The following is a 57274-nucleotide window of genomic DNA, read 5'->3' on the forward strand; positions in this document are numbered from 1 at the left end:
CCTTAGCGCGCCGTCCTCGCGCATCATCTCGACCAGCATCCCTTCGCGCAGGCCGCGGTCGGCGACCCGCAGCCGCGGCAGCGGGAACGCCTGGCGGATCGAGTCCAGGATCGCGCAGCCGGCGAGCACGAGGTCGGCGCGCTCGACACTGATGCAATTATTGTCCGCGCGCTCCCGATAGCTCATGGACAAGAGCCGCGCGATGGTGGCCGAGATCTCGGCATCGTTGATCCAGATACCGTCCACCCGCCTGCGATCATAGCGCATCAGATTGAGGTGAATCCCTGCGAGTGTCGTGACGGTGCCGGACGTGCCGAGCAGATGCATGCCGGCGAGATCGCCGCCGTGCTCGGCCGCAAAGGGTGCGACATGCCCCGACACCGTCTCGACCATCGCGGCATAGATCTCGGGCGTGACGTCACGGCCGCCGAACCGTTCGGCAAGCGTGACCACCCCGAGCGGGATCGACATCCAGGCCTTGATCTGCGGTTCCGCATGGCGGTCCGCCGGGTCGCGCTCGATCCGCACCAATTCGCTGGAGCCGCCGCCGATATCGAACAGGATCGCGCCGTGCCCATGGGGGTCGAGCAGCGGCGCGCAGCCTTTCACCGCCAGCGCGGCCTCGGTTTCGCGGTCGATCACCTCGAGCCGGATGCCGGTCTCGGCCGCCACCCGGTCCCGAAAACCCTGGGCATTCGAGGCCGCCCGGCAGGCTTCGGTCGCGATCAGGCGCAGGCGCCTGGCCTTTCGGAACTGGATCTTGTCCCGGCAGATGCTGAGCGCGGCAATGGCGCGTTCCATTGCCGCCTCGCTGATGCAGCCGGTGGTCGAGATGCCCTCGCCCAGCCGGACGATGCGCGAGAACGAGTCCACCACGCGAAAACTCTCGCCCGAGGGACAGGCGATCAGGAGCCGACAGTTGTTGGTTCCGAGATCGAGAGCCGCGTAGACGCTGCTGCCATTGGCGGCACACGGCGTCCCAGGGTCCAGACCCGGTTGCAGTCCAGGCTCGATGTTCCCGCGCGGTGCAAGGCTCTCTCGCAGCCGCGTGTCATTGATCATCCAAATTGTCTTTCCGCCGGCGCAAGCCGCCGGCATGGAATTTCGCTTTCCTGAAACATTAGCAGTGCATAGCGCCTGTGCAACAGTCCCGACGCGCCCGGAGAGCCCTTCCTTGAGGCATGACGAACCATTCCTAATCGGGCGTTGTCGGGCGCGGAGGGGCAGACTATCTGGGAACAGCACGCGATTTTCGCGACCATCCAGCCTTTTGGGTTCAATTCCATGCAAGATTTCACCTCCCCGGCCGCCCTCGAAAACGCCATGGCGCTGCAGAAATTCGGGGTCGGCCAGCCGGTGCGCCGCAAAGAGGATGACACGCTGGTCCGGGGCCAGGGCAAATATACCGATGACGTCAACTTGCCCGGCCAGGCCTATGCCTGGATCGTCCGCTCCAGCCATGCCCACGGCCGGATCAAGGCGATCGACACCGCGGCTGCCAAGGCCATGCCTGGTGTGCTCGGGGTCTGGACCGGCGCCGACCTTGCGGCCGCCAATTACGGGCCCTTCACCTGCGGCCTGCCGCTGAAAAACCGTGACGGCACCCCGATCCTGCAGACCAATCGCATGGCCTTGCCGACCGACAAGGTCCGCTTCGTCGGCGATCCCGTGGCCTTCGTCGTTGCCGAGACCATGAACCAGGCCCGCGACGCCGCCGAAGCGGTCGAGGTCGACATCGAGCCGCTCCCCGCGGTCACCAATGCCGAGGAAGCAACCAAGCCCGGCGCGCCCCAGCTCTACGACCACATCCCGAACAACGTGGCGCTGGACTATCATTATGGCGACACCGCCAAGATCGATGAGGCCTTTGCCAAGGCCGCCCATGTGACCCGGCTCGACATTCTCAACACCCGCATCGCGGTCGTGCCGATGGAGCCACGGGTTGCGCTAGCCTCCTTCGACAAGGGAAACGAGCGCTACACGCTCCAGGTGCCGACGCAGGGCGTTTCCGGCAACAAGGCGATGCTGGCGAAGATCCTGAACGTCGCGCCGGAGAAGGTGCGCATCCTGACCGGCAATGTCGGCGGCTCATTCGGCATGAAGAACGTCGGCTACCCCGAATATGTCTGCATCCTGCATGCGGCCAAGGAGCTGGGACGCCCGGTGAAATGGCGCGACGAGCGCTCCGGCAGCTTCCTGTCCGACAGCCACGGCCGCGACCAGATCATCCATGGCGAGCTTGCGCTCGATGCCGAGGGCCATTTCCTGGCGGTGCGGCTGTCCGGCTACGGCAATCTCGGCGCCTACATCATGGGCGTCGCGCCGAGCCCGCTTTCGCTCAACACCGGCAAGAACCTGGCCAGCGTCTATCGCACGCCGCTGCTGTCGGTCGACATCAAGACCGTGCTCACCAACATCACCTTGATGGGCGCCTATCGCGGCGCCGGCCGGCCCGAGGCGAACTATTTCATGGAGCGGCTGATCGACAGCGCCGCCGACGAGATGGGCATCGACCGGCTGACCATGCGCAAGCGCAATTTCATCAAGCCGAACCAGATGCCGTTCCCGGCGGCGTCGGGCGTGACGTATGATTCCGGCGATTTCGCCGCGGTGTTCCAGAAGGCGTTGGAGCTGTCCGACTTCGACAATTACAACAAGCGCAAGCGCGAGAGCCGCAGGAACGGCAAGCTGCGCGGCGTCGCCGTCGGCTCCTATCTCGAGGTCACCGCACCGCCCTCAGGAGAACTCGGCAAGATCACCTTCGATGCCGATGGCGGCGTGACGCTCACCACCGGCACGCTGGATTACGGCCAGGGCCACGCCACGCCGTTCGCCCAGGTGCTGTCGGCCCAGCTCGGCGTTCCCTTCGAGAAGGTCCGGCTGGAGCAGAGCGATAGCGACCTCGTCCGCTTCGGCAACGGCACCGGCGGCTCGCGCTCGATCACCGCGACCGGCCAGGCGATCGTCGAGGCCTCGCAGCTCGTGATCGCCAAGGGCAAGCAGGCGGCGGCGCATCTGCTCGAGGCGTCCGAGGCCGACATCGAATTCGGCGATGGCCGCTTCACCATCGCCGGCACCGACCGCGCTATCGACATCATGGAGCTGGCGCAGCGGATGCGCGAGGGCAAGATGCCCGAGGGCGTGCCGGCCTCGCTCGATGTCGACCACGCCACCAACGGCACGGAATCGGCATTCCCGAACGGGTGCCATGTCGCCGAGGTCGAGGTCGATCCGGACACCGGTGTGGTGCAAGTGGTCGCCTATACCGGCGTCAACGACTTCGGCACCGTCGTCAATCCGATGATCGTCGCCGGCCAGCTTCACGGCGGCGTCGCGCAAGGCATCGGCCAGGCCCTGATGGAGCATGTGCGTTACGACGAGAGCGGCCAGCCGATTACGGGATCGCTGATGGACTATGCCCTGCCCCGCGCCTCCGACATCCCGAGCATGACGGTGGGCGATCACCCGGTGCCAGCCAAGACCAATCCCTTGGGCACCAAGGGCTGCGGCGAAGCCGGCTGCGCCGGCTCGCTCTCGACCGTGGTCAACGCCGTGATCGACGCGCTGTCGGAGTATGGCGTCAAGCACCTCGACATGCCCTTGACCGCGGAGAAGGTCTGGCGCGCGATCCAGGACGGCAAGGCGAACAAGGCGGCGTAAGCGCGCCGTGGCGGACTCGGGTACTTGGCGCTCGCTTCAATTCTCAACTGTCATCGTCCGCGAAGGCGGACGATCCAGTATTCCAGAGACGGCAGTGCTTCAGCCGAGGGGTCGCGGCGTACTGGATGCCCCGCCTGCGCGGGACATGACAATGGTGTGTGAGGCGACCGCGTACCTTTTTCGAAGCGGTGTCTCTTCCACGTCTAAGCCATCGCCTGCTCCCTCGGCTCATAGATCGCGACGTGATGGCAATGCGCGAGCGGCGTTGTCCCGTTCGCAACCACGAGCGCATCGAGTTCGACGAAGCGGTGGCCCTTCTTCTCGTAATTGGCGACCACTCTCGCGCGCGCCGTGAACTCATCACCTTCCGAAAAAGCCGAGAGCAACTGCATGCGACTGCCGACATGAATCCATGGCCCCAGGATCACGTTGTCGACCAGGAGGCGGTTCATCACCCGTTGCAGCATGCCGGGGTGGCCGAGACGATGGTCGGCATAGATCGGAGCACGCTCGCTGATCTCAGCAAGGTAGGCTGCGGCGGTTGGCCCGGGCCAGGCGCGCGGCGCCGTGCCGAGAAGGCTTCCGACCGCGAACGACTCCGCGCTGACGGGCTTGCGCTCGGCGATTGCTCCGACATCTTCGTAATCGTTGAGCGCAATCGGCTGCGCCGCTGACGGCAGCGACGCCGATCCGGTGGCACAGAGCTCGCCGCGGCTCTCGACCTCGAGCGTCAGCCTATCCTCGGCTTCTATGGCCCTGACTTCGACCATCTCGCCGTCATAGACCGGTTTGACGAACCGCGCCTCAATCAGGCCGCGCTCCAGGAATGGCCGGCCCCATCGCGCCACCGGCAGATGCATCATATAGGCGATCACCTCGACGCCCGGCACCAATCCGCCGGTGAAGCCGAACCGCCGTGCCACCGTATCGTCGTGCATCTTGTTCTCGGACTGCTTGGCGGTGTTAGTGGCCTCGACGCGATAGGTCCTGAGCCGGCTCGCCATCGGCATTTTCCCTGCTTTACGCGATCTTGCCGGCGATCGTAGCGACCGGACCTGCGGCGGCCAAGAAAAGCTTTGAAGACAGGCTTTGAACACAAGCTTTGAAGGCACCCTTTGAAGCCGCTGCTTTGGCTCGCAATTTCAGCGGCAATGGGGTAACCAGCCGAGGCCCGCAACAACGGCCCGTAACACCGCCGGAAGACAGCCGAATTGAACCCGACCCGCATCTATGTCGACGCCGACGCCTGCCCTGTGAAGGACGAGATCTATCGGGTCGCCGTCCGGCATGGCGTGCCGGTCAGCGTGGTCGCCGGCAATTTCATCCGGGTGCCGCAGGATCCCCTCATCGAACGCGTCGCTGCGGGTTCCGGGATGGATGCCGCCGACAACTGGATCGCGGAACGGGCCGGCCGGGGCGACATTGTCATCACCTGGGACATCCCGCTGGCGGACCGCTGCGTGAAGGCGGGCGCCGAGGTAATCGCGCCGAACGGCAAGCCGTTCACCGAGGACTCGATCGGCATGGCGCTGGCGGTGCGCAATTTGATGACCGATTTGCGGTCATCGGGCGAAGTGACCGGCGGCCCGAAATCCTACACGCCGCGCGACCGGTCGGCGTTCCTATCGACGCTCGATCAGACCATCCGCCGCCTGCAGCGCCAGCGCGCAGAGATCGCGCAGCAGCAGAGTTAATCGACCATGGCGCCACCGCTGATCCAACTCAAAGACATCAAGCTCACCTTCGGCGGCACGCCGTTGCTGTCGGGCGTCGAGCTCTCGGTCTCGCCCGGCGAGCGCGTCTGCCTGATCGGCCGCAACGGCTCCGGCAAATCGACGCTCCTGAAGATCGCTGCCGGCCTGGTCGAGGCCGATAGCGGCACCCGTTTTGTCCAACCGGGCGCCACGGTCCGCTATCTGCCGCAGGAGCCGGATTTCTCCGGCCATGCCACCACGCTCGCCTATGTCGAGGCGGGCCTCGGCCCCGGCGACGATCCCTATCAGGCGCGCTATCTGGTCGAGCAGCTCGGCCTGACCGGCGAGGAAGATCCGGTGCATCTGTCCGGCGGCGAAGCGCGGCGCGCGGCGATCGCCCGCGTGCTGGCGCCCTCGCCCGATATTCTTCTGCTGGACGAGCCGACCAACCATCTCGACCTGCCGACCATCGAATGGCTCGAGAACGAACTCGACGGCCGCCGCTGCGCGCTGGTCCTGATCAGCCACGATCGCCGCTTCCTCACCAATTTGTCGCGCGCGACCGCCTGGCTCGACCGCGGCCAGATCAAGCAGATCGACCGCGGCTTTGCCGCCTTCGAGGCCTGGCGCGACGAGGTGCTGGCCGAGGAGGAGCGCGAGCAGCACAAGCTCGACCGCAAAATCGTCAACGAGGAACACTGGCTGCGCTACGGCGTCTCCGGCCGGCGCAAGCGCAACGTCAAGCGGCTCGCCAACCTGCATGCGCTGCGTCAGCAGCGCCGCGACTATCGCGGCACCGCGGGTGCCGCCAATCTCGCGGCAGCCGAGGCCGACAAATCCGGCAAGCTCGTGATCGAGGCCAGGGGCGTCAGCAAGACCTATGGCGAGCGCAAGATCGTCGACAATTTCTCCATCCGCATTCAGCGCGGCGACCGCATCGGCATCATCGGCCCCAACGGCGCCGGCAAGACCACGCTGGTCAATCTCCTCACCGGCGGCGACGAGCCGGACGGCGGCAGCGTACGGCTTGGCGTCGATCTCGAAATGGCCACCCTAGACCAGCATCGCGAAAGCCTCGATCCGAAATCGACACTCGCGGAGGCATTGACCGGCGGCCGCGGCGATCACGTGATGGTCGGCGGCAAGCCCAAGCATGTGGTCGGCTACATGAAGGACTTTCTGTTTGCCGACGAGCAGCGGGGCACGCCGCTGGAGGTGCTCTCCGGCGGCGAGCGCGGCCGGCTGATGCTGGCCCGCGCGCTGGCCAAACCATCCAACCTGCTGGTGCTGGACGAGCCGACCAACGATCTCGATCTCGAGACGCTCGACGTGCTCGAGGACATGCTCGGCGACTACGATGGCACGGTGATCCTGATCAGCCACGACCGTGATTTCCTCGATCGCGTCGTCACCTCCGTGATCGTGCCGGAGGGCAACGGCCGATGGCTCGAATATGCCGGCGGCTATAGCGACATGCTGGCGCAACGCGGCGCCGATCTGAAGCGCGAGGCGCCGAAGACGCCGGCGACGGACGAGAAGAAGGAAGCCAAGCCCGCCACTGCGGCTGCGCCATCCGGCGCGCCGAAGCGCAAGCTGTCCTTCAACGAGAAGCACGCGCTGGAAACGCTGCCGAAGACGATCGCAAAGCTGCAGGCCGAGATCGCAAAGCAGCAGCAGGTTCTGGCCGATCCCGAGCTCTACGCCAAGGACCGCAAGAGATTCGAGGCCGCCTCGGTCGCGGTCGCCACAGCGCAGGCCGAGCTCACCGCCGCCGAAGACCGCTGGCTCGAGCTGGAGATGCTGCGCGAGGAGATCGAACAGGCGTGAGGCGTCGATATGAAGCTGCCAAAGATGCCGCAGCCGTGGCCGAGCAATCGGTACCCCCTCTCCCACAAGGGGAGAGGGTGCGCCGTCAGCGCGGATCAATCCGCGCACCACAACTAACGGTGGAAACAGATCGTTTTGAGGGATGCCCATGACCACCCCACTCGCCGCCAAGATCGCCCGTGAATACGGCACGCCTTGCGCCGTCATCGACATGGACAAAGTCGAGCGCAACATCGCGCGCGTGCAGGCGCTGTGCGAGGCGAGCGGTGTCGCCAACCGGCCGCACATCAAGACCCACAAGAGCCCCGTCCTCGCCAAGCTGCAGATCGCAGCCGGCGCCAAGGGCATCACCTGCCAGAAGATCGGCGAGGCCGAGATCATGGCGGACGCCGGCATCGACAACATCCTGATCAGCTACAACCTGATCGGCGAGGAGAAGATGGGCCGGCTCGCCGCGCTCCAGGCCAAGGCCGACATGACGGTCGCCGCCGACAATCCGACGGTGATCGCCGGCCTGCCGCAGGCCGCGAAGCAATCAGGCCGCACGCTTTCGGTCGTGGTCGAATGCGATACGGGGCGCAAGCGCGCCGGTGTCGAGACGCCGGCAGAAGCCATTGCGCTGGCCAAGCAGATCGCCGCGTCCGAAGGCCTGCGCTTCGCCGGCTTCATGCTGTATCCGACCGAGACCGGCTGGGAGGACGCGCAGAAGTTCTACGACGCGGCGCTGGCCGGCGTGCGTACTGAAGGGCTCGATGCATCGATCGTTTCGACCGGCGGTTCGCCGAACCTGAAGAACCTCGGCAAGCTGAACGGCGCCACCGAGCATCGTCCCGGCACCTACATCTACAACGACCGCATGCAGGTCGCCGCCGGCGTGGCGAGCTGGGACGATTGCGCGCTTCACATCTACTCGACTGTGGTGAGCCGCGCCGCTCCCGAGCGCGGCATTCTCGATGCCGGCTCCAAGACGCTGACCACCGACACCGGCGGGCTCGACGGGCACGGCCTGATCCTGGAGCATCCGGAGGCGAAGATCGCGCGCTTTGCCGAGGAGCACGGTTTCCTCGACCTATCCCGCAGCAACACCCGGCCGAACGTCGGCGACGTCGTGCGCATCGTGCCCAACCATGTCTGCGTCGTCGTCAACATGATGGACGAAGTGGTGATGGTCCGCGGCGAGGAGATCCTGGGCACCCTGCCGGTCGCGGCGCGGGGGAAGCTTCGATAGGGTTCTAGTTTCCCGGCCGTCAATCCATACTCCCGATCATTCCGGGATGCGCCGAAAGCGCAGGTCCGGAATCCATACTCCCGATCGTGGTTATGGATTCCGGGCCTGCGACTTCGTCACGCCCCGGAATGACACCGCATTTGTGGCTACCGTTGCACCCACCTCAACACGCCTCCTCCCGCCGCCACACCTGTCGCAAATGACGCCTGCAGCAGATAGCCGCCGGTCGGCGCTTCCCAGTCCAGCATCTCGCCGCAGGCGAACACGCCGGGCAGACGCTTGATCATGTAATCGGCATCGAGCTCATCACGCGCGATACCGCCGGCGGTCGAGATCGCGCGCGCGAGTCCGGCCGTGCCGTTGAGCTTCAGCGGCAAGCCGTTGATCAGCGCGGCGAGTTGCTCCGGCGGCAGAGATGATGGAGACAGGCCGGCGGCCTTGCCCGCCTCCTGCACCAAACCGATCGCGACGGGCGAGAGCTGCAGCGCCTTGCGCAGGAAATTGGAGAAAGACTGTTTGCCTCGCGGCGCCTTGAGCCGCGCAATTAACTCCTGCGTTCCGAGGTCAGGTCGAAGAGCGATCAGCAATGTCGCCGCTCCCGCCGACGCGATAGCCTCGCGCAGCTCAGCAGAGAGCGCGTAGATCGCACCGCCCTCGATGCCGTGGCGGGTGATGATGGCTTCACCGCGTACGCTCCGGCCGCTGAAGCTCAACGCGATGCTCTTCAGCGGCTGTCCCTCGAAGCGCTCGCGGAAGAGGTCCGACCAGCCGACGCTGAAGCCGCAATTGGCAGGCCGGAGCGGCGCGATCGCAACACCTCTGGCCGCAAGGATGGACGTCCACGCCCCATCCGAGCCGAGCCGCGGCCAGCTCGCGCCGCCGAGCGCCAGCACAATGGCATCGGCTGCGACCACGCGCGAACCGGTCGGTGTTTCGAATTGCAATCGGCGCTGCTCGTCCCAGCCAGTCCAGCGGTGCCGCAGCTCCAATCGCACGCCCTGCGCCGCGAGACGCCGCAGCCAAGCCCTTAGCAAGGGTGACGCCTTGAAGCTTTCGGGGAAGACCCGACCCGAGGAGCCGACGAATGTCTTTTCGCCGAGCGTCTCGCACCATGCGCGCAGGCGCTCTGGCGGAAACACGCGGACCGCGGCTTCGAGAAATGGCGCCGCCTCGCGATAGCGCGACAGGAACGCCGGCAGCTCCTCGCTATGGGTGAGATTGAGCCCGCCGCGCCCGGCCATCAGGAATTTGCGCGCCGGCGACGGCATCGCGTCATACACGGTGACGGCGGCCCCGCCTTCGGCGAGCACCTCGGCCGCCATCAGCCCGGCGGGGCCGGCGCCGATGATGGCGATGTGGTTTGGCATTGAGGACATCGCGCGAATTTAAGCCGCGCCGGTCGCGAAACAACAGCTCGTCATGCCCGGGCTTGACCCGGGCATCCACGCACCACCAAGCATGCGGTGCCAAAGACGTGGATGGCCGGGTCAAGCCCGGCCATGACGAACGAGTTCATGGCGGACACCGAGAACTACAACTTAATCCCCGCCCTTGCGGCAGCCTGGGCGACATATTTCTGCGTCTGCTCGAAGGCGCCCTGCAGGGCCTTGGCGGTCGACATGTCGCTGATCTCGGCGAAGTTCGCTGCGATCGCGTCCGGCGTCCATTCCGATGGGGGCAGATTGATGCCTTCGGTTTCGAGGATCCTGATCACGGCAAACGAGCCGGCGCCTGCGCCCATGATGGTCTTGGTCGGCGCGTCCTCGCTCAACAGATATTCCACCGCCGGCGTGATCGCCTCCGGCTTCATCAGTTGCAGCGCCTGCGGCGGCAACAGCTCTTCGGTCATGCGGGTCGCAGCCGTCGGCGAGATCGTGTTGACGCGAATGTTGTTCTTGCGGCCTTCGTCCGCCAGCACGTTCATCAGGCCGACGATGCCGGCCTTCGCCGCACCGTAATTGGCCTGGCCGAAATTGCCGTAGAGGCCGGAGGACGAGGTCGTCACGACGATGCGGCCATAATTGCGGTCGCGCATGCCGGCCCACACCGCCTTGCAGCAGTGGAAGGTGCCGACCAGATGCACGTCGAGCACCTTGGCGAAATCGGCCAGCTCCATCTTGCCGAACGACTTGTCGCGCAGGATGCCGGCATTGGCGCACAGCAGATCGACACTGCCCCACTCCTTGGTCGCGCGCTCGACCATCGCAGTGACCTGCTCGAAATTGGAGACGTCGGCGCCATCGGCCATCGCGGTGCCGCCGGCCTTGCGGATCTCCTCGACGACCGTTTCAGCGGGCGTAAGCGAACCGCCGGAGCCATCGCGGGCGCCGCCGAAATCGTTGACCACGACCTTGGCGCCGCGGCTGGCAAGCCCCAGCGCATGCGCGCGCCCCAGGCCATTGCCCGCGCCGGTGACGATGGCGACACGTCCGTCAAATCTGATTGCCATGTTTATTTTCCTATCGTTGTTAGCTCGTCATGCCCGGGCAAAAGCGCGAAGCGCGTCTTCGTCCGAAATCCCCCGGGCATCCATCAGAAAACTGATCAGCCTTTCATCAGTGATGGATTGCCGGGTCAAGCCCGGCAATGACGAGGGTGGCGGGTTAGCTCAGATAGATCAGCCCGATCCAGTCGGCGACCAAAGCGGGCTTATCCTCGCCCTCGATCTCGACCGTGACGTTGGTGCGCGACTGCAATTCCTTTGGCTTGCGCAGCGTGGCTTCGGCAAGCACGAAGCGCCCGCGCACGCGCTTGCCGGACTTCACCGGCGAGATGAAGCGCAGCTTGTCGAAGCCGTAGTTGACGCCCATGGCCGTGCCCTCGATCGCGGGCATCACTTCATAGGACATGACGCTGAGCAGCGACATCGTCAGAAACCCATGGGCAATGGTGGTGCCGAAGGGTGTCGCTTTCGCCTTCTCAGGATCGACATGGATGAACTGATGATCCTCGATCACGTCAGCATAGGTATCAATGCGTTTCTGATCGAGCACATGCCACGACGATACCCCGATCTCCTGCCCGACAAGGGCTTGATACGACTCGAGTGAAATCGGCGGCTTCTTCCAGATTTGATTCATTCGTTTCTGCTTCCTATCACTCATGCCCCGCCGGCCGTGCCTTCAGCTCGGGAAAATCCTCTTCGCGGAATTCCACCCCGCGCAAGGCGTCGGTGCGATTGTCGTCGTGTTCGAGCCGGCGCAGCTGCACGCGACGAATTTTTCCTGAGATCGTCTTCGGCAGCTCCGTCACGAGCTCGATGCGGCGGATGCGCTTGAACGGCGCAAGCCGCGCCTGCAGATGTTCGAAGATCGACAGCGCGGTCGCGCGCGAGCGCTCGGCGCCTGATGTGAGCAGCACATAGGCCTTGGGGATCGCGAGCCGGATCGGATCCGGGCTCGGCACGACGGCGGCCTCCGCAACCGCGTCATGCTCCAACAGGATGCTCTCCAGCTCGAACGGCGAGATGCGATAGTCTGAGGACTTGAACACGTCATCGGAGCGCCCGACGAAGGTGAGATAGCCGTCCTCGTCCTGAAACACGACGTCGCCGGTGCGGTAACGCAGGCCGTCAGTGCCGGAGAGCGTGCCGTCCTCGGTCTGATAGCCCTGCATCAATCCGGCCGGGCGCTCGGCGCCGAGCGCGAGCGTGATCTCGCCTTCCTTGGCGGGGTTGCCGTCGATGTCACAGACCTCGATACGATAGCCCGGCAAGGGCCGGCCCATCGAGCCGATCTTCACGGCCTGCCCCGGCGAATTGCCGACGATCGCGGCCGTCTCGGTCTGGCCGTAGCCGTCACGGATCGTGAGCCCCCAGGCGGCGCGCACCTGGTCGATCACTTCCGGGTTGAGCGGCTCGCCGGCGCCGCAGGCCTCGCGCAACGACACCTTGAAGTCGGAGAGATGCTCCTGGATGAACAGCCGCCACACCGTCGGCGGCGCACACAGCGTGGTGACGCCGCAGCGGCCGACGGTGGCGAGCAGCGCCTTGGCATCGAAGCGCGGCTGGTTGACGACGAAGATGGTGGCGCCGGCATTCCAAGGCGCGAAGAAGCAGCTCCAGGCGTGCTTCGCCCAGCCCGGCGAGGAGATGTTGAGATGGATGTCGCCGGGCTGCAGACCGAGCCAGTACATGGTCGAGAGATGCCCGACCGGATAGCTGCGATGGCTGTGCCGCACCAGCTTCGGTTTGGCCGTGGTACCGGAGGTGAAATAGAGCAGCATCGGATCGTCCGCCTGCGTCGGAGCATCCGGCGCAAAGTCCTCCGCTGCATCGGCCGCTTGCGCAAACGACAGCCAGCCGTCCGGCGCGGCGCCATCGCCGACCACGATGCGGACGAGATCGTCGGCGCCGAGCGCGGTAAATTTCGCGACCTGGTCCTGCGCGGCCACCACCGCTTTGGCGCGGCCGCGCTCTAGCCGATCCTTGAGCTCATCCGTGGTCAACAACGTGGTCGCGGGGATCACGATGACGCCGAGCTTCATCGCGGCCAGCATGGTCTCCCACAGCGGCACCACATTGCCCAGCAGCAGCAGCAGATGATCGCCGCCCTTCAGCCCCTGCGCGCGCAGGAAATTGGCGACCTGGTTGGAGCGGCGCGACAGCGCGGCGAAGGAGAGCTTTGTCTGTCGATCAAGTGCAGCATCCACGATCCACAGCGCAATGCGATCGCGGCTCTCAGGATCACGCGCCAGCTCGGCATCGAACCAGTCCAGCGCCCAGTTGAACGGGACCGGGTCCGGCCAGCAGAATCCCTTCACCGCGGCATCGTAGTCGGTGCGGTGCGCGAGCAGGAAGGCGCGCGCGTCCTTGAATGTCGTCATCAGCTCTTCCCAGTCAGGCTTCGGACGTGCTGAATGATCCCCGAAAAGTCGACTCCGCTATTCCCGGCGGCGTCGAACGCCTTGTAGATCTCCTGGGCGTGTTGGCCAAGCGGGGTCGCCGCGCCCGAGGCCTTCGCCGCGTCCTGCGACAGGGTCAGGTCTTTCAGCATCAGCGCGGTGGCAAAGCCCGGCCTATAGTCGTTATTGGCTGGCGAGGCCGGCACAGGACCGGGCACCGGGCAATAGCTGGTGAGCGACCAGCACTGGCCGGATGAGGTCGACGCAACATCGAACAGCGCCTGATGCGACAGGCCGAGCTTTTCGCCCAGCGCAAAGGCCTCGCTGACCGCAATCATGGAAATGCCCAGGATCATGTTGTTGCAGATCTTGGCCGCCTGGCCGGCGCCGGCACCGCCGCAATGGACGATCTTCTTGCCCATGTTTTCCAGGATCGGCCTGGCCTTGGCAAATGCGCCGTCCTCGCCGCCGCACATGAAGGTGAGCGTTGCGGCCTTGGCGCCGCCAGTGCCGCCGGACACCGGCGCATCGATCGAGGCGATGCCGTGCTTGACGGCGAGCGCATGCGCTGTTCGCGCGCTCTCCACATCGATGGTGGACGAATCGATGATCAGCGCGCCCTTGGTCATGACCGGCACGACATCATTCCACACCGCCAGCACATGCTTGCCGGCCGGCAGCATGGTGACCACGACCTCGGCGCCCCTCGCGGCCGCTGCCGCGCTCTCGGCGATGTCAGCGCCCGCGCTCTTGGCCTGCGCGCGCGAAGCCTCGACCAGATCGGAGGCGACCACCTTGTAGCCTGCCTTCACCAGGTTGGCGGCCATCGGTCCGCCCATATTGCCGAGGCCGATGAATGCGATCGTTGCCATTGTTGTTTCCTCCCCTCGGATGTCAGTCTTATTTGCCTTGCGGGACTATGAGCTCGTCGGCGCCGATCTCTGCCAGATATGGCGCCAGCATCTCCGGCGTCACGGCGTCGATCTCCGGTGGCGACCAGCGCGGGTTGCGGTCCTTGTCGATGATCGCGGCACGCACGCCCTCGCGGAAATCGTCGCTGCGAAACACCTCCAACGCCGCGCGATATTCACGCACCAGACAGTCCTGCAGCGAGCTTGCGTTGCGTGCCAGCCGAAGGAGCTTCAACGTCACCACCATGCCGCGCGGGGACTTTTCGCGCAGGGCCTTCAAGGTGGACAGCGCGAGCTCCGAGCCGTCCTGTTCAAGCGCCGCCACGACGTCGTGCATGCTGTCGTGCCCGAACCAGCGGTCGATCCTGTCCTGCAGCGCCGCGACCGGGCCGGCGTTTTCACCGGTAGAGAAGCCCTCGATCAGCCGCTCCACCTCACTCGATAGCGTACCGGGTCGAAGCTTCGTCAGCACCTCGCGCAAGGCCGGCCATTTTTCGGTCGGCACCAGGGCATCGGCAAAGCGGGCATGGATCGCATCAGGGCCGTTCATGGTCTGGCCGGTCAGGCCGAAATAGCTACCGAGCTCGCCGGGCGCGTGCGACAACAGCCAGGTGCCGCCGACATCGGGGAAAAAGCCAAGGCCGACTTCGGGCATCGCCAGCTTGGTTTTTTCAGTCACGATGCGATGGCGGCCATGCGCCGACAGCCCGACACCGCCGCCCATCACCAGGCCATCCATGTAGGCCACATAGGGCTTTGGAAACGACGCGATGCGCGCGTTCATGACGTATTCCTGGCGCCAGAACCGCTTGCCGAGATCGCCGCCCGCCTTGGAGCTTTCATAGAGCCCGCGGATATCGCCGCCGGCGCAAAGCCCGCGCTCACCGGCGCCTTCGAGAATGATCACCGCGACGGCCGGATCGGCCTCGAACTGGTCGAGCGCGGCATCGATGCCGAGTGACATCTCCAAGGTCATCGCGTTGATCGCCTTCGGCCGGTTGAGCCGGATGACGCCCGCCGAGCCCTCGCGGCGAACGATCAGATCGCCTTCCGTCCCCACCTCGCTCACCTGGTCCCCTCGATCAATTTGCGTGATACGATCAGTCGCATGATCTCGTTGGTCCCTTCCAGGATCTGATGCACGCGCAGATCACGCACGATCTTCTCGATGCCGTATTCGCTCAAATAGCCGTAGCCGCCGTGCAATTGCAGCGCCTGGTTGGCGACCTCGAAACCGACATCGGTGCCGAAGCGCTTGGCCATCGCGCACAGCATGGTGGCGTCGGGATCCTTGCGGTCGAGCGCGGCGGCGGCGCGCCAGACGAAGGTCCGGGCCGCCTCGAGCTCGATCGCCATGTCGGCAATGCGGAACTGCAGCGCCTGGAATTCATCGAGCCGCTTGCCGAACGCTTTGCGCTCCCTGGTGTAGGCCAGCGTCTTGTCGAGTGCGCTCTGCGCGCCACCGAGCGAACACGCGGCAATGTTGAGGCGACCACCGTCGAGCCCGGCCATGGCGATCTTGAAGCCGATGCCTTCTTCGCCGAGCCGGTTGATGACAGGCACGCGCGCATTCTCGAAGATCACCGCGCGGGTCGGCTGTGCATTCCAGCCCATCTTGCGCTCATTGGCGCCGAACGAGACGCCCGGCGTATCAGCGTCGATCACGAGCGTCGAGATGCCGCCGGGTCCCTCGCCGCCCGTACGCACCATCGCGACCAGGAGACCGGTCGCGCCCGCGCCGGAGATGAACTGCTTCTGCCCATTGAGGATGTAATCGTCGCCGTCGCGCACCGCGCGGGTGCGCAGCGCCGCTGCATCCGAGCCGGCGCCCGGCTCGGTCAGACAGTAGCTTGCGATCAGCTCCATGGTGCAGAGTCTTGGCAGGTAGGCTTGCCGCTGCGCCTCGGTGCCGAAGGTGTCGATCATCCACGACGCCATGTTGTGGATCGAGATGAAGGCCGACACGGTCGGGCACCCCGTGGCCAGCGCCTCGAAAATCAGCGCCGCGTCGAGGCGGCTCAAGCCGGAGCCGCCGACATCGTCGCGGATGTAGATGCCGCCCATGCCGAGGTGTGCGGCTTCGCGCATCACGTCGATCGGGAAATGCTTCTCCTCGTCCCAGCGCAAGGCATGCGGCGCGATCTTCTCCGCGGCAAAGCTTCGCGCCATCTCGCGAACTGCGACCTGATCCTCGTTGAGAGCGAATTGCATTCGTTCTCTGCATCTCCCTGTTTTGTTGGTTAGCCCTGCCCTATGCCGTTCCCGTCATTGCGAGGAGCGATAGCTTCGAAGCAATCCAGATCACTCCCGGATTGGCATTTCTGGACTGCTTCGCTGAGCCTGCCCTCGGGCGAGCCGAAGGCCCGACCCGGGGCTCGCAATGACGGAGCAGGTCATTGCAGACGCGGCTTCGTCACTTCATGGTCGGAATCGAGAACTCCGCGCCTTCCTTGACGCCCGAGGGCCAGCGCGAGGTCACGGTCTTGGTCTTGGTGTAGAAGCGGATCGAATCCGGGCCGTGCTGGTTGAGATCACCGAAGCCGGAGCGCTTCCAGCCGCCAAAGGTGTAATAGGCGATCGGCACCGGGATCGGCACGTTGATGCCGACCATGCCGACATTCACCTTGGCGGCAAAATCGCGCGCGGCGTCACCGTCGCGGGTGAAGATCGCGACGCCGTTGCCGTAATCGTGCTCGGACGGCAGCGCCAGCGCCTCGGCGTAATCCTTGGCGCGCACCACCGAGAGCACGGGGCCGAAGATCTCCTCCTTGTAGATGCGCATGTCCTTGGTGACGTTGTCGAACAGACAGCCGCCCATGTAGAAGCCGTTCTCATAGCCCTGCATCTTGAAGCCGCGACCGTCGACCGCTAGCGTCGCGCCTTCCTTGATGCCGATCTCGACATAGTTCTTGACGCGCTCGACCGCCTCTTTGGTCACCAGCGGGCCGTAATCGGCGGAGGGATCGATCGAGGTGCCGATCTTCAAGGACTCCACCCGCGGGATCAGCTTCTCCATCAGCCGGTCGGCGGTGGTCTTGCCCACGGGCACCGCGACCGACACCGCCATGCAGCGCTCGCCGGCCGAGCCGTAGCCCGCGCCGATCAACGCGTCGACCGCCTGGTCCATGTCGGCATCGGGCATCACGATGGCGTGGTTCTTGGCGCCGCCGAAGCACTGGCAGCGCTTGCCGTGGGCGGCAGCCCGCTCATAGATGTATTGCGCGATCGGCGACGAGCCGACGAAGCCGACCGCCCTGATATCAGGATCTTCGAGGATCGCATCGACCGCCTCCTTGTCGCCATTGACGACATTGAGCACGCCCGGCGGCAGGCCGGCCTCGATCATCAACTCGGCAAGCATCATCGGCACGCCGGGATCGCGCTCGCTCGGCTTGAGGATGAAAGCGTTGCCGCAGGCGATGGCAGGGGCGAACTTCCACATCGGAATCATCGCCGGGAAATTGAACGGCGTAATGCCGGCAACGACACCGAGCGGCTGGCGCATCGAATAGATGTCGATGCCGGGGCCGGCGCCCTCGGTATATTCACCCTTCATCAGGTGTGGAATGCCGCAGGCGAATTCCACCACCTCCAGGCCGCGCTGGATGTCGCCCTTGGCGTCGGGAACGGTCTTGCCATGCTCGCGCGCGAGCAGCTCGGCGAGCTTGTCGTAGTCGCGCTGGGCAAGCTCCAGGAATTTCATCATCACGCGGGCGCGGCGTTGCGGATTGGTCGCGGCCCAGGCGGGCTGTGCGGCCTTGGCATTTTCCACCGCCGCGCGCACCTCGGCGCGGGAGGCCAGCGCCACCTTGGCCTGCACCTCGCCGGTCATCGGCTCGAAGACGTCCGCAGTGCGTCCGGACCCGCCCTTGACCTCGCGGCCGCCAATGAAATGACCGATCGAACGCATGGGCTTTTCCTCCACAAAATGAGCCGTGCCGGTTGGGCCGGCATCTTGCAGTCTTTGGCAGTTTTGGGAAGGGCTTAGCCGCTGGCCGGCGCTGCGAAAATGCCGCCCCTGCGGTGCGGCGGACCAGCCGCACCAATGAGCCGCCGCAAAGGCCGTGGCGGCCGAGTGACCGGGTGCGTCAGCGCTTTCGCGGAGCCGCGGTCTTGCCCGCCGGGCGCTTCCTTGCGGCGGGTTTGGTCGCGGCTTGGGTATCCTTGCCCCCGGTCCCGCTCGCCAGGGCCGCATCGCGCCCGGCGCTCATGATCTCCTCGGAGAACTCGCCGCTGCCGGCGATGCGCGCCATCACCACCGTTCCGATCAGGGTCGCCAACATGCCCGAAGCCCGCTTGCGCGCCGTCTTGCGCGGCACGTCCGGAATCTGGTCTGCAAACAGCTCCACCATCTTGTCGAGCTTGGCCGCAAAGGCCTTGCGGGCCTTGGGACCTTCGCGGGCGATTTCAGCCCCGAGTGCCGGAACCGCACAGCCATGGCCAGCGTCATCGCGATGCTGGGGGCTCAGATAGCGGTCCACAATCGCCGCAACCCGCTTCTCCGGCGCGACCTCGGGCAAGTCCTTCTGCCAACGCGCCATCGAGCGGTCGAGCGCATAGTTGAAGGCTTCGATGACCAGCGACTCGCGCGAGTCGAAATGCGCATAGAACCCGCCATGGGTCAGGCCGGCCTCCTTCATCAGGTCAGCGACCCCGACGCCATGCGCCCCCTTCTCGCGCAACCGAACCGAAGCCTTGCGGACGATACGGTCGTGGGTCTCTGCCTTATGTTCCGGAGAATAGCGCATGGCCGTCCTATGAAATGTTCCCAATCATATAATAGCAGCTCCGCGGCGTGATAGCTGCACCTATTTGATGAATTTGTGTTTGATCTAGCTCAAGATCGTTGACAACCGCGCGATCAGTCGTCGAATTGCGATGTGCGGATTACCATTGGATGACGGGAACAGCCATGGACATGCTCAATTCCCATTGCGGCGTCAGCCGCGACGACCGCGGCGTGGTCCGACTCACGATCTGCAAGGCGGGCGCCCTGAATATCCTGGGCTCCGCCGCGATCGACGCCGTCCGCGCCGGGCTGGAGACGCTGGCGGCCGATTCAAGCATCCGCGTGCTCGTGCTTTGCGGCGAAAGCGAGAAGAGCCTGATCGGCGGCGCCGACATCAAGGAAATGGCCGGCCTCGATCAGACATCCGCAGAAACGTTCATCACCCGCCTTGCAGGATTATGCGAAGCGGTGCGCGTATTCCCCGCGCCCGTAGTTGCCCGGATACCCGGCTGGTGCCTCGGCGGCGGACTGGAAGTCGCAGCCGCGTGCGATCTCCGCGTTGCGTCGCACAACGCGAAGTTCAGCATGCCGGAGGTCCGGGTCGGCATTCCCTCGGTCATCCACGCCGCACTCCTGCCGCGGCTGATCGGCTGGGGCCGCGCCCGTCGGCTGCTGCTGACGGCGGAGACCATCGATGCGCCGACCGCGCTTGACTGGGGCCTGATCGATGCCGTGGCCCCGGAAGGCGGGCTGGATGCCGCGGTCGAACAGACCGTGGAAGCACTGCTCGCCTGCGGACCCGCGGCACTGCGCGCCCAGAAGGCGCTGCTGCGGCAATGGGAAGAGCTGCCGCTGAAGGAGTCTGTCGCGGTGTCGATCGGCGCGTTCGGGCGCTCGTTCCTGACCGATGAGCCGAAGCGGCTGATGCAGGCCTTCATCGACCGGAAGCGGTAATCCGCAACTTTCTCCAAGAAGGTCTCGCCCTCTTGTCGGAAGGATGGTCGCTGCGGACAGGCCGAGGTCGAGCGGCTCGTCAGGGCCCGCGCAAGCGGAGCATTCAGTAATCGCTGGTGTTTACTGGATCATCCGCTTTCGCGGATGATGACGACAGAGGTCGCGGTATCCACCGTCCATCTCGCGGCAAGTTTAGGCCCGCATGTCCATTGAAACCTTTTGCAGCGCATTATATGATGCGTGTAATATTATAGAAAACAAGGGAACATGCCATGGTCACCCTTCCTGATCCCGTCGTCATCGTCTCCGCCGCGCGCACGCCGCTCGGCCGCTTCATGGGCGAGTTGTCGTCGTTCAGCGCCAACAAGCTCGGCGCCCATGTCATCAGGGCGGCGCTGGAGCGCGCCACCCTCGCGCCCGACAAGGTCGACGAGGTGTTCATGGGCAATGTGCTGCCGGCCGGCCAGGGTCAGGCGCCTGCCCGGCAGGCCGCGCGCGGCGCGGGCCTGCCCGATGCCACCGGTGCGACCACGGTCAACAAGGTCTGCGGCTCCGGCATGAAGGCGACCATGCTGGCGCACGACATCATCCAGGCCGGCTCGGCCGAGACCGTCGTCTCCGGCGGCATGGAGAGCATGACCAATGCGCCCTACCTGCTGGCGAAGGCGCGCGGCGGCTATCGCGCCGGCCATGACCGTATCCTCGACCACATGATGCTCGACGGGCTCGAGGACGCCTACGAGACCGGCCGCTCGATGGGCGATTTCGGCGAGGCGACGGCGGAGGCCTATCAGTTCACCCGTGCCGACCAGGATGCCTACGCGATCGAGACGTTGACGCGCGCGCGCCGCGCCGTCGAGGGCGGCGCCTTCAAGGCCGAGATCGCGCCGATCCGCGTGCAGGAGAAATCAGGCCCGCGGGACATTGCCAATGACGAACATCCGCTGAAGGTCGATCCGGCCAAGATTCCAGGCCTGAAACCCGCCTTCCGCGCCAACGGGACCATCACGCCGGCCGCCTCCTCTGCCAACGCCGACGGCGCCGCTGCCCTGGTGCTGACGAAGCGCTCGCGCGCCGACCGCGACGGCCTGCCGGTGCTTGCGGAGATCAGGGGCCATGCCACCCACAGCCAGGAGCCACAGTGGTTCACCACCGCCCCGATCCCGGCGATCCGCAAGCTCCTGGACAAGGTCGGTTGGAGCGTCGGCGATGTCGACCTGTTCGAGATCAACGAGGCCTTTGCCGTGGTCGCGATGGCGGCGCAGCGTGACCTCGGCATTCCGCGCGAGCGGCTGAACGTCAATGGCGGCGCCTGCGCGCTCGGCCATCCGATCGGCGCCACCGGCGCACGTCTGATCGTGACCCTGCTGCATGCGATGGAGGCGCAGAATTTGAAGCGGGGCGTCGCGGCGCTCTGCATCGGCGGGGGCGAAGCCACCGCGATCGCGGTGGAGCGGATCGCCCGATAAATCTTCTTGTCCCAAAATGAGGGAAGTTCGCCATTTCGGCCACGCGAACTTCCCCCCAAAATGGGCCGGCAAACCCTCACATCATTAATCCGAGGCGACATGATTTCGAACTGGCTCGCGGCCGCGCTGTCCCGCCGCAACATCCACTACGGCTGGGTGATGGTGGCCGTCACCTTCTTCGCCGCACTGGTCTCGGCCGGCACCGTGGGCGCGCCCGGCGTCTTCATCGTGCCGCTGCAGCAGGAGTTCGGCTGGAGCACGGCGGAGATCTCCTCCGCGCTGTCGATCCGCTTCATCCTGTTCGGGCTGATGGCGCCGTTCGCCGCCGCGCTATTGAACCGCTACGGTTTGCGCAACGTGGCGCTCACCGCCCAACTGACCGTGGTGTCGGCGCTGCTCGCCTCGCTGGCCATGACCAAGGTCTGGCACCTCATCGCTCTCTGGGGCGTCGTGATCGGGATCGGCACCGGCATGACCGCGCTGGTGCTCGGGGCGACGATCGCGACACGCTGGTTTGTGGCCCGGCGAGGGCTCGTGGTCGGCGTCATGACCGCGAGTGTCGCGACCGGGCAACTGGTCTTTCTGCCACTGCTCGCGAGCCTCACTGACCACCTCGGCTGGCGGATGTCACTCGGGCTCGTCTGCGTCATGCTCTGCGTCTCCGCGACGGCGGTAATGCTGCTGATGCGGGACCGGCCGAGCGACCTCGGCCTGCGGCCGTTCGGTGACAAGAGCACCGAGCCGATCGCCCCGCCGCCGCCGGTTACAGCGCCGATTCTCGCAGCCGCACTCGGCACCTTGCGTGACGTCTCCCGCTCGACGGTGTTCTGGATCCTGTTTGCGACCTTCTTCATCTGCGGCGCCTCGACCAACGGCCTTGTCCAGGTGCATCTGATCCCGATGTGCCTCGACTTCGGCATTCCGCAGGTGCAGGCGGCGAGCCTTTTGGCCGCCATGGGCATCTTCGATTTCTTCGGCACCATCGTGTCCGGCTGGCTGTCGGACCGCTACGACAATCGCTGGCTGCTGTTCTGGTATTACGGCCTGCGCGGTCTGTCGCTGGTGTTCCTGCCCTTCAGCGACTTCTCGTTCTATGGCCTGTCGGTGTTTGCGATGTTCTACGGCCTCGACTGGATCGCGACGGTGCCGCCGACCGTCCGCCTGACGGCGCAACGCTTCGGCACCGAACGGGCGAATCTCGTGTTCGGCTGGATCTTCGCCGGACACCAGCTCGGCGCCGGCAGCGCCGCCTTCGGCGCCGGCCTGTCGCGCACGCTGCTGCAAAGCTATCTGCCGGCCTTCTTCATCGCCGGCGCGCTCTGCATCCTCGCTGCGCTCCTGGCGCTTGCGATCGCGCGGCAGGCCAAACCGGTGCTTGCCGCCGCCTGAACGAAGAAGGCGAGCAGCGAATGGCGGAGACGATCCGCCATTCGCCAATCCCTTCCCTATTCGCCTTTACGGCCGCGTCGTCATCGCGGTCGGCGGGCCCGGGGTTCGTAACGGCTCGGCGAGGCGCGCGAACTCGCAGAGCAGCGCGCGGGTCTTGCGGGGATCGATGATCTCCTCGACCCAGAACTTTTCGGCCGTGCGGAACGGCGAGCGCAGCTTGTTGAGGCGCTCTTCGATCTCCTTCAGCTTCGCGGCCGGATCAGCCGCGGCGTCGATCTCGGCGCGATAGGCGGCCTCGATGCCGCCCTCGAGCGGCAGCGACCCCCAATAGGCCGACGGCCATGCATAGCGGATCGAGAAGCGATCGGCGGGCTGATGCACGACGCCGGCGACGCCGAAGGAGTTGCGCACGATCACCGTGCACCAGGGCACCGTCGACTGATTGACGGCGGCCATCGCGCGCACGCCGTGGCGGATGGTCGCCGCCTTCTCCGCCTCGAGCCCGATCATGAAGCCCGGGCAGTCCATCAGATAGACGATGGGCAGATGGAAAGTCTCGGCGAAATCGACCCAGCGGATCACCTTCTGACAGGCATCCGCAGTCCACGACCCGCCATAATGGAACGGGTCGCTCGCCAGCACCATCACCGCGCGCCCCTCGAGCCGCGCCAGGCCAACGATGATCGGGCGGCCGAAATTCTGCGCCACCTCGAAGAACGAGCCGTTGTCGACGACGGCCTCGATGATCGGTCGCATCTTGTAGACCTGGCGACGGTTGCGCGGCACCGCGTTGATCAGCACCTCCTCGGCGCGCTGCGGATCATCGTGGCACGGCACCGTCGGCGGCAGCTCATGGACCGAGGACGGCAGATAGGACAGGAAACGCCGCGCGCAGGCGAAAGCCTCCTGCTCGGTATCGACGGCATGGTCGACCGCGCCGGCCCGGGTCTGGATGTCGGCGCCGCCGAGCTCCTGCTTGCCGAGATCCTGACCGAGGCGTTTGACCACCGGCGGGCCGGCCACGAACATCGCCGACGATCTGGTCATGATCGAATAATGGCTGGCGGCGAGCCGCGCCGCTCCGAGGCCTGCAACAGATCCCAGCCCGAGCGCGACCACCGGCACGCAGGACAGGTTCTCCGTCGTCAGGCGGTACCAGCGATTGCCGCCGATACCGCCGGGCAGATTGGCCGCGCCCTTGGTCTCGATCGTCTTCACCGAGCCGCCGCCGCCCGAGCCCTCGATGATGCGGATGATCGGCAGGCGGAAGTCGTGCGCCATCTCTTCCGCCATGATCGGCTTGGCGGCGATCGAGGCGTCGGCAGAGCCGCCGCGCACGGTGAAATCGTCGCCGACCACGACCACGGTGCGTCCGTCGATGCGGCCACGGCCGAACACGCAGTTCGCGGGCGTCAGCTGTTTCAGCTCGCCTCGTTCGTCATATTCGCCGAGGCCGGCGATGGCGCCGACCTCGTGAAAGCTGCCCGTATCGATCAGCCCGTCGATGCGTTCGCGGACCGTGAGCCGGCCCTGGTCGCGCTGCCGTTGGACCTTGTCAGCCCCGCCCATCTCCCGCGCGAAGGCTTCGCGCCGGGCCAGTTCGTCGAGCTCGGGCTGCCAACTCATCCACTTCCTCCGTCATGGTCATTTTATTGTTGTTCTTATGATTGCTCTTGGCGGTCACCGGAAGCGGCTTTCTCTCCATGCGATTGTTGAACACGTCCGTCTCCGCACCCTGCAGCAGGGCGCCGATGGTGCGGCCGAGCTCGAGCATCGGGCGTGCGACCTCCTCGTGCAGCCGCGTCTCGTCATACATCGCGGCCAACAGCCCGATCGTCAGCACGACATAGGTCTGGTATTGCGGCGACCACAGCGGCAGCGCCAGCCCGTTGATGTGCGGGCTCCACAGGCCGCAGGCTACGACGTAGCCGCGCTCCTTCAAGAACTGCCTGTTGTGCGCGAGCCGCGGCCGCAACAGCTTTGCGGCTTCCGGCATCTCCCGCTCCATCTCGGCCAGCAGCGCATCGCCCATCTCGGGCTCGAGCGCGGCCACATAGGCGTGGCCGGCGGCGGTGCTCGCCATCGAGATCCGGCTGCCGGTCGTCTCTTGCAGGCCGACCGCGTTCTCGGAGCGACCGAATTCCAGATAGACCAGATGGAACTGGTCGGGGATCACGAAGCCGATCGTGCCGGGCAGTTGTTCGGCGAGATCCTGCAGCCGCTGTCGGATCAGATGCCGCAGCTGCAGGCCGCGCGTCATCGACGTGCTCATCGCGACCGCACTCGGACCGATGCGGTATTTCTGATCGCGGGGCAGATAAACCAGCTGCCCCATCCGCGTGAGCGTGTGCGTCAGCCGCGACACGGTCGAGCGCGGCAGGCCGCAACGGTTCGAAATTTCCAAATTGCCGAGCCGCGACTCGTGCCCCTCAAAACAGCGGAGCACGTCAAAGGCTCGCGAAACCACCTGAATAACATCACCCTCGCCAGCAAGGTCTCCGGGGAGCATCCCCACCCTGCTCAGCCGCTCCGAGCGTCGTCCCATGCGCTTCCTGCTCTATTCCATTTTGCGGAATAATATTCCGCTTGCAGAACAAGCTACATCAGGCACTTTGCAGCGACAACAACAAGCCGTGCACGAAAACAGATGAGTTTCAGCGTGTTGGCACAAGACGTTGGTCGTGAGGGAGCGGGATGCCGGAGATCAAGGTGGTCACTGACGTCGCGGGCCGCGTGTGCGCGGTGCCCGCGGAAATTGGTAGTAGAATTGGCAGCGGCGACGAGATCGTGGTGGTCGAGGCCATGAAGATGGAGATCCCGGTGCCCTCGCCGGCCGCGGGCAAGCTGATATCGCTGCTGATCAAGATCGACGACGTCGTTGCCGAGGGCCAGGTGGTCGCGATCATCGCGACCTGACATCGGCCCATCGGCATGCAGCGGCAAGATTTGACCACGTCTGCGGAAAGAGTGGGCTGGCTGATCTGGCACGCCTGCGACATAAACCGCCGGAGATGATTTCCCGGCGAGCCCGACCATGACGACACCACGCCCAAGACCGCTCCGCAATCCCCAGCACTGGGCCAGCGCGTCGCTACCGCCGCTGCAACGGTTTCTCTCGGCCTGCCATGCGGATTTCTGGCCCGACCATGACGGCGCGGTCGCCGACTACATCCCCGAGCTCAGCAAAGCCGATCCGTCGCATTTCGGCATCGGCCTCGCCACGCTCGACGGCCACGTCTACGAAGTCGGCGACAGCCGCATTCCCTTCACCATCCAGTCGATGTCAAAACCCTTCGTGTTCGCGCTGGCGCTCGATACGCTCGGCGCCGACAAGGTCGAACGCGTGATCGGTGTCGAGCCGTCAGGCGATCCCTTCAATTCGATCCGCCTCAATGCCGACAACCATCCCTTCAACCCGATGGTCAATGCCGGTGCGATCGCCTGCACCGGCCTGATCCGTGAGGCCAAGGGCGAGGGCGCATTCGATTATATCCGCGAGGCACTCGGCCGCTTCGCCGGCCGGCCGCTCGATGTCGATGACGCCGTGTTCACCTCCGAAAGCGCGACCGGCGACCGCAACCGTGCCATCGCCTATCTGCTGCGCACCTCCAACGTGATCCGCGAAGACGTGGCTGCGGTGCTCGCGGTCTACTTCCGGCAATGCGCCGTGCTGGTGAGCGCGCGCGACAGCGCGATCATGGCGGCCACGCTCGCCAATCGCGGCGTCAACCCGGTCACCGGCGAACAGGTGGTGAGTGCCTATGCGGTCTCGCGTACGCTGTCGGTGATGACCTCCTCGGGCATGTATGACTTCGCAGGGGAATGGATTTATCGCGTCGGCATTCCCGCCAAGAGCGGGGTCGGCGGCGGCATCCTTGCAAGCCTGCCGGCGCGGCTCGGGCTCGGCAGCTACTCGCCGCGGCTCGATCATCACGGCAATAGCGTGCGCGGCATCAAGGTTTGCGAGGCATTGTCCTCGCATTATGGCCTCCACATGCTGAGCCGCAGCGACGATGCGCGGACCTCGATCATCGCCGACTACGATATCGGCGCGAGCCCGTCGCGGCGCAGCCGCCGCGCGCATGAGCGCAACATCCTCGTCCAACATCCCGACGCCGTGCGGGTGCTGGAGCTGGTCGGTACGCTCTCACTGTCCAGCGTCGATTACGTCTCGCGCCGGCTGGCGGCCAACCAGAGACCGCAATTCGTGATCTTCGACCTGCGCCGGGTGACCGCGATGACACCGGCCGGCTTGCGGCTGCTCGCCGAGTTGTTTCACGAGCTCGCCGACTTCCACGTCACCGTGGTGCTGTCCGGCATCCGCCGCAGCTCGGCGGAATGGCAGGACATCATCGAGCGCACCGGCGACATCAACAATGTGCGCGACTTCTATCTGCTCGATACGGCCATCGAATGGGCGGAGGACCAGATCGTCTACCGCCATGGCGGGGCCATCGACTTCCTGGAGACCACCGAATTGTCCGAGCAGCCGCTGCTGGCAGGGCTTGCCGAGACGGAGCTCGGCGAGCTTGCCGCGCTCGCGACCATCAAACACTATCAGCAGGGTGAACGCATCATCGCCGCCGGCGAGCCCGCAACGAGCCTGTTCTTCGTGCGCTCCGGTGCCGTCCACGTCACCCTGCCCGACGGCATCAGGCTTGCGACCCTGACCGCCGGCCAGGCCTTCGGCGAGATGGCGCTGCTGGAGCCGCAGCGCTCCGCCGACGTGTTCGCCGATTTTTCAGCCACGGCTTTCGAGATTCCGCTGGCTGATTTCAACCGCTTCCGCGACCAGCATCCCAAGGCCTGCGTTGCCATCATGCGCAACCTCGCCCAGCTTCTCGCTGACCGACTGATCGTCGCGAACGCCCGGCTGAACCTGCTGACACCGAATTAGGCGGCTATCGGCTTCTGCCATTCCATGACCACGAACCACGGCGCGCGACGGAAGCGTTCCTGATGCACGCGTTCGCCGGACACCGGCGCAGGCTCGGCGAAGAAGGCAAGACGAAGCCCGCTCTCGAGGAATGTCGACATATAGGCCGAGAGCGGACGGTGCCAGTTCTCGATCCGGATGCCCGACCACTCGAACCAGAACGGAAACTCCTCAAGATAGCGGTCCACCGGGAAATGCAGGTGGCGGCCGGCATCGTCCTTGACCCAACCCTGTGCTGCACCAGCCGAGGTGAAGCCGGTGAGGTTTGCGATCAGCACCGAACCGCCAGGCCGCACCACGCGCGCCATTTCGTGGATCGCGGCGCGGAAGTCCGGAATATCGATGAGCGTGATGTAGCTGATGACGAGATCGAAGCTTGCGGTTTCGAACTCCATCGCTTCCGCGCGGCCGGCGCGATAGTCGCCGGACGGATCGCGTTCGCGCGCGGTCTTCAAGAGCTGCACGGTGGGATCGATACCGGTCGCCGCGATCCCCATCGCGCTCAGCACCCGGCAAAATCGGCCTTCGCCGCAGCCGACATCGAGCGCGTTGTGAAATCGCCCGGTCGCGATGCGCTCCCGCATGACGGGGTCGAGCACGTGCTCCCTTGCCCAATCGCCACGTTCGCCATTGGCGTCGATCCACGCCCGCGCGGATTCATCCCAGCCGTTACTCATAAGATCCTCCAATATGCCTTGCGCTCAAATGATCGCTGCGTAGCTCAGCACTGCGCACACCAACGTGCGTAATATTGCGTCTGACATGACATTGTCACGAAATCTCCGAGACACGCTTTCGAGGACAAATTACTTCAAGTTGCAATACACAGATCATCATCTATTCAAGTAGTCTCCTGATATTGCTGCCATTTGCGCGCGCTCGCCTAAACGTTACCGACAGTCCGACGCAGGACCAACATAACCGAGCCCAATTGGCGCCGCATTGCCAGACGATCTTTGGAACTGTCGATCGATGCCGAGTGGGGACTCGCAAAGCGAGATCGACGCAGGGGCGTTCCGAGTAAAATTCCAGCCAGCGTTCGCGCGTGTTTTTGCGCAGCGATGAGTCGTGTCCAGTGTCCAGGGAGGAAACGGCATGAAGGAAGCCACAAAGAGGGCGACGTCGGAGGCACTTGCGCACATGCTGGCGGTGACGGCGCTGCTCGTCATCGCCAGCGTCCTCTTCTACTGGCCATGAAGCTCTGTTTGGGGGTTCTGCGTATCAGTTTTTTCATCGCCGGAAAGATGAGGCGTGAGCCGGTCGCGGCTCATTCGGGAGTGAGTACGAGTCCTGCGTTAGTAAGTATGCGTATGTGTAACGAGTAAGCGTAGGCGTAAAGAGTAAGCGTAACGAGTAAGCGTAAAGCGTCTAACGGGTATCGCGCGCGCACGCTGCGATACGGGGCGGGACGAAGAGCTGCGTATGGCGTATCGTTCCGCCCCGGCACCCGGGGCGCAGATCACAGCCGGAATGCGACATCGGTGATGTCGCTGCTCACCGGCATCCAAATCCTCTGTCATTCCCTGGTTCATCGGACCCGGTTTCATCGTGGCGACAAAATGGCGAAGCTGTTTTGCGCTGCGGCGCGAATGGCGCTATGATGGCAGATCAACATTTCAATACGACTTCGGCAGGCCGAGCACCTTCTCGGCGATGAAGCTGAGAATCAGTTGCGGGCTGATCGGCGCGATCCGCGGGATCAGTGATTCGCGAAGATAGCGCTCGACGTGATATTCTTTGGCGTAACCAAAGCCGCCATGGGTCATCACCGCCTGCTCGCAGGCGTGGAACCCGGCCTCTGCCGCCAGATATTTCGCGCTGTTGGCAGCAGGACCGCAGGCCATTCCCCGGTCATATTGCCAGCCGGCCTGCAGGGTCATCAGCCATGCTGATTCGAGTTCCATCCAGTTCTTGGCAAGCGGATGCTGGATCGCCTGGTTCATGCCGATCGGACGGCTGAACACCTGGCGCGACTTCGCGTAGGCGGCGGCGCGCGACAGCGCCAGATGGCCGAGCCCGACCGCTTCGGCTGCGATCAGGATGCGCTCCGGATTCATGCCGTGCAGGATGTAGTCGAAGCCGCGCCCCTCCTCGCCCAGGCGATCCTCGACCGGGATCTCGAAATCCTCGAAGAACAACTCGTTCGAATCAACCGCCTTGCGACCCATCTTTTCGATCTCGTGCACCGTGATGCGGCTGCGATCGAAGTCGGTATAGAACAGGCTCAAGCCATGGGTCGGGCGCTTGACCTCATCGAGCGGCGTGGTGCGCGCAAGCAGAAGGATCTTTTCTGAAACCTGCGCAGTTGAGATCCACACCTTCTGGCCGTTGACGACATAGCGGTCGCCCTTGCGCACCGCTCGTGTCTTCAGCTGCGTGGTGTTGAGCCCCGTATTCGGCTCGGTCACCGCGAAGCAGGCGCGCTCGCGGCCGTCGACGATGCCGGGCAGCATGCGCGCGCACTGCTCCTTGGTGCCGAACACGACGACCGGATTGAGCCCGAAAACGTTCATATGGATCGCTGACGCGCCCGACATGCCGGCGCCGGACTCGGAAATGGTGCGCATCATGATCGCGGCGTCGAGGATGCCGAGCCCGGAGCCGCCATAGTCTTCGGGAATGCAGATGCCGAGCCAGCCGGCTTCCGCCATCGCCCGATGGAAGTCGGCCGGAAAGCCGCCCTCTTTGTCCTTTGTGAGCCAATAGGCATCGTCGAAGCGTGCGCAGATCTTTTCGATCGCTTCCCGGATCGCTTCCTGATTCGCAGTCAGCGCGAAGTCCATCGTCTCACTCCTTTGCGGCCGGTGAAGCCGTCGTCACGCCGTCGCGGATCATCGCGGCGATGTCGTCAGATGAAAATCCGAGCTCGCGCAGGATGGCTTCGCCGTGCTCGTTCATACGGGGCGCCGGTCGCGGCGGCTCTGCCGTGGTCTCGGACCATGTCGCTGATACCCGCATGCTGCGGATCGGCCCCTCGGTCGGATGCTCCACGACGGGAAAGAAATCGGTCGCCACCAGATGCGGATCCTGCAGGACGCTTTCGAGCGTATGCATCGGCATGACGGGTATGTCGGCCTTCGCCAGAAGCTCGGTCCATTCGGCCGTCGTGCGGGTCAGAAAGATGCGCGCGAGCTCCGCATAGACCAGGTCGATATTGGCCGCGCGGCCGGCGAATGTCCTGAAGCGAGGATCGTCGCGCAGATCGGTGCGGCCGGACGCTGCGAAGAAGGCCTCCCACTGCTTGTCGTTATAGACGATCACGCAGATATGGCCGTCGGCGGTCTGGTACGGCCTGCGGTCGCGCGACAGATGCCGCGCATAGCCGCCCTTGTCGAGCGGCGGCTCGAAGGTGAGCCCGCCCATGTGGTCCCCCATCACGAAGCCGGTCATGGTTTCGAACATCGGGATGTCGAGCCGCTGACCGCGCCCGGTGCGGTCGCGATGCACCAGGCTGGCGCAGATGGCGCCGACGGCCGTGAGCCCGACGATGCGGTCGACCAATGCGTTCGGCACGTAGCGCGGCGTGCCATCGCCGCCGATCGCCATCAGATGCGCGAGCCCTGCGCCGCCCTGAATCAGGTCGTCATAGGCGGGCTTGGCTGCATAGGGCCCATCCTGGCCGAAGCCGAACACGCCGGCATAGATCAGCCGCGGATTGATCTTGGCGACGACATCATAGCCGAGGTTCAAGCGCGCCATCGCCTGCGGCCGGACATTGTAGACGAGAACGTCGGCATCCCTGAGCAGCCGCAGCACCACTTCGCGCCCCGCAGGCTGCTTCAGATCGAGACAGATCGCCCGCTTGCTTCGGTTGGTATTGAGATAGACCGGCCCCATGCCGGGATGCCTGAAGGGCCCGACCTGGCGGGTGATGTCGCCTTCCGGCGGCTCCACCTTGACGACATCGGCGCCGTAATCGCCGAGCATCTGGGTGGCATAAGGCCCCATCAACACAGTGGTCATGTCGATGACCTTGATGCCCGCAAGCGGTCCCATGGTGGCGTCGGCTCCCTCTCGTTTGTTGCCTGCGAGCTAACGGCAGCGCGGCGGCGAGATCAAGCACGGCCGGAGTATGGGGGTATGCGTCTGTCGCCAGCAGCGAGGACATCATTCCGGCCACCGGACAAATCGGGCCTCGACGATGGCCTCCGGCATGCCAGCTGCGTCCATTTCGCGACCTGCGCTCTCGATCCAAGCAGCCTATGCTGACACCGACACCCATATCGAAAGCAACCGATGCCCCCCGATCTCGTCCTGACCTTTCGCGCCTTCGCCTACAACAATGCCTGGGCCAATCACCGGCTGCTGACAGCGTGCGAGAAGCTCGGCGGCGACGAATTCGCCGCCGAGCGCACCGGCTTCTTCCCGAGCCTGCAGCGCACGCTGAACCATATCTACATCATCGACCTGTTCTACATCGATGCACTCGAAGGCGGATGGCTGGGACCCGCGGCGTGGCAGAACGAGGTGCCGTTTCCCTTGCTAGCGGACCTCAGACGCGCGCAAGGAGCAATGGATCGCCGCCTGATCGCATTCTGCGCTGCGCTGACACCCGAGAGGCTTAATCACACGGTCCGGATCAACCGCGGCACGCGGGTGCAGAACGAACGCTGCGACCGGCTGTTGATGCATTTGTTCCAGCACGACATCCATCATCGCGGCCAGGCGCACGCGATGCTGTCAGGAACGGGCGTCGCGCCGCCACAGCTCGACGAGTTCTTCGCCGCCGACGAAGCGCCGTTGCGGGCAGCGGAATTCGTCGAGCTGGGCTGGAGCGAGGAGACCGTCTGGCGAGACTAAGGTGCTCAATGCCGGCCCGCTGCGACGGCGCGAGCGCGGTGACGGCGCGCTTTCGCGACATTGCCGCAATCGCCCATCGAGCACCAGCGCCGGTTCTTGAGCCGGCTGTCATCGACGAACAGCCAGCCGCAGCCGCGATCGTCCTCGCATTGCTTGATCCTGTCAGCACGAGGGCCGGTCATCAGAGCCGCGGCCGCCAGCGCGATCGGCCGCAACAGATCATCTATGTTTGGCGCGTTGCGCGTTGCACGCCAACTCGGTCCACGGTCTTGCCAATGAAGGCGGAGCGCAGACGGACGGCCGAGGAATTCGCTGAGAAACGTCATGGCCGCCGTGACCGGCGCCCGCTCCTTGATCACGGCCAGCAGCAGCGCATAGATCGCCTCGCGCAAGCGCAAGGCAATGTCGTAGCCAGCTGCGGCCGCGTCCGGCTGAGCCTTCCAGCGCGACGCCAAACGACGGCGCTCGGCGAGCGAGATCAGTCCATTCTGCTGCAGCCAGACCAGCAGAGCCTCCGGTGAGCCGAGGCGCTCCTCGTTCGGATCCCTGAGCCGCCACGCAACCGTGTTCACGAAGCGGATCGCAAGATCCTCGTGGATACGGGACTGCTTCGATGATTTGACGTGCCCTGGCAGCGGAACGAACTCCGTCATATCCGGTTGGACGGATATCATAACCGTCTAACGGGTTACGTACAATGTCCTCCAAGCTTGCCGTGGCAGCCGCGTTTGCCGTGATCTATCTGGTCTGGGGCGGAACCTATCTGGCAGTTGCGCTTGCGCTTCCTGCGATGCCGCCGTTCCTGCTGATGGGCACACGATCGGTGGTCGGCGGAAGCCTGCTGCTGATTGCGGCCTGGTTCAGCCGCCGGACGGTCGATGGGGGAACATGGGTTCGCGCTGGCCTCTGCGGCATGCTGCTGTTCGTGGGCTGTCACGGAACCCTGGCCTATGCCCAGCAGCGCGTGCCGAGCGGGCTGGCTGCCGTTCTTCTCGCCACCATCCCCTTTTGGATTGCCCTGATCGGCGCCGTGCTGCCGGGCGGACAATGGCCCGGGGCGAAGCAGCTTGGCTTGCTGGCCACAGGGCTCGCAGGCGTTGGGCTCGTCGTCATGGGCCAAGGCGATCACGCGCCTGGTACTGCGGCGTACGGCGATATTGCGCTGCTCATCGCTGCCGCGTTCTCTTGGGCCGTCGGCACGGTTCTCTCGGAACGCTGGTCGCCAAAGGACAGGGAGGTCGCGTTCTCCGGCATCGCCCTGCTGGGCGGCGGCGCCGTTCTTATGTTGATGAGCGCGTGGCGCGGCGAGCTCTCGTCGTTCCAGATCGATCGTGTTTCGGGTGCTGCGCTGGGAGCCTGGATGTACCTGACCCTGGCCGGCACGGTGCTCGCCTTTGCGGCCTACACCTGGCTGCTCAAACGCGTTTCGCCGTCGCTGGTCGCGACCTACACCTTTGTCAATCCGCTGATCGCGCTGCTGTTAGGCTGGGCGGTGCTTGGAGAGACAATCGGCATCGCGATGGCGTTCGGCGCGCTGCTCGTCGTCGCCTCGGTCGGCGGACTCCTGGTGGCGCGCCAGACATAGCCGTCGAGAGAACGCGTGAACCTGCGTCACCCGAACTTGTCGTCCCGGCCTTGCGCCGGGACCCATACGCCGCGGCCTATCGACGAGGCGTAGTGGCTGACGGCCTTCGCAAAATTGCGCCCTGTGGTTATGGGTCCCGGCGCAAGGCCGGGACGACACTGCTGAGGTGGCGACGTAAGCGCCTTACGTCGGCGCCCTACTTCGCCGGCTCCAGGATCGAGACGTAGTTGGCGACCGCAGCGCCGCCCATGTTGAAGATGCCGCCGAGCTGGGCATTGGGCAGCTGCATGCCCTCGGGCGCCTGACCCAGGAGCTGCATCGCGGTCATCACATGCATCGAGACGCCGGTGGCGCCGATGGGGTGGCCTTTGGCCTTCAACCCGCCGGACGGATTGACCGGGAGCTTGCCGTCCTTCTGCGTCCAGCCTTCCTTGATGGCGCGCGCGCCCTGCCCCTTCGGCGTCAGGCCCATTGCCTCGTACTCGATCAGTTCGGCGACCGTGAAGCAGTCATGGGTTTCGACGAAGGAGAGATCGTCGAGCTTCACGCCCGCCTTCTCCAGCGCGCGCTGCCACGCCACGGTGCAGCCTTCGAACTGGAGGATGTCGCGCTTCGACATCGGCAGGAAATCCTGGGCGTGCGCGGTGGCGCGGAAGTTCACCGCCTTGCGCATGCTCTTCGCCGTCTCCGCATCGGCCAGCACCAATGCGGCGGCGCCGTCCGAGACCAGCGAGCAGTCGGTGCGCTTCAGGGGGCCGGCGACATAGGGATTCTTCTCGCTCTCGGAGCGGCAGAAGTCGAAGCCGAAATCCTTGCGCAGCTGCGCATAGGGATTGGCGACGCCGTTCTTGTGGTTCTTGGCCGCGATCAGCGCCAGCGCGTCCGACTGGTCGCCATATTTCTGGAAATAGCCTTGCGCGATCTTGCCGAACACGCCGGCGAAGCCGCCGACCGTGTCGCCGTCTTCGGGCAGATAGGACGCCTTCAAGAGATTCTTGCCGATCTCGGGCCCCGGCGTGCGCGTCATCTGCTCGACACCGACCACTAGCACGATCCTGGCCGCGCCGGCCTGGATGGCGCGGAGGCCCTGCTGCACGGCTGCCGAGCCGGTGGCGCAGGCATTCTCGACCCGCGTCGCCGGCTTGAAGCGCAGCGCCGGATCGGCCTGCAGCACCAGCGACGCCGTGAAATCCTGTGGCGAGAAGCCCGCATTGAAATGGCCGAGCACGATCTCGTCGACATCGCCAGCGGCAATGCCGGCGTCGGCGATCGCCTCGTTGGCGACCTTCACCACCAGGCTCTCCACCGTCTCGGCGTCGAACTTGCCGAATGGTGTATGGGCCCACCCCACAATGCTGGCTGTCATGATGTTCCTCCCAAGAACCAAATCGAGCGTAAATCAGGCGACGAAGTTTCCACCCAATTCGTCCTCGATGTGAATACGGATGATGTCATCGAAGCTATGCTCTTCCGTGGTGAATCCAAGCTCGCGGGCACGCTTCGCCTCGAAATTGCGCGGCCAGCCATCGACGATGCCGATGATGAAGGGGTCGGGCACGCGCTTGATCCGGGCGGCGACCGTCTCGCCGGCGACGCGCTTGAGCGCAGCGATCTGCTCGCCGACGGTCGCGGAGAGCCCGGGCATGGTGAGATTGCGGCGCGGGCCGATCTTCGCAGTATCCATGGTCGCGGCATGCAGCAGGAAACCGACCGCCGAGCGCGGCGTCGCGTGCCAGTGGCGGACGTCCTCGGACACCGGCAGCACGGCCTCCTTCCCCGCGAGCGGCTCGCGGAGAATGTTGGAGAAGAAGCCGGAGGCGGCTTTGTTCGGCAGCCCGGGGCGGATGCAGATGGTCGGCAGGCGGATGCCGACGCCTTCGAAAAAGCCTCGGCGGGTGTAATCGGCGAGCAGCAGCTCGCCGATCGCCTTCTGGGTGCCGTAGCTGAGCAGCGGCGTGTGGAAGAACTCGTCGCCGATCGCGTCGGGGAATGGCGCGCCGAACACCGCAATCGAGGAGGTGAAGACCAGCCGCGGCTTGTAGCCATCGCCGACCAGTCTGACAGCATCGAACAGCATCCGGGTGCCGTCGAGATTGATGCGGTAGCCCTTGTCGAAATCGAGCTCGGCTTCGCCCGAGACGATCGCGGCGAGATGGAAGATCACGTCGGGCCGACCGGCCACCAGCTTCTCGGCAAAGCCGGGCACGGCGAAATCGCCGGCGACGACGTCAACCGGGTAGCCGGCCTTCTCAGGCTTGGTCGGTGCCACCACGTCCTGCAAGGTCAGGCGGCTGATCTCGGAATTGCCGAGCCTGCCGTCGCGCACCAAGCGCTCGACCAATTTGCGTCCGACCATGCCGGCCGCGCCCAGAACCAGGATATGCAAGGGGATACTCCTTATCGTTTGTTCTTGTTATGCAGCAGATTACTGCGCGCTGCCCGTGAATACGCCCTCTCCCCTTTGCGGGAGAGGGCTGCACTGAAGTCAGCCGCGGACTCGATCGGGTGAGGGGTTTGGTACGGCAATCTCATATGTGGAGAGAGACCCCTCACCCGGCGCCTTCGGCGCCCCCCTCTCCCACAAGGGGAGAGGGTCTACTGCCCGTACAGCACGATCGCCTTTCACCACAGGCCAGATCCGACCCTACTCCTTCACCGCGCCGGTCATCGCCGACACATAGTGCTCGACGAAGAAGGCGTACAGGATCACGAGCGGCAGCGAGCCGACCAGGGCGCCGGCCATCAGCGAGCCCCATTTGTAGACGTCGCCATCGACGAACTCGTTGACGATCGCGACCGGCACCGTCTTGTTCGGCGTCGATTGCAGGAAGGTCAGCGCGTAGATGAACTCGTTCCAGCACAGCGTGAACGAGAAGATGAAGGCTGAGATCAGCCCGGGTACCGCGAGGGGCACCACGATCTTGACCAGGATCTGCCAGCGGCTGGCGCCGTCGATCAGCGCGCATTCCTCGAGCTCGAACGGGATGGTCTTGAAGTAGCCCATCAACAGCCAGGTCGAGAACGGGATCAGCAGCGTCGGATAGACCAGGATCAGCGACAGCGGCGAGTCGAACAGGCCGTAGGCCTGGATCACAGAGGCCAGCGGGATGAAAAGGATCGACGGCGGCACCAAATAGGCGAAGAAGATCAGGATGCCGACGGTATCGGCGCCCTTGAAGCGCAGCCGCACAATCGCATAGGCCGCAAGCACGGAGGCGATGATCGACAGCGTGGTGGCGCCGACCGCGACATACATCGTGTTCCAGAGCCAGCGCGGATATTGCGTCTCGAACAGCAGCTTCTGGATGTGTTTGAAAGTCGGATGCACAACCCAGAACGGGTTGTAGGTGTTCATGTCGATCAGCTGCTCGTCCGGCTTGATCGAGGTCAGCCCCATCCAATAGAACGGGAACAAGAGCACGACCAGGATGACGAACAGCGGCAGATAAAGCGTGATCAGCCGTCGCGGCAGCGACTCCAGATAGCTCATACCTTCGCTGTCGTCGGAAGCGGCGAGCGCGGCCGCGTTCACGGTGGCCTGCGCAGCCGTCTTTGATTGCAGCATGGTGTCGGTCATTGGTCGGATCCTTGCTGCCATTTGCGCCGTTGCATGCCGAACCAGGAGATCGCGATCGCCGCGAGCAGGAACGGAATCATGGCGGTGGCGATCGCCGCGCCCTCGCCCAGCCGACCCGAGATGATGCCGCGCTGATAGCTTAAGGTCGCCATCAGATGGGTCGCATTCACGGGCCCGCCGCGGGTCAAGGCCCAGATCAGCTGGAAGTCGGTGAAGGTGAACAGCACCGAGAACGTCATCACGACCGCGATGATCGGGGTCAACAGCGGATAGGTGATGTAGCGGAAGCGCTGCCAATTGGTGGCGCCGTCGAGCGTGGCGGCTTCATACAGCGACGGCGACACGGTCTGCAGACCCGCCAGCAGCGTGATCGCCACAAACGGCACGCCGCGCCAGATATTGGCGATGATCACGGAGGCGCGCGCCCAATTGGTGTCGCCGAGGAAATCGATGTTGTGGTTGATGATGCCGAGCTTGATCAGCGACCACGAGATGATCGAGAACTGCGCGTCATAAATCCACCAGAACGCGATCGCCGACAGCACTGTGGGCACAATGAAGGGGATCAGCACGATGGCGCGGATGATTGCCTTGAACGGCATGCGCCGGTTCAACAGCAGCGCGAGATAGAGCCCGATGGCGAATTTGATGGCGCTCGCGACGATGGTGTAGAGCAGCGTGTTGAATACCGCGAGCCAGAAGATCGCATCGTCCCAGAGCCATTCGTAATTCTCGAGGCCGACGAAGATGCCGGTACGGCCGATCTTCTCGTCGGTGAAGCTCATCCAGACGCCGAGCCCCAGCGGATAGGCCAGGAACAGGATCAGGAAGGCCGCCGCCGGCAGCATGAACCACAGCGCGATGAAGTTACGGTTGGTTTGCAGCCGCGACCACCAGGATGGCTCGCCTGAGGCCACCGCACCTGCGGGCAGCGAAGTCTGAACGGTACTCATTCCCAGAGCAGCTCCAATTGGGCCGTAGCAACTATCAAAGCGTCATTCCGGGGCAAGGCCGAAGGCCTTGAACCCGGAATCTCGAGATTGGCTTTGCTCATCTCCTCACCTCGGGATTCCGGGTTCGATGCTTCGCATCGCCCCGGAATGACAGCAGGTACGCAGGGTAGGCAAAGCCTGGCGCGACTACCCTGCGTCTATGTCACGTCCTCACCTAAAGATGCGCTTGGCCGAACGTTCGGCCGTGGCCATCGCGGTCTTCACATCCTCGCGCCCGGTGCAATAGTTCGCGAACATGTCGACCACGACGAAGTCGGCGATCGCGGCCGCCGCGGCCTCGCCGAGCTTGCCGACACCAGCCGGCGTCTGCGCGGTGGCGGCGACTGAACGGTACGGCGTGGTCTTGGGATCGGCGGTCCAGATCGGATTGGCGTCGTAGGCCTTGAGGAAGTGCGACAGATAGCCCTGCGCCGCCTCGATCCACGGGTTGAACTGGTCCGGCTCCAGCATGAAGGCGGTGAACGCCTTGCAGGTCTGCGGATATTTGGTGAAGTTGTAGACCAGGATCGGAAAGCCGAGATGCAGTTCGCGGGTCTTGCCGTCGAGACCCGCCGGCAGATGCGCGTGATTCATATCCTCGGCGATCTGCGGGTTCTCCTTCTTCGCCGTCACATAGATCGAGATGCCGTTGACGGTGAGATAGAGCTGGCCGGCGAGGAAGGCCTTGTTGTTGGACGAGTCGTTCCAGGATGCCGTGCCCGGCACGAAATTGTCGTAGAGGCCCTTGACGTATTCGAGCGCCTTGGCCGTCTCCGGCGAGTTGACGACGACCTTGTTGTCCTTGTCGATCAGGTTGCCGCCATGTGCCCACAGCGCCCAATGAACCCAGCCATTGGCGTCGCCCGAGGCGTGGCCGAGCGCCATGCCCGCCGGGGTGCCGTTCTTGTTCATGGCCTTCACCAGCTCGGAAAAGCCGGCAAGGTCCTTCGGGAATTCCTTGAAGCCCGCCTTCTCCATCGCCGCGACGCGGTAGTTGACGAGGCCGCCGGTCGCGGCCACCGGGATGCCGATCCATTTGCCGTCGAGCATGCCATAGGCCTTTCCCGAGTCGGTCCAGCCTCCGCATTTATTGCCGAGGTAATCGGCGACATCAGTCATGTCGACGCATTTGGCGGAGAACAGGAACGGCAGCGTGTAGAGGCCCCAGACCATGTCGAGCCCCTGCCCCGTATTGGCCGCGACTGAGGCCTTGGGCTGGACGTCGTCATAAGATTCATTGGAGACGTTGATCGTGACGTTGTTGGCCTTCTGGAAGGCGTCGACGATCTTCATAAAGGCGACGTCTTCGGCCTCGACGAAGCGCTTCCAGCGCAGCAGGTTGATCTTGGCGCCAGGCTCCGGCTTCCAGGGCGACGTCTGCGCCCACGCCTTGGCATAGCCGAGCAGCTGTTCGCTGGACATGGTCGCGGCCGCGGCCAGCACGGTCGCGCCGCCCTTGAGCAGAGACCGCCGATCGGTCAGGAAATCAGCCATCTGAAGTTTTCTCCCATTGCAATATTCTGCTTGTTGTTGTGGTCGCGTCGAACGGCCGGCGGTTAAATCCTCCGGCCGTTATCCTTGTCGAACAGATGCGCCGCCGACGCCCGCGGACGCAGATGGATCTTTTCTCCAGGGTTGACATCGTGACGGTCGCGAAACACGGCGATGATGTCCTGGCTGCCGATGCGGGCGACGATCTGGGTCTCCGATCCCGTCGGCTCGACCACCACGACCTCGGCCTCGATGCCGTCGCCGGCGAGCTCGAGATGCTCCGGCCGGACGCCATAGACCACCGGCCGGCCGTCGGAGGCCGCGGGCGCCGTGGCCAGCGGCAGCTTGGCGCCATTGTCCGTCTCGACATAGGCTTGGCCGTTGGCCTTCAAGTGACCGTTCAGGAAGTTCATGGCCGGCGAGCCGATGAAGCCGGCGACGAACTGGTTGTCCGGCTTGTCGTAGAGATCGAGAGGCGAGCCCATCTGCTCCACGATGCCGTCATGCATCACCACGATCTTGTCGGCCATGGTCATGGCCTCGATCTGGTCATGGGTGACGTAGACGGTCGTGGTCTTCAGCCGCTGGTGCAGCTCCTTGATCTCGGTGCGCATCGCCACGCGCAGCTTGGCATCAAGATTCGACAAAGGCTCGTCGAACAGGAACACCTGGGGGTCGCGCACGATGGCGCGGCCCATGGCGACGCGCTGGCGCTGGCCGCCCGAGAGCTGGCGCGGATAACGGTCGAGCAGCGGGGTGAGGGCCAGGATTTCCGCGGCCCGCGCCACGCCCTTCTTGATATCCTCGGGCCTGGCGCCGCGCAGCTTCAAGGAGAAGCCCATATTGTCCGCGACCGTCATATGCGGGTAGAGCGCGTAATTCTGGAACACCATCGCGATGTCGCGCTCTTTGGGCTGGACGTTGTTGACCACCCGCTCGCCGATCGAGATCGTGCCCGAGGTGATGTTTTCCAGCCCTGCGAGCATCCGCAACAAGGTCGACTTGCCGCAACCGGAGGGCCCGACCAGGACAACGAACTCGCCGTCATCGATCGGGATGGTCACGCCGTGCAGGACTTCGAACCCACCAAACGACTTCCTGACGTCGCGAATATGCACGGACGACATAGATCTGTTCCCTCCACGGACTTGCTATGCTTGCCACGGACGTTGCCGCAGCTTTGGTTTTGTTGCAAAGCGTCTTAGCAGAATTTTCGTACGGTGTCGTTGGATCAAAGTCGTAAGTTGCGACCTCTTGTCACTGACATTGCGTGCGGATTTTCGACATGCGACATTGGCCAACTTGTGAAGATGCACACGATCAGGGCATGTGTGCAGTGCGGGAGGAACCATGAACAAGCCGATCACCGGCGTGAGGCGTCAACTGCGCTCCAGCGCGTGGTTCAACGATCCCACCAATCCGGGCATGACCGCACTCTATCTCGAGCGCTACCTGAATTACGGTCTGACCCGCGCTGAATTGCAGTCGGGCAAGCCGATCATCGGCATTGCCCAAACCGGCAACGACCTGTCGCCCTGCAATCGCCACCATCTCGAATTGGCACACCGCGTCCGTGAAGGCATCCGTGCCGCCGGCGGCATCGCGATGGAGTTTCCGACCCATCCGATCCAGGAGACCGGCAAACGGCCGACGGCGGCGCTCGACCGCAACCTCGCTTATCTCGGCCTGGTCGAGGTGCTGTTCGGCTACCCGCTCGACGGCGTGGTGCTGACCACGGGCTGCGACAAGACCACGCCGGCCTGCCTGATGGCGGCGGCGACGGTGAACATTCCCGCGATCGTGCTCTCGGGCGGCCCGATGCTCAACGGCTGGCACGAGGGCCAGCGCACCGGCTCCGGCACCGTGGTGTGGAAGTCGCGCGAGCGGCTCGCCGCCGGCGAGATCGATTATGAGGAGTTCATGGAGATCGTGGCCTCCTCGGCGCCTTCGATCGGCCACTGCAACACCATGGGCACGGCCTCGACCATGAACGCGCTGGCGGAGGCGCTCGGCATGTCACTGCCGGGCTGCGCGGCCATCCCCGCGCCCTATCGCGAGCGCGGCCAGATCGCTTACGAGACCGGCAAGCGCATCGTCGACATGGTGTGGGAGGACCTAAAGCCGTCCGATATCCTGACGCGCAAGGCGTTCGAGAACTGCATCGTGGTCAATTCCGCGATCGGCGGCTCGACCAATGCCCCGATCCATATCAATGCGCTGGCGCGCCATATCGGCGTCGAGCTCGATATCGACGACTGGCAAAAAGTCGGCCATGACGTGCCGCTGTTGGTCAACATGCAGCCGGCCGGCTTCTATCTCGGCGAGGAATTCCATCGCGCCGGCGGCGTGCCCGCCGTCATCCACGAATTGATGCGGCACAACCGTATCCATGAGGACGCGATCACCGCGAATGGCCGCGCCATGGGCGACAATTGCCGCGAAGCGCCCAAGCCCGACGGCGAGGTGATCTGGAGCTACGACAAGCCGCTGGTGAAGGATGCCGGCTTCCTGGTGCTGCGCGGCAACCTGTTCGATTCCGCGATCATGAAGACCAGCGTGATCTCGACGGAATTCCGCGACCGCTATTTGAGCAACCCGAAGGACCCGAACGCCTTCGAGGGCCGCGCCATCGTCTTCGAGGGTCCTGAGGATTATCACCACCGGATCGAGGATCCCGCACTCGACATCGACGAGCACTGCGTGCTGTTCATCCGCGGCGCCGGCCCGATCGGCTATCCCGGCGGCGCCGAGGTGGTGAACATGCAGCCGCCGGCCGCGCTGATCAAACGTGGCATCCTGTCCCTGCCCTGCATCGGTGACGGCCGGCAGTCCGGCACCTCGGGCTCGCCCTCGATCCTGAACGCGTCGCCGGAGGCTGCGGCAGACGGCGGTCTTGCGATTCTCAAGACCGGCGACCGGGTGCGCATCGATCTGAACAAGGGCTCGGCCAACATCCTGATCTCCGACGAGGAGGTCGCCAAGCGCCACGCCGAGCTGAAGGCCAAAGGCGGCTTCCAGCATCCGGCCAACCAGACGCCGTGGCAGGAGCTCTATCGCAAGACCGTGGGCCAGCACGCCACCGGCGCCTGCATGGAATTTGCCACCCGCTATCACGACATCGCCGGCAAGGTCGGCGTCGCGCGCCACAACCACTAGCCGACCGGCGTCATTCCGGGGGCGCGCGAAGCGCGAGCTATGATGCGCAATTGCGCATCTGAGAATCCATACTCACGATCGTGGTCATGGATTCCGGCCCTGCGTGCTTCGCACGCATCCCGGAATGACGACGAAAGAATTCGAGACAAGAAATTCGAGGAAGCTCCCCATGTCAGACCGCCTCAAGGGCAAGCGCGCCTTTGTTACCGCAGCCGCAGCCGGCATCGGCCGCGCCTGCGCCATCGCCTTTGCCCGCGAGGGCGCCACGGTGTTCGCGACCGATATCGACGAGAAGGGTCTCGCGACGCTGAAGAGCGAAGGCATCACCGAGACCGCTCTTCTCAATGTCCGCGACACGGCCGCCGTGAATGCGATGGCCGAGCGGGTCGGCAAGATCGAGATCCTGCTCAATGCCGCCGGCTTCGTGCATCACGGCACCATCCTCGATTGCTCCGACGAGGATTTCGATTTCTCCTTCGACTTGAACGTCAAGTCGATGCATCGCACCATCCGGGCCTTCCTGCCGAAAATGCTCGACCAGGGCGGCGGCGCCATCGTCAACATCGCGTCCGCCGCCGGCGTGTTCAAGGCGGCACCGAACCGCTACGTCTACGCCGCCACCAAGGCCGCAGTCGGAGCGCTGACCCGCTCGGTCGCCGCCGACTTCGTCGGCAAACGCATCCGCTGCAACTGCATCTGCCCCGGCACGGTCGAGACGCCGTCGATGCTGGGCCGGGCGGCGGCCGCCGGTGCAGGTGGCCTCGAGACCTTCATCTCGCGGCAACCGATGGGCCGGCTCGGCACCCCAGAGGAGATCGCGCATCTGGCCGTCTATCTCGCCAGCGACGAAAGCGCGTTCACGACCGGCGTAGCGCACTGCATCGACGGCGGCTGGACGCTCTGACTCGCTCCTCATCCTGAGGAGCCGCGCAGCGGCGTCTCGAAGGATGAGGCCTCGGATGCCCATTGAGGCCTCATGGTTCGAGACGCGCTTCGCGCTCCTCACCATGAGGGTCTTACAGCGGAGATTTCTCCATGAACCAGATCGACCTCACCAACCGCTGCGCAATCGTCACCGGCGGCGCGCAAGGGTTCGGCCGCGCCGTCACCGAGCGCTTCGTCAAATCCGGCGCCAAGGTCGCGATCTGGGATCACGACAGCGCGCTCGCAGACAAAACAGCGAAGGAAATTGGCTCCGCTGTCATTGCGCTCAAGGTCGATGTTACCGACCCCGCCGCCGTGGAAACAGCACGCGATGAGACGCTGAAAGCCTTCGGCCGCATCGACATCCTCGTCAACAATGCCGGCATCGCCGGCGTCAACAGGACGGTGTGGGAGACCGATCTCGAGGAATGGCGCAAGGTGCTGCGCATCAATCTCGACGGCCCTTTCATCTGCTGCAAGGCGATCGTGCCCCAGATGCTCGCGCAGAAATACGGCCGCATCGTCAACATCGCCTCCATCGCCGGCAAGGAAGGCAATCCCAACGCCGCGCACTACTCGGCCTCGAAGGCCGGGCTGATCGCGCTGACCAAATCGCTCGGCAAGGAGCTGGCGCAGCATGACATCACGGTCAACGCCGTCACGCCAGCCGCCGCGAAAACCGCGATCTTCGACCAGCTGACCCAGACCCACATCGACTTCATGCTGTCAAAAATTCCGAAGGGTCGCTTCGTGCTGGTGGAAGAATTGGCCGCGATGGTCGCCTGGCTCGCGTCGGAGGACTGCTCGTTCTCGACCGGTGCCGTGTTCGACATCTCCGGCGGCCGCGCGACGTATTGATTTCTACAAGCGTGCTCGTCGCCGGCAACCAGTCATCGCCCGGCTTTGACCGGGCGATCCAGTAATCGCCGGCAGCGGTTCTCGATCGAAAGGCCGCGGCAAGCTTCGCCGGCAAGTCCTCCAACGGTTTCGCAGCGACGTGTCGCACACCTAACCGTTCCTCAATGGAGCCGACATCATGATCCACGAAGGCGGTTGTTTCTGCGGCGCGGTGCGCTTCCGATGCGAAGGCGAGCCGCTCAATGTGCGCGCCTGCCACTGCCGCAATTGCCAGAAGGCAATGGGCGCGCCCTACTTCGCCCGCGCACTGTTCGAGCATCGCGCGCTGACGATAGAAGGCGAGATCGCTCGCTACCCGTCATCGGATGCGCTCGACCGGCTCTTCTGCCCGACATGCGGAACGCGACTGTTCTCCTGGCGCAAGACACGGCCCGTGGTCGGCGTCGCGCTCGCCGCCTTCGACGACCGCAACGCCTTTGCGCCGACCGAGCACATCTGGGTGTCGGAGAAGATGGGGTGGGTCCAGCTCAACGACGGTTTGGCGCAATATCCAGAGAATCCACCGTAAGCTGGCTGGTGATATCGAGCAACTCGCCGCGTTTGTCAGCTGAAGAGGCCCGGCCGAAGATGCCTCGCATGATGAAGCACAGCGCGGATTTCAACCGTGTCGCCCCCGACCGTGTAAAAGATGAGGTGAGATTGGAAGCGGAAACGGCGCAAGCCAGCCCGCAATTCGTCAGCGCGTTGACCGATGTCTGGGAAATCCGCGAGCAGTCCAAAGCTTCGGATCAAGCCGGCATAGTAGGCCTCAGCCTGATAGGCTCCGAAAGCCGCTTCAGTGTAGTCGTAAATCTGAATGAGGTCCCCGCGCGCGCGGGTCGTGATCCGATAATTACCCACGCCGCCGTGCTGCCACGTGAGACCGCGCAGCCGCGAGTATGTCGTCCGGCGTCTCCATGGTGAACGTGTCGCAGTCGGGCTGCGCAAAATATTCGCGATAGCGCGCAAGCTGCTCGTCGCGCGTCAACGCGTTCCACTCGGCAAGCTCCGCCTCGGTCGGCGGGAGCGCGGAAGGCATGATACCGGCAATTGCATCCGTCATGTCCAAATTATAGCCGCGATCGGCCCCAAAAGCGAGCAAAATGGCTCATCTCGGGCTAGCAGCCTCAAGCCATGCTTCTTGCGCGACGTCTCAAGCAACATGATGTAAATCATCGCAAGCGCGGGAAAATCGTGTGAGCTAGCGGACTAGACGTCGGTCGTATCAGCGGTCAACCTCGACGGAACTTCAGCTTGAACATCTCCCTCTACGACATTTCGGTCTGGGTGCTGCCGCTGGTCATCGCCATCACCTTCCATGAGGCCGCGCACGGCTTCGTGGCGTGGCGGTTCGGGGACGAGACCGCGTTGCGACTGGGTCGCGTCAGCTTCAATCCGCTCAAGCATATCGATCCGTTCGGGACGCTGCTGCTGCCGGCCATGCTGCTGCTGTCGGGCTCGCCGTTCCTGTTCGGCTACGCCAAACCGGTGCCGGTCGACTTTCGCAATCTGAAACCTCTGCGGGCCGGCATGGTGATGGTGGCCCTGGCCGGGCCCGGCACCAACATCCTGCTGGCGGTCGCGGCCGCGCTGGCATTCCACGTGGTGCCGCTGGTCCCGCCAGAGGCTGCGCGCTGGGTGGCGCACAATCTATACAATGCGGTGCTGATCAATATCCTCCTGGCTGTCTTCAACATGCTACCGATCCCGCCGCTCGACGGTGGCCGGGTCGCCGTCGGCCTGCTGCCCCGTCCATTGGCCGTGCCGCTGGCGCGCTTGGAACCGTTTGGCATGCTGATTCTGGTGGCGATTTTGATCCTTCTGCCCTTGGCTGGCGCCCAGTTCGGTCTAAATCTTGATGTTGTGTCAAGGCTGGTGCGCGCCACCACCGATTCTATCTTCCAGCTTCTTCTGCTATTGACCGGCAACGCCTAGTTCGAGGCGGGGATTGGGGAAACGAGACCCGAGGCATTCTTGGCTAAAGCTGCTGACATGATGATCGCGCGCCGTGCCGATACGCGGGCCCGGGCCGATTTCGCGACCTGGAAGATGATTGCCAAGCTGAACGGCGCGTCGGATCTGCCGCCGCAGGCGCAGGAGTTCCTCGCGAGCTACAAGACGAGGCTCGCCGACATGTCGGAGCACGAGGCCACGGAAGCCACCATCCGCGAAATGTACAAGGCCTATTATGCCGAGATGGGTGGCGGCGGCACCCCGCCGGAAGTGAAGGCCGCGCCGGCTCCGCAGCCGGTGACCGACAACGTCACCGCATTCCGCCGCCTGCCTCCGAAATCAAAGACTGCACAAAACGGGACCGCGACCAGACCGAAGCTTCCGGTCGCATTGATCTTCGCCTGCCTCGTCGTGGTCTATGTCGGGATCAGGCTCTATTGGCGCTAGGCGCCAAGGGGTATCGAGGCTACCCGCCGCACTTGTGCGGGCTCACTCGGGGTGCGCTCATTTGGGCGGTGTGAAGTTCACCGGGAGCGTGAACGGGAACTCATCGTCGGTCAGGCCGGCCGGCGGTTTTGGCACAGGATCAGACCGACGGACCATCGCAACCGCGGCCTCGTCATAGGCGGGATCGCCCGAGGTCTCCTTGACGTCCACCGATACGACGTGACCGAGCCTGTTCAGCACCAGCGCCAGCTTGACCTGAGCCTTCTTGTTCTTGCCCGTCGGAAACTTCTTGTGCAGCTCGAAATAGGCGCTGATCTTGCGGCCCCAGTTCGCGGTGAGCTTTTCCCGATCCTTGCCGATGCCGACATTGGGCGCCTTCGCCTTGTCCGCCTCAGGCGTCTTCTCGTCGAACGAGCGTCGGGAACTATCGATCGCGGCTTCCTGAGCATCCTGCGCCTGGGTCTGGACGGCGGCGACCTTCTGCTCCTCCTCCGTCGGCTTCTTCACCTCGCTGGTCGTAACCTGCTGGTCCGCCTCGTCCGTCGTGGTCGGCACCGCCTTGGGCAGATCCGTCTGGTCGGTCTCGGCCTTCTGTTCCGGCATGAACTGCGAGGGATCCTGCGCCTGCGAATCCGGACCGACCGGCATATCATCGCTTTCGACCTTCGGCGCGGCCATGTCGATGTCGATGACCTCGGCCCCGTTGGCGCCGAGACCACCGATATCCTCATCATCCTTGAGATGAGTCAGCGCCAGCGCCGCTCCGCCGAGATGCAGCATCAGCGCGCCGATCGCCGCGAAAGCCCACAGTCGCCGCGACGACCTGTTGCCGGTATCGAGATCGCTCATCGCAAGCGTCCCGCTGATCAAGGCTGCGCCGGCTGTGCCGCCGGAACCGAGCCGGGCGCCGCCGGCGCGCGCTCCAGGGCCACCAGCTTGACCTTGGTGTAACCGCCCGCGCGCAACAGCTCCAGCACCTGCATCAGCTCGCCGTATGGCACCACCTTGTCGGCGCGCAGGAAGATCGGCCGGTCCCGACTGGCCTCCGGCGTTGTATCGAGCTCGTGGACGAGATCGACACGCTTGACCGCATTCTCGCCGATGGCCAGCGACAGGTCGGGCTTGATCGAGACATAGATCGGCTTGTCCGGCTTCTTCTGCGGGGTCGCGGTGGACGTCGGCAGATCGATCGGAAGGTCGACGGTCGAAAGCGGCGCCGCCACCATGAAGATGATCAGCAGCACCAGCATGACGTCGATGAACGGCGTCACGTTGATGTCGTGGGTCTCGTCGAAATCGTCGTCGAGATCGCCTTCAGAGAGCGAGACAGCCATCGCCTACTCCGCTGCCCGCGAATGAATTGCAACGTGGCTGCGATCGAGATCGCGCGATAACAGCCGGCCGACCGTGCCCGAGGCGCGGCTGACCTGCTCGAGATAGGCTTTGGTCACGCGCGAAAAGTGATTGTAGATGATGACCGCGGGGATCGCGGCGGCGAGGCCGATTGCCGTGGCGAGCAGTGCTTCCGCGATGCCCGGCGCCACCACTGCGAGATTGGTGGTCTGCGATTTCGAAATGCCGATGAAGCTGTTCATGATGCCCCAGACGGTGCCGAACAGGCCGACGAACGGCGAGATCGCGCCGACGGTGGCGAGCAGGCCCATGCCGACACGGACCCGGCGCGCCTCGGCGCGGGTGATCTCGGTAAAGCTCGAGGAAGCACGTTCCTTGATGCCGGCATCGCTCGGCAGATCGCTCGACAGGCGCAGCTCCGCGATCGCGGCCTGCAGCAGCGACGAGAGCACGCTTCTCGAGCTGCCAACCGCCATCTGTGCCTCAGCCAGCGATCTTGCACTTGCGATCTTGCGCAGCAGACCGCCGAGCTTGCGCTGGAGCACGGCGAACTCGATGCTCTTGGCGATCAGGATCGTCCAGCTTGCGACCGAGGCGAGCGCAAGCGCGATCATCACCGCCTTGACCACGATGTCGGCCTTCAGGAACATGCTCCAAGGCGACAATTCATCGAGGCCCACGGCGATCGATTTGCCGGGTTTGGCGCTGCTCTCCGCACTCGGCTGAGCGGCCACTGCTGGTGATGCGTCGGTTGCCGGCGCCGCCGCGGTCGTCCCGGCTCCATTGAGCTGCGAGGCGTTCTCAGTCGCAGCTGCGTTGACCGCTGTTTGAGCCGTTATCCCCTGAGCAGACCCCTGCGCTGCGGGCGCCTGGATCATCGGAGCTTGGCCTGGGGCTGTCTGCGACGGCGGCGCCGTCACCTGCTGCGCGAAGGCGAGCGGTGGAGCGGCGACAAGCGCAAATGCGAGAGCGAAAGCGGCGCGAAAGCGAAACGATATCATCATACTTCGGCCCAGTGGCGGATCAGGTTGTGATAAATGCCGGTCAATCTGACGGTTTCAGGATCGTCACGCCCCAGCCGCCCAGCAAGACCCTGGATCACATTATCGAGATCAAAGATCATACTGCGGACGTGAGCATCCCGTATCATGCTCTGCATCCAGAAAAAAGAGGCGACCCGCGCGCCTCGGGTCACCGGCGTCACCATGTGAAGGCTCGATGACGGATACAAAACCGCATCGCCTGCGGGCAATTTCGCCTCGTGCGAGCCGTAGGTGTCCTCGATCACGAGTTCGCCACCGTCGTATTCGTCGGGCTCGGCCAGGAACAAGGTCATCGACAGATCGGTGCGGATGCGCAGGCCCGTCAGCGGATCGCCGCGCACGGCATTATCGACATGGATGCCGAAATGGTGACCGCCCGAGGCCGCGTAGCGGTTGAACAGCGGCGGAAAGATCTGCAGCGGAATTGCCGCTGACAGGAAACGCGGATTCTTCGTCAGCGCCGAGATGATCCGCTGTCCCAGCGTCCGCGCCACCTCACCATCCGGCGGCAATTGCTCATTGCGCTTGACCATGGCCGACTGCGCCCCGGCCGTCGAGCGGCCGTCCTCCCATTCCGCCGCATCCATGATGCGACGGAATTCGGCGACGTCCGATTTGCTGAGAACTTCCGGGATGCAGACCAGCATGATGTCACTTCATGATCGCGTCAGTATCGCGCCGAGAGCACCAGATAGGCCGCGCGGCCCGGTGCCTCCAGAACGAACGGTGCCGAGCTCTGATAGAGCGCGTCGTAGTAGCGCTTGTCGAAGATGTTATTGACGAACAGTTTCGCGGTCCAATGCTTGTCGATCTTGGCCTCCGCAAAGGCATCGAAGCGCCAGTAGCTCGGGATCGAGGTGCCCTGGTTGGCCGCAAGCAGCGTGCCGCCGTAGATCTTGGAGCGATAGACGGCCTGGCCGCCGATCTCCCAGGTGTCGTCGAGCTGATACTTGGTCAACATGCTGAACGACTGATGGGCGACGTTGGCGAGCGGCCGGCCGACATTGGTCGTGTAGAGGATCGTATTGGCCGGCGGCGCCAGCGACTTGGTCACCTCCGACTGCATCAGCACGAGACCGCCGAACACGCTCCATTTGTCGGTGATCTTGCCACCGACACCGAGATCGATGCCGCGGATGCGGTAGGCGGCGCCGGCCGTGATGCAGGACACGGTGCCCGTGGTCCCCGCCGGATACGGACAGGTCGCGGTCGCCGTGGCCGCGGTGACGTTCTGCGCCTCTCGCGCGTTTTCCTTCTCCGTCTGGAACAGCGCGCCGGTCACGAGCAGATGCCGGTTGAACAGCTCCCACTTGGTGCCGAGCTCGATCGCCTTGTTCTTCTCCGGTCCGAAGATCTGGTTCGAATTGCCGTTCAGCACCGCCGACAATCCGCCATAGGCGGTGCTGGTGCCGTCGAACTCGGCACCGACCGGATTCGACGAGGTTGCGTAGGCCACATAGACGCTGCCGTTCGGAGCCGGCTTCAAGGTGAGGCCGAGATTGAAGTTCGGCAGTCCGAACTCAGCGGCCTGGGAGCCCCACACGTTGGACACGCCGTTGACCGTACCAAAGCCGCTGGTCTTGATGTTATAGGCGTCGTAGCGGACGCCCCCGTTGAGGATCACCAGGTCATGGTAGTTGGCGCTGTCCATGACATAGCCGCTGGTCGTGTCGATCGCGATCTTGGTCGGGAAACCGGACAGTGACGGCGTGGTCGTAAATGGCAGCGTCATGTATTGCGGGGCGAACACGTTCACGGTCGAGATCGAGCCGCTGCCGCTGAACGGGACGCCCGTTACCTCCGAGCTCAGCCCGGTATATTTATCGATGCTGGAGATCTCGCGCGAGATCTCCACGCCGCCCAGCGCGGTGTGCTGGAAGCCGACCCCGTCGTCGAACTTGTAGGTGAACTCGCTCTGATTGGCGACGACGTCGGTCTGCTGGAAGCGGCTCTGCGGATTGGCGCTCAGCGTCCACAACTGCGGATTCGGGTTGGTGACGACGGCCGATTCCGGCAGCGTGCCGATATAGTTCTGGGTCGAGCGCCCCAGGCGCACCTTGTCGCTGAAGGTGAGATCCGGCGTGATCTTGACCTCGGTGTTGATGGTCGCGAAATCCTGCCCGGTCCTGTAGAAATCGCGGTTGAGCAGGCCGTAGAAATTGTTGCGGTTGACCCCGAAATCAGGGAACGGGCCGCCCGCGGTGCTCGCCGTGCTCGGCCGATAATACGGCACGCCGAAATCGGGGATGCCGGTCAGCTCGGTATGGATGTAGTTGGCGGTCACCTTCACCGGGTCGATCGGCGTCCAGGTCGCGGCGACGAACGCGCCGTTGCGGTTGTCGGTGATGGCATCGCGGCCTGCGACATTGGCGTCCTGAAACAGGCCGCCCGCGCGCACGGCAAGCGTCGGATTGATGACCTGGTTGACATCCAACACCACGCGCTTGGTGTGGTCGGTGCCGAAGGTCGTATCCATGTTGTAGAAGCTCTTCTCGGTCGTGGCCTGCTTGGTCACGATATTGATCGCGCCGCCCGTGGTGCCGCGGCCCGCAAAGGACGAGCCGGGGCCACGCAGGATCTCGACCTGCTCGGTGAAGAAGTTCTCGCGCACGCTGACACCGGGATCGCGCACGCCATCGATGAAGATGTCGTTGCGTGCATCGAAGCCGCGGATGAAGAAGCGGTCGCCGAACGCATTGCCGCCCTCGCCGGTTCCGAGCGTGACGCCGGCCGTGCTCAACACCGCCTGTTTCAGGTTGGTCGCGTTCTTGTCCTCCAGCACCTCCTTGCCCAGCACCGTGATCGACTTCGGCGTGTTGAGGATCGGCTCGGGAAACTTGCCGGACTGCTGCAGGTGGTCGACCTTGTAGGGCGCGGCGGCGTCAGCATAGGGATTGCGGTCGGCGCTCAGCTGACCGGCGTTGGGAAACGGCACCGGCGCCGCCTGTCCCTGGCCCCCCTGCTGCTGTCGCTGCGCCGCGCGCCGCAGGGCATTGCGGGCGCGGACCTGGTCGGCGGTCGGCTTGGAGGCAGACGGTTTGGCGCGCGCGACGGGCGCGTCGACGTTGACCGGCGGAAGATCCGACGCCGGCTGCGCATCGGCCCCCGAGACCGACGCCACCGCGATCAGGCCGGCGACGGCCGACATCTTGGCGCCGGAGGCACCATCGAATCTTGCTTCGGAATTGACAGCTGCAATCGCACGTAGCGATCGCGGTGTGATGACCTGTCCCATCGGTATTGACGCGCCCCGCTTCCATTTCACCTCGCCACTCGCGGATCACTCGCATGTGACGATGTGAGTTTGGTATCGGGCGCGTTTCAGGGGGTCAATTTGAGGAGGTCCAAGTTCAGCTTGAATAGTTCCAGATCAAAACGATTCTAAATCGGGCTAATTAGAACGAGTCTAAGCCACGCAACGCGCGAGCTCTGGCTGGCCTTCATGGCAACGCGCGTGCACGCGTCGTGCACACGGCGAAACCGCTAGTCGCTGCTCAGCGGCTTCATCAGCGAGAACAGTTCGTCGACGGTCTGCTGCGCGACTTGGCGCACGCGATCGGAGTTGTCCACGCCTGCAATCCGCACGCCTTTCACCACCGCTTTGATCTCGTCGCGGAAGTCGGTGAGGAAGCGCAACGGATCCTTCTGCTCGTTGGCAACACGCGCAATCAATCCGGTCACCAGGATCTGGCAGGCGATCATCTTCCCGTTCAGCTCGTCCATTCCGCGCTCCACACAGCTAGGGCTGATATGGACCGGGCCGCTGCATGCTGACAACCGCAGCCCTGCGGGTTTGAAGTCGTTCTAAACTGACCCCGTCGGTAACCTGTCGCGCTAAAGTAGTACCGATGCGGCGACCCTACTTCGCGGCGGCATGATCCGTCGAATCGGACAGCGTCTTGATGCGCTCCTTGAGCTCGCGCAACGTGGTCAGGCTGGTCGCGACCGCCTCATCGGGAATCCCATCCAGCACGTCGGCAGCGATCGCGTCCCTGAGATCGTCGAGATCATCGACGAGCCTGCGTCCCGCGTCCGTCAGGTACAGCCGGTTGGCGCGGCGGTCCTTGGGATCGTGCCGGCGCTCGAGCAGGCCCTGCTCAACCAGCCGGTCCAACAGCCGCACCAGCGAGATCGGCTGCAGTTCCAGCACTTCCGCGAGATCGACCTGCGAAAGTCCCTCTTGCGCGCGCAGCCGAAACAGCACAATCCATTGCGCGCGTGTGGTGCCGCGCGCTTTGGCACGATGATCAATATAGTTGCGCAGGATGCGCGAGCTTTCGACAAGCTGGGCGACCAGCTGCCGCCTGAGGTCCAACGCCACGTTCAAGGCCATGTCCCAAGGGTCTCCTCGAAGCTTTCGAATTGTTTAGGTTTCTTCAAGCAGCGGTGTGTTTACACATTAAGTGCACGCATACTATATCTGGCGTGCTGGGAACGCTTTTAAAGACCGGTTATTCTCTTCGCTTCAGCGTCCGAGCCGACATCGAAAAGAGCCGATATGAAGACGTCACGCACGATCGGTTGGATCCTGGTTCTGGCGGCCCTCGGCGGCGGCTATTACGGCTGGCAGCGCTATCAGGGCGCCGAAGCAGCCAAGCGCGCCGAGGCGCAAAAGGCGGCGCGGCCGCCTGCCGTGCGCGTCTCCACCGCCCCGGTCGAGAAGACGGATTTCCCGGTCTATCTGACCGGTCTGGGCAACGTTCAGGGTTTCAACACCGTCCAGGTCCGCACCCGGGTCGATGGACAGATCGACAAGATCGCCTTCACCGAGGGCCAACTCGTCAATCAAGGCGACCTGCTGGTCGAGATCGATCCGCGGCCGTTCCAGGCGAGCCTCGATCAGGCCAAGGCTAAGAAGGCCCAGGACGAGGCCAACCTTGCCAATGCCAATCTCGACCTCCAGCGCTTCACCAAGCTCGGCGAATTCGCCACGCGCCAGCAGACCGATACCCAACGTTCAACCGTGGCGCAGCTGACCGCGCAGATCGCCTCCGACGACGCTGCGATCGCCAACGCCCAGACCCAGCTCGATTACACCCAGGTCAAGGCCCCGATTACCGGCATCGCCGGCCTGCGTCAGGTCGACATCGGCAACATCGTCAATGCCGCCACTCAGACCGGCATCGTCACGATCGCCCAGATCGAGCCGATCGCGGTGATCTTCACCGCTCCCGAGGAGCAGCTGCCCTACATCAATGAGGGGCAGAAGGCGGGAGCACTGAAGGTGATCGCGATGACCACCGACGGTAAAAAGGCGCTGGCCGAAGGCAAGCTCGCGGTGGTCAACAACCAGGTCGATACCACCAGCGGGACGATTCGGCTGAAGGCGGTGTTCGACAACAAGGACCACACGCTGTGGCCCGGCCAGTCGGTCTCGACGCGACTCCTGGTGAAGACGCTCAAGGACGCGACCGTGGTTCCCGATGATGCGATCCAGCACTCGACCAACGGGCTCTATGCCTACGCCGTGAGCCAGGACAACAAGGCCGATCTGCGCAAGGTCAAGGTCGGCGTCTCGATCGACGGCCGTACGGTGGTCGAGCAGGGCCTCGCGCCGGGCGAGCAGGTGATCACGGGCGGTCAATTCAAGGTTCAGCCAGGTTCACTGGTCACCACCGCGGTGGCGAGCTCGGATCCGGCGCAAGCGAAGGTCCGGCAGGAATGAACGGCGGCGGCATTTCGGCACCTTTCATCCGCTACCCCATCGGCACCTCGCTGCTGATGGCAGGTATTCTGTTCGTGGGTCTGGTGGCCTACCCGCTGCTGCCGGTCGCGCCGCTGCCCCAGGTCGACTTCCCGACCATCCAGATCACCGCGACCCTGCCCGGCGCCAGCCCGGAGACGATGGCGACCTCGGTGGCCCAGCCGCTGGAACGCCAGTTCGCCCAGATTCCCGGCATCGCCCAGATGACCTCGACCAGCTATCTGGGGACCGCCTCCGTCACCATCCAGTTCGATCTCACCCGCAACATCGACGGCGCCGCCAACGACGTGCAGGGCGCGATCAACGCGGCCAGCGGCCAGTTGCCGAAGACGCTGCCTTCGCCGCCGACCTATCGCAAGGTCAACCCGGCGGATTCGCCGATCCTGTTGCTGTCGGCGACATCGGATACGCTCCCGCTCACCACGGTCTCGGATGCCGTCGACGCCCAGCTGGCGCAGCAGATCAGCCAGATCACCGGCGTCGCCCAGGTCATCATCGGCGGCCAGCAGAAGCCGTCGGTCCGCGTTCAGGTCGATCCGGCCAAGCTCGTCGCCAAGGGCCTGTCGCTGGAGGATGTGCGCAGCCAGATCGCGATCACCACCGTCGATAGCCCGAAGGGCAATATCGACGGCGAGCGGCGCGCCTACACCATCTACGCCAACGACCAGCTGACCGAGTCGAAGGACTGGAACGACGTCATCATCGCCTATCGCAACGGCGGTCCGTTGCGGATCCGCGATATCGGCCGCGCGGTGACCGGCCCTGAGGACGCCAAGCAGGCGGCCTGGGCCAATGGCAAGCGCGGCGTGTTCCTGGTGGTCTTCAAGCAACCGGGCGCCAACGTCATCGAGACGGTCGACAAGATCAAGGCGACGCTGCCGCGCCTGGTCGCGGCGATCCCGCCGGCGATCAAGATCGAGCTGATCTCCGACCGCACCACCACCATCCGCGCCGCGGTCGAGGACGTGCAGTTCACCCTGCTCCTGACCATCTTCCTGGTGGTGATGGTCATCTTCGTGTTCCTGCGCAGCTTCTGGGCCACCGTGATCCCGACCATCACCGTGCCCTTGGCGCTGCTCGGCGCCTGCGCGCTGATGTGGGTGTTCGGCTACACGCTCGACAATCTCTCGCTGATGGCGCTCACCATCGCGGTCGGCTTCGTGGTCGACGACGCCATCGTGATGCTCGAGAACATCTCGCGCTATGTCGAGGAGGGCGAATCGCCGATGGCCGCCGCCTTCAAGGGCGCGAGCGAGATCGGCTTCACCATCGTCTCGATCTCGATCTCGCTGGTTGCGGTGCTGATCCCGCTGCTGCTGATGGGCGGCATCATCGGCCGCCTGTTCCGCGAATTCGCGGTCACGCTGACGATGACGATCTTCGTCTCGATGGTGGTGTCGCTGACGCTGACGCCGATGATGGCCTCACGCTTCCTGCGCGGCGGCCATCAGAGCCATGGCCGGTTCTATCAATGGAGCGAGCGCGGCTTCGAGGCCATGCTGAAGGCCTATGAGAAGGGTCTCGACCTCGCCTTGCGCTGGCGCTTCGTGACGCTGCTCGTGTTCTTCGCCACGCTCGGCCTGTCGGTTTATCTGTTCATCCTGATCCCGAAGGGCTTCTTCCCGCAGCAGGACGTCGGCCTGATCACCGCGACCTCGGAAGCCTCGCAGGACATCTCCTTCCAGGCGATGCAGTCGCGCCAGCAGGCGCTGG

General features: G+C 64.4%; 51 protein-coding genes (1 of these 51 cut by a window edge). 19 read left to right on the top strand and 32 right to left on the bottom strand.

Annotated features, from left to right (window positions below):
• On the bottom strand, positions 1-1062 hold a 1062-nt coding region (locus BRAS3843_RS11990), incomplete at its 3' end, for a Ppx/GppA phosphatase family protein (RefSeq protein ID WP_035981516.1).
• Positions 1063-1284: 222 nt separating this feature from the next.
• Between BRAS3843_RS11990 and BRAS3843_RS11995 the strand changes: the two genes are divergently transcribed.
• Positions 1285-3660, top strand: coding sequence for a xanthine dehydrogenase family protein molybdopterin-binding subunit (locus BRAS3843_RS11995; RefSeq protein ID WP_008969153.1), 2376 nt, complete (start codon positions 1285-1287; stop codon positions 3658-3660).
• Positions 3661-3863: 203 nt separating this feature from the next.
• Here the strand turns inward: BRAS3843_RS11995 and BRAS3843_RS12000 are convergent, their stop codons facing one another.
• Positions 3864-4664 carry a hypothetical protein gene (locus tag BRAS3843_RS12000; protein ID WP_008969154.1) on the bottom strand — a complete coding sequence of 267 codons (801 nt, stop codon included), beginning with the start codon at positions 4662-4664 and terminating at the stop codon, positions 3864-3866.
• A 207-nt stretch (positions 4665-4871) separates the two neighbouring features.
• On the opposite strand from BRAS3843_RS12000, the gene BRAS3843_RS12005 reads away from it, so the two are divergent.
• From BRAS3843_RS12005 to BRAS3843_RS12015, 3 genes are all read left to right on the top strand, one after another.
• Positions 4872-5354 (top strand): YaiI/YqxD family protein, encoded by a 483-nt coding sequence (locus tag BRAS3843_RS12005; protein WP_008969155.1) that lies wholly within the window; start codon positions 4872-4874, stop codon positions 5352-5354.
• A gap of 6 nt (positions 5355-5360) precedes the next feature.
• Positions 5361-7181, top strand: coding sequence for an ATP-binding cassette domain-containing protein (locus BRAS3843_RS12010; RefSeq protein ID WP_008969156.1), 1821 nt, complete (start codon positions 5361-5363; stop codon positions 7179-7181).
• 148 nt (positions 7182-7329) lie between these two features.
• Positions 7330-8409: a D-TA family PLP-dependent enzyme gene (locus BRAS3843_RS12015; RefSeq protein WP_008969157.1), complete on the top strand. Its 1080-nt coding sequence runs from the start codon at positions 7330-7332 to the stop codon at positions 8407-8409.
• 146 nt (positions 8410-8555) lie between these two features.
• Here the strand turns inward: BRAS3843_RS12015 and BRAS3843_RS12020 are convergent, their stop codons facing one another.
• From BRAS3843_RS12020 to BRAS3843_RS12060, 9 genes are all read right to left on the bottom strand, one after another.
• Positions 8556-9785, bottom strand: coding sequence for a TIGR03862 family flavoprotein (locus BRAS3843_RS12020; protein ID WP_139024844.1), 1230 nt, complete (start codon positions 9783-9785; stop codon positions 8556-8558).
• A 155-nt stretch (positions 9786-9940) separates the two neighbouring features.
• Positions 9941-10858, bottom strand: a complete 918-nt coding sequence (locus BRAS3843_RS12025) for an SDR family NAD(P)-dependent oxidoreductase (RefSeq protein ID WP_008969159.1) — start codon at positions 10856-10858, stop codon at positions 9941-9943.
• A 154-nt stretch (positions 10859-11012) separates the two neighbouring features.
• Complete coding sequence (locus BRAS3843_RS12030; protein ID WP_008969160.1) at positions 11013-11489, bottom strand: MaoC/PaaZ C-terminal domain-containing protein; 477 nt, start codon at positions 11487-11489, stop codon at positions 11013-11015.
• A 16-nt stretch (positions 11490-11505) separates the two neighbouring features.
• Entirely contained in the window at positions 11506-13233 is a 1728-nt protein-coding gene (locus BRAS3843_RS12035) for an AMP-binding protein (protein WP_008969161.1), read from the bottom strand.
• On the bottom strand, positions 13233-14123 hold the full coding sequence (gene mmsB / locus BRAS3843_RS12040; protein ID WP_008969162.1) for a 3-hydroxyisobutyrate dehydrogenase: 891 nt from the start codon (positions 14121-14123) through the stop codon (positions 13233-13235). The genes BRAS3843_RS12035 and mmsB overlap by 1 nt, the downstream gene beginning before the upstream one ends.
• Before the next feature lie 28 nt (positions 14124-14151).
• Complete coding sequence (locus tag BRAS3843_RS12045) at positions 14152-15231, bottom strand: enoyl-CoA hydratase/isomerase family protein (RefSeq protein WP_008969163.1); 1080 nt, start codon at positions 15229-15231, stop codon at positions 14152-14154.
• The gene (locus BRAS3843_RS12050; protein WP_008969164.1) at positions 15228-16373 is read right to left on the bottom strand and encodes an isobutyryl-CoA dehydrogenase; all 1146 of its coding nucleotides are present in this window, start codon (positions 16371-16373) and stop codon (positions 15228-15230) included. The genes BRAS3843_RS12045 and BRAS3843_RS12050 overlap by 4 nt, the downstream gene beginning before the upstream one ends.
• Positions 16374-16575: 202 nt before the next feature.
• On the bottom strand, positions 16576-18072 hold the full coding sequence (locus BRAS3843_RS12055) for a CoA-acylating methylmalonate-semialdehyde dehydrogenase (RefSeq protein WP_008969165.1): 1497 nt from the start codon (positions 18070-18072) through the stop codon (positions 16576-16578).
• Positions 18073-18250: 178 nt separating this feature from the next.
• Complete coding sequence (locus BRAS3843_RS12060) at positions 18251-18910, bottom strand: TetR/AcrR family transcriptional regulator (RefSeq protein WP_008969166.1); 660 nt, start codon at positions 18908-18910, stop codon at positions 18251-18253.
• A 164-nt stretch (positions 18911-19074) separates the two neighbouring features.
• On the opposite strand from BRAS3843_RS12060, the gene BRAS3843_RS12065 reads away from it, so the two are divergent.
• The 3 genes from BRAS3843_RS12065 (at position 19075) to BRAS3843_RS12075 (ending at position 22703) form a co-directional block, all read left to right on the top strand.
• A complete protein-coding gene (locus tag BRAS3843_RS12065; RefSeq protein WP_008969167.1) occupies positions 19075-19845 on the top strand; it encodes an enoyl-CoA hydratase in 771 nt (256 codons plus the stop codon).
• 272 nt (positions 19846-20117) lie between these two features.
• Entirely contained in the window at positions 20118-21314 is a 1197-nt protein-coding gene (locus BRAS3843_RS12070; protein ID WP_008969168.1) for an acetyl-CoA C-acyltransferase, read from the top strand.
• Between the two features lie 99 nt (positions 21315-21413).
• Complete coding sequence (locus BRAS3843_RS12075) at positions 21414-22703, top strand: MFS transporter (protein WP_008969169.1); 1290 nt, start codon at positions 21414-21416, stop codon at positions 22701-22703.
• Between the two features lie 66 nt (positions 22704-22769).
• On the opposite strand, the gene BRAS3843_RS12080 is transcribed toward BRAS3843_RS12075, so the two are convergent.
• Complete coding sequence (locus BRAS3843_RS12080; protein WP_008969170.1) at positions 22770-24329, bottom strand: carboxyl transferase domain-containing protein; 1560 nt, start codon at positions 24327-24329, stop codon at positions 22770-22772.
• Positions 24259-25248 carry a helix-turn-helix domain-containing protein gene (locus BRAS3843_RS12085; RefSeq protein ID WP_008969171.1) on the bottom strand — a complete coding sequence of 330 codons (990 nt, stop codon included), beginning with the start codon at positions 25246-25248 and terminating at the stop codon, positions 24259-24261. The genes BRAS3843_RS12080 and BRAS3843_RS12085 overlap by 71 nt, the downstream gene beginning before the upstream one ends.
• A gap of 149 nt (positions 25249-25397) precedes the next feature.
• Here BRAS3843_RS12085 and BRAS3843_RS12090 point away from each other — a divergent pair, with 149 nt between their 5' ends.
• Both BRAS3843_RS12090 and glsA read left to right on the top strand, forming a co-directional pair.
• Positions 25398-25619, top strand: a complete 222-nt coding sequence (locus tag BRAS3843_RS12090; RefSeq protein ID WP_008969172.1) for an acetyl-CoA carboxylase biotin carboxyl carrier protein subunit — start codon at positions 25398-25400, stop codon at positions 25617-25619.
• Between the two features lie 118 nt (positions 25620-25737).
• On the top strand, positions 25738-27600 hold the full coding sequence (gene glsA, locus BRAS3843_RS12095; RefSeq protein ID WP_008969173.1) for a glutaminase A: 1863 nt from the start codon (positions 25738-25740) through the stop codon (positions 27598-27600).
• On the opposite strand, the gene BRAS3843_RS12100 is transcribed toward glsA, so the two are convergent.
• The 3 genes from BRAS3843_RS12100 to BRAS3843_RS12110 form a co-directional block, all read right to left on the bottom strand.
• Positions 27597-28316, bottom strand: a complete 720-nt coding sequence (locus BRAS3843_RS12100; RefSeq protein ID WP_008969174.1) for a class I SAM-dependent methyltransferase — start codon at positions 28314-28316, stop codon at positions 27597-27599. The two genes, glsA and BRAS3843_RS12100, sit on opposite strands and share 4 nt — an antisense overlap.
• A 939-nt stretch (positions 28317-29255) precedes the next feature.
• On the bottom strand, positions 29256-30422 hold the full coding sequence (locus tag BRAS3843_RS12105; RefSeq protein WP_008969175.1) for an acyl-CoA dehydrogenase family protein: 1167 nt from the start codon (positions 30420-30422) through the stop codon (positions 29256-29258).
• A gap of 4 nt (positions 30423-30426) precedes the next feature.
• Positions 30427-31635, bottom strand: coding sequence for a CoA transferase (locus BRAS3843_RS12110; RefSeq protein WP_008969176.1), 1209 nt, complete (start codon positions 31633-31635; stop codon positions 30427-30429).
• Between the two features lie 240 nt (positions 31636-31875).
• Here BRAS3843_RS12110 and BRAS3843_RS12115 point away from each other — a divergent pair, with 240 nt between their 5' ends.
• A complete protein-coding gene (locus BRAS3843_RS12115; RefSeq protein ID WP_008969177.1) occupies positions 31876-32439 on the top strand; it encodes a DinB family protein in 564 nt (187 codons plus the stop codon).
• Positions 32440-32444: 5 nt separating this feature from the next.
• Here BRAS3843_RS12115 and BRAS3843_RS12120 read toward each other — a convergent pair whose 3' ends face one another.
• Entirely contained in the window at positions 32445-33092 is a 648-nt protein-coding gene (locus BRAS3843_RS12120) for an ABATE domain-containing protein (protein ID WP_008969178.1), read from the bottom strand.
• Between the two features lie 44 nt (positions 33093-33136).
• Here BRAS3843_RS12120 and BRAS3843_RS12125 point away from each other — a divergent pair, with 44 nt between their 5' ends.
• On the top strand, positions 33137-34024 hold the full coding sequence (locus BRAS3843_RS12125; protein ID WP_008969179.1) for an EamA family transporter: 888 nt from the start codon (positions 33137-33139) through the stop codon (positions 34022-34024).
• 196 nt (positions 34025-34220) lie between these two features.
• On the opposite strand, the gene BRAS3843_RS12130 is transcribed toward BRAS3843_RS12125, so the two are convergent.
• The 6 genes from BRAS3843_RS12130 to ugpC form a co-directional block, all read right to left on the bottom strand.
• Complete coding sequence (locus tag BRAS3843_RS12130; RefSeq protein WP_008969180.1) at positions 34221-35390, bottom strand: acetyl-CoA acetyltransferase; 1170 nt, start codon at positions 35388-35390, stop codon at positions 34221-34223.
• A gap of 33 nt (positions 35391-35423) precedes the next feature.
• Positions 35424-36410, bottom strand: a complete 987-nt coding sequence (gene denD, locus BRAS3843_RS12135) for a D-erythronate dehydrogenase (RefSeq protein ID WP_008969181.1) — start codon at positions 36408-36410, stop codon at positions 35424-35426.
• 258 nt (positions 36411-36668) lie between these two features.
• Complete coding sequence (locus tag BRAS3843_RS12140) at positions 36669-37601, bottom strand: carbohydrate ABC transporter permease (RefSeq protein ID WP_008969182.1); 933 nt, start codon at positions 37599-37601, stop codon at positions 36669-36671.
• Positions 37598-38554 (bottom strand): sugar ABC transporter permease, encoded by a 957-nt coding sequence (locus BRAS3843_RS12145; RefSeq protein WP_008969183.1) that lies wholly within the window; start codon positions 38552-38554, stop codon positions 37598-37600. Before BRAS3843_RS12145 ends, BRAS3843_RS12140 begins: the two co-directional genes overlap by 4 nt.
• 210 nt (positions 38555-38764) lie before the next feature.
• Positions 38765-40087, bottom strand: a complete 1323-nt coding sequence (locus BRAS3843_RS12150; RefSeq protein WP_008969184.1) for an ABC transporter substrate-binding protein — start codon at positions 40085-40087, stop codon at positions 38765-38767.
• 62 nt (positions 40088-40149) lie between these two features.
• On the bottom strand, positions 40150-41211 hold the full coding sequence (gene ugpC, locus BRAS3843_RS12155) for a sn-glycerol-3-phosphate ABC transporter ATP-binding protein UgpC (RefSeq protein WP_008969185.1): 1062 nt from the start codon (positions 41209-41211) through the stop codon (positions 40150-40152).
• A 223-nt stretch (positions 41212-41434) separates the two neighbouring features.
• On the opposite strand from ugpC, the gene BRAS3843_RS12160 reads away from it, so the two are divergent.
• From BRAS3843_RS12160 to BRAS3843_RS12175, 4 genes are all read left to right on the top strand, one after another.
• Complete coding sequence (locus BRAS3843_RS12160; protein WP_008969186.1) at positions 41435-43240, top strand: IlvD/Edd family dehydratase; 1806 nt, start codon at positions 41435-41437, stop codon at positions 43238-43240.
• 169 nt (positions 43241-43409) lie between these two features.
• The gene (locus BRAS3843_RS12165) at positions 43410-44144 is read left to right on the top strand and encodes an SDR family oxidoreductase (protein WP_008969187.1); all 735 of its coding nucleotides are present in this window, start codon (positions 43410-43412) and stop codon (positions 44142-44144) included.
• A gap of 131 nt (positions 44145-44275) precedes the next feature.
• A complete protein-coding gene (locus BRAS3843_RS12170) occupies positions 44276-45022 on the top strand; it encodes an SDR family NAD(P)-dependent oxidoreductase (RefSeq protein ID WP_008969188.1) in 747 nt (248 codons plus the stop codon).
• A gap of 178 nt (positions 45023-45200) precedes the next feature.
• On the top strand, positions 45201-45590 hold the full coding sequence (locus BRAS3843_RS12175; protein ID WP_008969189.1) for a GFA family protein: 390 nt from the start codon (positions 45201-45203) through the stop codon (positions 45588-45590).
• A gap of 35 nt (positions 45591-45625) precedes the next feature.
• Here BRAS3843_RS12175 and BRAS3843_RS12180 read toward each other — a convergent pair whose 3' ends face one another.
• Both BRAS3843_RS12180 and BRAS3843_RS12185 read right to left on the bottom strand, forming a co-directional pair.
• Positions 45626-45922, bottom strand: coding sequence for a type II toxin-antitoxin system RelE/ParE family toxin (locus BRAS3843_RS12180; protein ID WP_008969190.1), 297 nt, complete (start codon positions 45920-45922; stop codon positions 45626-45628).
• Complete coding sequence (locus tag BRAS3843_RS12185) at positions 45915-46124, bottom strand: hypothetical protein (RefSeq protein WP_035981520.1); 210 nt, start codon at positions 46122-46124, stop codon at positions 45915-45917. The genes BRAS3843_RS12180 and BRAS3843_RS12185 overlap by 8 nt, the downstream gene beginning before the upstream one ends.
• A 191-nt stretch (positions 46125-46315) precedes the next feature.
• On the opposite strand from BRAS3843_RS12185, the gene BRAS3843_RS12190 reads away from it, so the two are divergent.
• Positions 46316-46996 carry a site-2 protease family protein gene (locus BRAS3843_RS12190; protein WP_008969192.1) on the top strand — a complete coding sequence of 227 codons (681 nt, stop codon included), beginning with the start codon at positions 46316-46318 and terminating at the stop codon, positions 46994-46996.
• 57 nt (positions 46997-47053) lie between these two features.
• Complete coding sequence (locus BRAS3843_RS12195) at positions 47054-47461, top strand: hypothetical protein (RefSeq protein WP_008969193.1); 408 nt, start codon at positions 47054-47056, stop codon at positions 47459-47461.
• Positions 47462-47518: 57 nt separating this feature from the next.
• Here BRAS3843_RS12195 and BRAS3843_RS12200 read toward each other — a convergent pair whose 3' ends face one another.
• The 7 genes from BRAS3843_RS12200 to BRAS3843_RS12230 form a co-directional block, all read right to left on the bottom strand.
• Entirely contained in the window at positions 47519-48310 is a 792-nt protein-coding gene (locus BRAS3843_RS12200; RefSeq protein WP_035981527.1) for a TonB family protein, read from the bottom strand.
• 17 nt (positions 48311-48327) lie between these two features.
• Positions 48328-48795: a TonB system transport protein ExbD gene (exbD, locus tag BRAS3843_RS12205; RefSeq protein WP_008969195.1), complete on the bottom strand. Its 468-nt coding sequence runs from the start codon at positions 48793-48795 to the stop codon at positions 48328-48330.
• A 3-nt stretch (positions 48796-48798) separates the two neighbouring features.
• On the bottom strand, positions 48799-49815 hold the full coding sequence (gene exbB, locus BRAS3843_RS12210) for a tonB-system energizer ExbB (RefSeq protein ID WP_175361111.1): 1017 nt from the start codon (positions 49813-49815) through the stop codon (positions 48799-48801).
• Complete coding sequence (locus BRAS3843_RS12215) at positions 49815-50504, bottom strand: Fe2+-dependent dioxygenase (RefSeq protein WP_008969197.1); 690 nt, start codon at positions 50502-50504, stop codon at positions 49815-49817. Before BRAS3843_RS12215 ends, exbB begins: the two co-directional genes overlap by 1 nt.
• Positions 50505-50524: 20 nt before the next feature.
• Positions 50525-53092, bottom strand: coding sequence for a TonB-dependent receptor (locus BRAS3843_RS12220; protein ID WP_008969198.1), 2568 nt, complete (start codon positions 53090-53092; stop codon positions 50525-50527).
• A 248-nt stretch (positions 53093-53340) separates the two neighbouring features.
• Positions 53341-53580 carry a hypothetical protein gene (locus tag BRAS3843_RS12225; protein WP_008969200.1) on the bottom strand — a complete coding sequence of 80 codons (240 nt, stop codon included), beginning with the start codon at positions 53578-53580 and terminating at the stop codon, positions 53341-53343.
• A gap of 136 nt (positions 53581-53716) precedes the next feature.
• Positions 53717-54178: a MarR family transcriptional regulator gene (locus tag BRAS3843_RS12230; protein WP_008969201.1), complete on the bottom strand. Its 462-nt coding sequence runs from the start codon at positions 54176-54178 to the stop codon at positions 53717-53719.
• Between the two features lie 177 nt (positions 54179-54355).
• Here BRAS3843_RS12230 and BRAS3843_RS12235 point away from each other — a divergent pair, with 177 nt between their 5' ends.
• Both BRAS3843_RS12235 and BRAS3843_RS12240 read left to right on the top strand, forming a co-directional pair.
• On the top strand, positions 54356-55522 hold the full coding sequence (locus BRAS3843_RS12235) for an efflux RND transporter periplasmic adaptor subunit (protein WP_008969203.1): 1167 nt from the start codon (positions 54356-54358) through the stop codon (positions 55520-55522).
• Positions 55519-57274, top strand: the 5' portion of a protein-coding gene (locus BRAS3843_RS12240) for a multidrug efflux RND transporter permease subunit (protein WP_008969204.1). It continues 1388 nt past the right edge of the window; only the first 1756 of its 3144 coding nucleotides appear in the window; its start codon is at positions 55519-55521; its stop codon lies off the right edge, out of view. The genes BRAS3843_RS12235 and BRAS3843_RS12240 overlap by 4 nt, the downstream gene beginning before the upstream one ends.

The organism is Bradyrhizobium sp. STM 3843 (assembly GCF_000239815.1).
GTDB lineage: Bacteria > Pseudomonadota > Alphaproteobacteria > Rhizobiales > Xanthobacteraceae > Bradyrhizobium.

Coding starts and splice junctions, on each gene's coding strand:
- BRAS3843_RS12225 (WP_008969200.1), bottom strand. CDS start 53,580: ATGGACGAGCTGAACGGGAAGATGATCGCCTGCCAGATCCTGGTGACC.
- BRAS3843_RS12220 (WP_008969198.1), bottom strand. CDS start 53,092: ATGGGACAGGTCATCACACCGCGATCGCTACGTGCGATTGCAGCTGTC.
- BRAS3843_RS12025 (WP_008969159.1), bottom strand. CDS start 10,858: ATGGCAATCAGATTTGACGGACGTGTCGCCATCGTCACCGGCGCGGGC.
- BRAS3843_RS12115 (WP_008969177.1), top strand. CDS start 31,876: ATGCCCCCCGATCTCGTCCTGACCTTTCGCGCCTTCGCCTACAACAAT.
- BRAS3843_RS12130 (WP_008969180.1), bottom strand. CDS start 35,390: ATGACAGCCAGCATTGTGGGGTGGGCCCATACACCATTCGGCAAGTTC.
- BRAS3843_RS12065 (WP_008969167.1), top strand. CDS start 19,075: ATGGACATGCTCAATTCCCATTGCGGCGTCAGCCGCGACGACCGCGGC.
- BRAS3843_RS12175 (WP_008969189.1), top strand. CDS start 45,201: ATGATCCACGAAGGCGGTTGTTTCTGCGGCGCGGTGCGCTTCCGATGC.
- BRAS3843_RS12075 (WP_008969169.1), top strand. CDS start 21,414: ATGATTTCGAACTGGCTCGCGGCCGCGCTGTCCCGCCGCAACATCCAC.
- BRAS3843_RS12105 (WP_008969175.1), bottom strand. CDS start 30,422: ATGGACTTCGCGCTGACTGCGAATCAGGAAGCGATCCGGGAAGCGATC.
- BRAS3843_RS12015 (WP_008969157.1), top strand. CDS start 7,330: ATGACCACCCCACTCGCCGCCAAGATCGCCCGTGAATACGGCACGCCT.
- BRAS3843_RS12235 (WP_008969203.1), top strand. CDS start 54,356: ATGAAGACGTCACGCACGATCGGTTGGATCCTGGTTCTGGCGGCCCTC.
- exbD (WP_008969195.1), bottom strand. CDS start 48,795: ATGGCTGTCTCGCTCTCTGAAGGCGATCTCGACGACGATTTCGACGAG.
- BRAS3843_RS12100 (WP_008969174.1), bottom strand. CDS start 28,316: ATGAGTAACGGCTGGGATGAATCCGCGCGGGCGTGGATCGACGCCAAT.
- BRAS3843_RS12185 (WP_035981520.1), bottom strand. CDS start 46,124: ATGACGGATGCAATTGCCGGTATCATGCCTTCCGCGCTCCCGCCGACC.
- BRAS3843_RS12170 (WP_008969188.1), top strand. CDS start 44,276: ATGAACCAGATCGACCTCACCAACCGCTGCGCAATCGTCACCGGCGGC.
- BRAS3843_RS12215 (WP_008969197.1), bottom strand. CDS start 50,504: ATGCTGGTCTGCATCCCGGAAGTTCTCAGCAAATCGGACGTCGCCGAA.
- mmsB (WP_008969162.1), bottom strand. CDS start 14,123: ATGGCAACGATCGCATTCATCGGCCTCGGCAATATGGGCGGACCGATG.
- BRAS3843_RS12055 (WP_008969165.1), bottom strand. CDS start 18,072: ATGCGTTCGATCGGTCATTTCATTGGCGGCCGCGAGGTCAAGGGCGGG.
- BRAS3843_RS12000 (WP_008969154.1), bottom strand. CDS start 4,664: ATGGCGAGCCGGCTCAGGACCTATCGCGTCGAGGCCACTAACACCGCC.
- BRAS3843_RS12110 (WP_008969176.1), bottom strand. CDS start 31,635: ATGGGACCGCTTGCGGGCATCAAGGTCATCGACATGACCACTGTGTTG.
- BRAS3843_RS12030 (WP_008969160.1), bottom strand. CDS start 11,489: ATGAATCAAATCTGGAAGAAGCCGCCGATTTCACTCGAGTCGTATCAA.
- BRAS3843_RS12140 (WP_008969182.1), bottom strand. CDS start 37,601: ATGACCGACACCATGCTGCAATCAAAGACGGCTGCGCAGGCCACCGTG.
- BRAS3843_RS12020 (WP_139024844.1), bottom strand. CDS start 9,785: ATGTCCTCAATGCCAAACCACATCGCCATCATCGGCGCCGGCCCCGCC.
- BRAS3843_RS12050 (WP_008969164.1), bottom strand. CDS start 16,373: ATGCAATTCGCTCTCAACGAGGATCAGGTCGCAGTTCGCGAGATGGCG.
- BRAS3843_RS12090 (WP_008969172.1), top strand. CDS start 25,398: ATGCCGGAGATCAAGGTGGTCACTGACGTCGCGGGCCGCGTGTGCGCG.
- BRAS3843_RS12060 (WP_008969166.1), bottom strand. CDS start 18,910: ATGCGCTATTCTCCGGAACATAAGGCAGAGACCCACGACCGTATCGTC.
- BRAS3843_RS12145 (WP_008969183.1), bottom strand. CDS start 38,554: ATGAGTACCGTTCAGACTTCGCTGCCCGCAGGTGCGGTGGCCTCAGGC.
- exbB (WP_175361111.1), bottom strand. CDS start 49,815: ATGATATCGTTTCGCTTTCGCGCCGCTTTCGCTCTCGCATTTGCGCTT.
- BRAS3843_RS12160 (WP_008969186.1), top strand. CDS start 41,435: ATGAACAAGCCGATCACCGGCGTGAGGCGTCAACTGCGCTCCAGCGCG.
- BRAS3843_RS12150 (WP_008969184.1), bottom strand. CDS start 40,087: ATGGCTGATTTCCTGACCGATCGGCGGTCTCTGCTCAAGGGCGGCGCG.
- glsA (WP_008969173.1), top strand. CDS start 25,738: ATGACGACACCACGCCCAAGACCGCTCCGCAATCCCCAGCACTGGGCC.
- BRAS3843_RS12085 (WP_008969171.1), bottom strand. CDS start 25,248: ATGGGACGACGCTCGGAGCGGCTGAGCAGGGTGGGGATGCTCCCCGGA.
- BRAS3843_RS12200 (WP_035981527.1), bottom strand. CDS start 48,310: ATGAGCGATCTCGATACCGGCAACAGGTCGTCGCGGCGACTGTGGGCT.
- BRAS3843_RS12035 (WP_008969161.1), bottom strand. CDS start 13,233: ATGACGACATTCAAGGACGCGCGCGCCTTCCTGCTCGCGCACCGCACC.
- BRAS3843_RS12120 (WP_008969178.1), bottom strand. CDS start 33,092: ATGACGGAGTTCGTTCCGCTGCCAGGGCACGTCAAATCATCGAAGCAG.
- BRAS3843_RS12165 (WP_008969187.1), top strand. CDS start 43,410: ATGTCAGACCGCCTCAAGGGCAAGCGCGCCTTTGTTACCGCAGCCGCA.
- ugpC (WP_008969185.1), bottom strand. CDS start 41,211: ATGTCGTCCGTGCATATTCGCGACGTCAGGAAGTCGTTTGGTGGGTTC.
- BRAS3843_RS11995 (WP_008969153.1), top strand. CDS start 1,285: ATGCAAGATTTCACCTCCCCGGCCGCCCTCGAAAACGCCATGGCGCTG.
- BRAS3843_RS12010 (WP_008969156.1), top strand. CDS start 5,361: ATGGCGCCACCGCTGATCCAACTCAAAGACATCAAGCTCACCTTCGGC.
- BRAS3843_RS12070 (WP_008969168.1), top strand. CDS start 20,118: ATGGTCACCCTTCCTGATCCCGTCGTCATCGTCTCCGCCGCGCGCACG.
- BRAS3843_RS12125 (WP_008969179.1), top strand. CDS start 33,137: ATGTCCTCCAAGCTTGCCGTGGCAGCCGCGTTTGCCGTGATCTATCTG.
- BRAS3843_RS12195 (WP_008969193.1), top strand. CDS start 47,054: ATGATGATCGCGCGCCGTGCCGATACGCGGGCCCGGGCCGATTTCGCG.
- BRAS3843_RS12080 (WP_008969170.1), bottom strand. CDS start 24,329: ATGAGTTGGCAGCCCGAGCTCGACGAACTGGCCCGGCGCGAAGCCTTC.